The sequence below is a fragment of the Lysobacter sp. H23M47 genome, assembly GCF_015209765.1.
Classification (GTDB): domain Bacteria; phylum Pseudomonadota; class Gammaproteobacteria; order Xanthomonadales; family Xanthomonadaceae; genus Novilysobacter; species Novilysobacter avium.
In genome coordinates, this window is sequence record NZ_CP063658.1 from 1,999,268 (window position 1) to 2,056,938 (window position 57,671).

Sequence of the window (57,671 nt, forward strand, 5' to 3'; positions counted from 1 at the left end):
CGGGCGCCGTGGACGACGCGGGGACCTGCAAACCGCCCTGCAGCCGCGCACCGTCCGTCTGCACCAGCAGCGCCCCACCGGTCCCGGGTGACACGCGGACGCGCGCATCGCCGAACTCCCCGCCAAACAGCTGCAGCCGATCGGTGCGGATGTCGATCTGGCCCAATGGCACGCCCGCGCCGCTTCCATCAACCGCCCCGGCCCGGGCCAGGCCCACCCAGCCGATCGCGTCCAGACGGCGCGCACGGCCGCTGGCGATCAGCCCGGACGCAGGCGCCGGCGCCGGTAGCGTGCCGGTCCCGAGAGCCGCGCGGATGCCGGTGCGTTGGCCGCTGCTGCGCGCACGCAGGGCCAGCACATCGCCCAGGACCACCTGCACCTCGCCCTGGTCGAGCGGCAGGGCGGTTTCCACCGTCGCTGCCAGTTGCTGCCCTGCCGGCTTGGCCAGCGGCGCAGGCAGCGTCAGCGCCGTACCTACCAGGTCGGACTGCAGCTTCAGGCGCGCAGCACCGCCGCTGCCGGTGCCTGCTGCGGGCACGAGCACGCCCACCGTCCACGAGGAGCGACCGTGCATGTAGGGCGCGAGCCAGCCCAGCTCCGGTGCGCGGGCCAGCAGCGTGTCGGCGCCGAACTGCGCCTGCAGGTCGGCCTCGAGCACGTTGCCCGCATCACGCACTGCGTCCTTGCCCGAGCGCAGCGACAACTTGCCCGGACGACCACCCATCTGCACGTCGAGGCGGTCGGCGCGGAAGCCGTTCTGGGTATAGCTCACCGGACCGCGCACCTGCTCGAATGCCAGCCCCCAACGCGGGTCCGCCACGCGCGCGCCGGCCAGGCGGACGTTGCCGTCGACCGCGAGCACGCCGTGTTCAACCATCGGCAGCGCCATGGCGAAATCCACTTCGGCAGGGCCGGAGCCCTTGATGGCTGCGAACGTCTCCGGATTCAGTTGCTGCAGCGGGCTGGCTCGCAGGAGGCCCAGCAGGCGTGACACGTCGCCGTTGCCCTTTGCGCTCACCGCCAGCGTGCCGCGGTGGTAGTGATCGACGCTGGCCTTGACCGTGGGGATCGTGATGCCGGCCAGGGTGCCATGACCGGTGATGTCCAGGCCGTTGCCAATGAAGCTGGCCTGCAGGTCGAGCCCGGTCGCGGCGGGCCAGTCGGGCTGGAACGCAACGGTGGCATCGGTGATGTGTGCGCTGGCCTCGAAGCGGCCGGTGTGGTCATCGAACGGCCAATCGTCCAGGTCGCCGGAAACAATCGCGCGGCCGTCGCGGACGACGCCGTCGACCAGCGCGGTGTCCAGCCAGTGCAACAGCGCCTCGGGCATCAGGTGGCGCACCCAGAACCCCTTGGCGACCGGCAGGCGGGTCTCGTCCACCGTGGCCGCCAGGTCGATCCGCGGACGCCCGCCGTCTCCGTTCCAGCCCAGCCCGCCACGGACCTGAGCGCCAAAATCCGGACCCTTTATGCGCAGCGCGGACGTGCCCGCCTGCCAGCCGTCCGGGCCGCGCCAGCCGGCCACGTTGCCTTCCAGGTGGACGACGTGGGCCACGCCGAAGCCCCGCGGCCAGTCAAAGCTCATCGCCGAGGAGGGATCCAACTGGGCGCTGAAGCCGTCCGCATCGCCACGGACATCCGCTGCCAGCCCGTTGATGCCCGGCGCATTGCCGAGCGGTGCAAATCCCAGGCCGTCGATACGCGCACCGCCCTGCATGCCGCCGTCGAGGCTTCCCTGCAGGTCCACCCCCGAGAGCGACGCGTGCGGGCGCGCATTCAACAACCAGTGCCGCAGCGGCCCGGGCAACTGGTTGCTCAGTACGGCCAGCGACGCCAGTGGCTGCAGATCGATCTGGCCGGCCACGAGACCGTATTGGCGCCCGGCGGCAAGGGTCAGTGGACCAAAGCGGTGGTCTTCGCCCTGCATCCGCAGATGCAGCAGGGGCGCGTCCAGCTGCCAGCCGCCATCGGTGCGCTGCCAGCTCAACCGGCTCTCAAGCAGATCAATCACCTGCAGCGGGATCTGCCCCGCAGCGCCCGGCACAGGAGCGATCGTGGAACCGGCCAGCACCACCCGCTCCAGCGTCGTCTCCAGCTTGACCCCGACGAGGCGCTTGTCCTCCAGATCGGCCCATGCCTGGGCCCGCCCTTCTCCGGTCTGCAGGGCGATGCCGTGCAGATCCAGGACGGAGGCCAGCGGCTGCAGCTCCGCGCGTTCAATCCCTACATAGGCGCGGCCGGTACCGTCGCTGCGGTGGAAATCCAGCATGGCAAGCACGGGGGCCGACGCGTCGTTGTCGCGTCGACCATTGGAAGCCGCGAGGGCCTCCGGCCAGGCGCGCAGTCCGGCGCGGACGCGATCGCCCTGTACGCGCAGACGCAGGTCAATGCGCGGCACGGTCAGATCCAGCCCCAGATCCGGTGCCAGCACAGTCAGCGCGCCGTCGCTCACCTGCAGCTCGCCCAGCCCCTCCAGCGAGTGGAACGGATCACCGTCCGCCTCGCGCTGGCCCGGCAGCCCACGCACCTGCCAGCGACCGTCGGGCGACCGCTCCAGGACCAGCTCCAGACCCCGCAGGCGCAGTTCCGACAACGGTACGCCCGGCCACAGCCCCGCATAGATGGACAGCAGCATCTCGGCGTCGCCGACGTCGAACACATCAGCACCCTCGCCCAGGCGAAGGTTATGCAATTGCAGCAATGGCCCCCGGCGCGTCCAGCCGGTTTCCAGATGGTCGAATGCGACCGGACGCCCGACCCGATCGCCCAGCCAGCTGGCGACGCGGTCGGGGTGGCGCTCGACCAGCGGCAGCAGCTCGCTGGCCACCGCGATCACCAGCGCCAGCAGGACCAGGAGCACGCCCGCGGTGTAACCCACGCCCCGGCGGGCCAATCGCATTCGGCGGCGCAGCGGGGTAGGCATCTCAGTCGTGGCGGGAGGCGTCAGAGCAGGACGACATCGAACTGCTCCTGCGCGTATTGGTCATCGGCCTGGAAGCGGATCGACTTGCCGAGGAATTCCTCCAGTTCGGCGACCGCCGCCGACTCCTCATCGGTGATCCGTGCCACCGCCTTGGGTGACGCCATCACCAGAAGTCGGTCGGCGTCGAACAGGCGCACCTGGCGCACGATTTCGCGGAAGATCTCGTAGGTGACCGTCTCGGCCGTCTTCAGCGTGCCGCGCCCGTTGCACTCATGGCATGGCTCGGTGAGCTGGCGCTGCAGGCTCTCGGTGGTGCGCTTGCGCGTCATCTCCACCAGGCCCAGCGGCGAGAAGTCGTACACCGTGGTCTTGGCGTGGTCCTTGGCCAGCGCCTTCTCCAGCGTGCGCAGCACCTGGCGCTTGTGCTCGGGATCATTCATGTCGATGAAGTCGATGATGATGATCCCGCCCAGGTTGCGCAGGCGCAGCTGGCGGGCGACCGATTGCGCGGCCTCCAGGTTGGTCCGGTAAACCGTTTCCTCCAGATTGCGCTGGCCGAGGAACGAGCCGGTATTGATGTCCACCGTGGTCATTGCCTCGGTCTGGTCGATCACCAGGTAGCCACCGGATTTCAGCGGCACCTGCTTGTCCAGCGCGCGCTGGATCTCGTCCTCGACCCCGTAGAGGTCGAAGATCGGCCGCTCACCGGAGTAGTGCTCGATCTTCTGCGCCAGCTCAGGCGTCCCCGCCGCGCCGGCGGAGCTCATGAACTGCGACGCAAACGTGCGCAACCGCTCGAAGGTCTCGCGCGAATCGACCTTGACCTTGTCCACGTCGCGGCGGATCAGGTCGCGCACCGCGCGCAGCGGCAGGGTCAGGTCCTCATAGATGCACTCGCCCACGCGCGCACCGGCGGAGCGCTCGCCGATCAGACTCCATACCCGCGCCAGGTAGGCCACGTCGTCGGCGAGCGCCTCCTCGGGCTGGCCTTCGGCGTTGGTGCGCACGATGTAGCCGTGGGTGTCTCCCTCGGCGGTCAACCCGGTGACGATCCCCTTCAGACGCGCTCGCTCGGCTTCGTCCTCGATCCTTGCCGAGACCCCGATCACCCGGGTGTGTGGCAGCAGCACCAGGTAGCGCGAGGGAATGCTGGTCAGCGTGGTCAGGCGGGCGCCCTTGCCACCGATCGGGTCCTTGACCACCTGGACGATGATTTCCTGGCCGTCGCGCAGCAACTCGCTGATCGGCCGGGTCGGCGGCGGTGGCGCGTTCGGGTCCTCCTCGCCGGTAAGCGCGGGAGCGGACGGCCGGACGATATCGGCGGCGTGCAGGAACGCCGCGCGCTCCAGCCCGATCTCCACGAACGCCGCCTGCATCCCGGGCATCACCCGCTGCACCTTGCCCTTGTAGACGTTGCCGACCACGCCGCGGGCCCAGCCACGCTCGATATGGAGCTCCTGCAACATGCCGTTCTCGACCACGGCCACCCGCGTCTCACGCGGGGTGACGTTGACCAGGATTTCCTCGCTCATGGCGCCTCCGTTGCGCAGGTGGGCAGGCCCGCGGCCAGTGGGCGGAGACCGAATTTCGCCAGCAGTTTCGCGCTCTGGTGCAGCGGCAGTCCCATGACTCCGGAATAGCTGCCGTCCAGGCGCTCCACGAACGCCTCAGCAAGGCCCTGGATGGCATAGCCGCCGGCCTTGCCAAAGGGCTCGCCGCTTTCGACATAGGCCTGGATGACGGTATCCGGCAAGCAAGCGAATCGCACTGTGGACACCGATACCGCTTCTTCATGGCGAGACGCCGAGACCAGCGCGAGCGCGGAGACCACGGTGTGCGGCACGCCCGACAGCCGTCGCAGCATCGCTGCCGCCTCGGCACTGTCGCCCGGCTTGCCGAACACGTCCTCGTCCAGAACCACCTCGGTGTCGCAACCCAGGACCAGGGCATCCGGCTCGCCGGACACGCGCGCCAGGCCGGCCAGCGCCTTGTCGCGCGCGACCCGGGAGACGTAGGCCTGCGCGGTTTCGTCGGCCTGGCGCTGCTCGGGCACGTCCAGTTCAAGCACGGTGAACTCAAGCCCGAGGCGAGTCAGCAGTTCGCGTCGACGCGGAGAGCGGGAAGCAAGATAAAGCATGGGTCTCCAGGGACGACCGGTCGCGTTTGCGAATGGCGGAAAGCATAACCCGCGGCGCCTGAGCGCCAGCCGGCTCGCACGGTCGCTGCAGGCGTGGTTCCGCGACCCGCGGTCAGGCCCGATGGTAGGGGTGGTTGGCCAGCATTGCCGCGGCGCGGTAGAGCTGCTCGGCAGCGACCAGACGCACCAGCATGTGCGGCAGCGTCATCGGCCCCAACGACCACGACTCGTCGGCGCGGGCCAGCACGTCATCGGCGTGGCCTTCCGGCCCGCCGATCAACAGAGCGAGGTCGCGACCCTGGCCGCGCCAATGCTCGAGGCGCTGGGCAAGTTGCTCCGAACTCCAGGGTTTGCCACGACCGTCCAGCGTCACCACCAGCGGCGAGCGCGGCAGCGCAGCGAGCACGCGGGCGCCTTCCTCGGCGGTCGCACGAGCGATGTCGCGGTTCTTGCCGCGCACGCCGGGCTCGACCTCCACCAGTTCCAGTGGCAACCAGTGGGAAAGACGCTTGCGGTAGTCCTCGAAGCCCTCGGCGACCCAGCGCGGGGCCCGCTCGCCGACGGCGATGAGTCTGGCCTTCATGATCGGGCCGTTATCGCCTGCGCGACAGGCGCCTCGATTAGAGGTCGTCCTCGTCGCGGGTCTCCAGCTCGCCGGAACCGATCCCGGGCTCGCCGTATTCGTCCACCGACGCCGACGGCTGGTCGCCCACGGTCCACAGGCGCTCGAGCGCATAGAACTCGCGCACCCGCGGCAGCATGATGTGGACAACGACGTCGCCCAAGTCGACCAGGACCCACTCGGCCTCGCGCTCGCCCTCCACGCCCAGCGGCATGATGTCAAGCTTCTTGGCGAACTTGACCACCTCGTCGGCGATCGACTTCACGTGGCGCGAGGACGTGCCCGAGGCCACCACCATGTAGTCGGTGACGCTGCTCTTGCCGCGCACGTCGATTTCCACCGGATCCTTGCCCTTCAGCTCCGCGATGGCGCTGCGCACGGTGTCCAGCAGTTCGTCGACGCTGGGCGGCGGGCTCGGGAGACGGGTCTTGATGACTTGGGCTTCGGTGGACATGCAGGCTCTGGGGTTGGGTGCGGCAGTGATTATAGCGAAGCCGGGCTGCCGGGCCGCTTCACATACAGCCGATGCTGAACGATGTACTCCGCCACCGGCGCCGGAACCAGCTCCCGCCACGGCTCGCCGGCGGCGATGCGCTCGCGGATGTCGGTGGCCGATCCGGGGTGCAGGCGGTTGGGCAGGCACAGCACACGGCCGGCCGGTGCCGCCTCCAGGTCAGTCACCGAGTCGGTCCAGCGACCGTCGAGCATGGTCAGCAGCGGCGCGGAAGGATGCCGGTCGAGGTCGACCCCGGGGCGGGCGGCGACGACAAAATGGGCCAGATCGAACAGCCTCTGCCAGTCCTTCCATTGCGGCAACCCGGCCAGGCTGTCGGCGCCGATCAGCAGGGCGACCGGCGCCTGCATGCCGTACTGGGCGCGGATGCCGCGCAGCGTATCGACCGAATAGGACGGCGTGTCACGCAGCAACTCGCGTCGATCGACGAGCAGGTCTTGCTCACCCGCCACGGCCAGGTCCAGCATCCGCGCGCGGTGCTCCGCGCTGGCCCCAGGCGCAGCGCGATGCGGCGGATCCGCCGCCGGCATCAGGCGGATGACGGCGGCCAAGTGGTCGCGTGCGTTGCGGGCAATGTGCAGGTGGCCGCAGTGCACGGGGTCGAAAGTGCCGCCGTAGAACACCCGCAGAAGTGGTCCCGCCGGATTCAACGCGGGATACCGTCGCGATCAGGCATCCACATGCACCAGCAACCGCACCGCGGCGGGATCGGCGACTGCCAGCAGGACCCGCTCCAGCATCAGCCACGGGTCGCCGGGCTCACGCCCCTTGGCCATGCGGTCCACCGCCCCGATGCGCGAGACGAAAGCGTCCCAGCGCGCCGGCGGATGGCGCTGCAGGGCGCGCTGGTACATCGGCTGCTTGGAATCCCAGACGCGCTGCGCCTTGAACTCCGCCGAGAGGTTGCCGCCGCGCGCCTTGATCCGCGACAGAGCGGCGGTCCGCTGCAGTTCGATCACGACCATTCCCAGCAAAGCGGGGACCGCCTCGCCTTCGGCGCGCAGGCCGGCCAGCATCCGCGAGACCTGCAGCGACTGGCCGTTCATCGCCGCGTCGATCAGGCGGAACACGTCGTAGCGCGCCGCATCGGCGACCAGCGACTCCATCCGCGCCAGGTCCAAGCTGCCGCCGTCGGCCAGCAGCGCCAGCTTGTCGATCTCCTGCGCGGCGGCCAGCAGATTGCCGTCGATACGTTCCACGAGGCGTTGCACGGCATCGGCGTCGGCACGCACGCCGCGCGAACGCAGCCGCTGCTCGACCCAGCCGGGAAGCTCGTGCGGCTTGATCGGCCAGGCGATCGCGATTTTGCCAATGCCCTCGATCGCCGCGCTCCACTTGCCGGCGTGCTTGCGACTCCATTCACCGGCGGTGACCAGCAGCACCACGTCGGCCGGCGGATCGGCGCAGAACCGGCAGATCAGCTCGCCTCCGATTTTCCCCGGCTTGCCGGTAGGCAGGCGCAACTCGAGCAGACGACGACTGGAAAACAGGCCCGGCGAACCAAAGCTGGCCGCCATCGCGTCCCAGTCGGGCTCGCGGCTGCCTTCGCTGTCGAAGACTTCTCGCTCCGTGATGCCCTGCGTGCGGGCGGCGGCGCGCACAGCATCGGCAGCCTCCAGCACCCGCAGCGGCTCGGCGCCGGCGATCAGGTAGGCCGGCGCCAGGGTTCCCGATCCGAGCTGGGCGGCCAGCTGTTCGGGTTTGAGCTCCATGCTCAGGGTTGGGAGCCGGGCGCCGGCTCGGTTCCGTCATCGGCGGGAACCGGCGGCGGTGGCGGCGGCGGCATCGCTTCGGCGGCTTCCATCGCGGCCTTGGCAGCATCGGTGGTCTGCTGGAACACCTCGGAGGCGTCCTGGGAGGCGGTGTCCACGCTGCCGGCCGCGTCGATCCGGCGCAGAATCGAGGCGGCCATCTCGCGCTGCAGTTCGCGCACCAGGATCTCGCGCTCGCCTTCTGTGCCGATCGAATTGTTCGGCACCGAGATGTAGTCGCGCGAGAGCTCGATGTTCTGCTGCGGCACCAGCACGGTGCCGTCGCCATTGCGCATCTCGAACACCACCGCGTAGCGCAGGCTGAACTCCTGCGCGCGGCCTCGCGAATCGACGCTCAACGGGGTATCGCCCCACCGCTCGGCCTTGATCTCCAGCACCGCGGGGTTGCGGTCCGCCGAGCCTGCCGGCGTGGCGCCGGCACGGGTGAGCGATTGCTGCAGACGGTCGGCCAGCGGGCTGTAGCGGCTTTTCGAGACCACCTTGACCGGATCAAGGTCGGCCGGCAGCGTCAGTGCATCACGCAACTGGAAACCACAGGCGGACACGGTCAGCACGAGGGCGAGGAGCAGCAGGCGTCGGATCATCGAGGCAGTCTGAAGGAGCGGGATGGGCGCAGCAAGCATAAAGCGCGGCGGCTGATGGAGCGCGGGGGGGGGTATTCAGCCGGCGACGATGTTGACGATCTTGCCAGGCACCACGATCACCTTGCGCACCGTGAGGCCGGACACGAAATGCGAGACGTGCGGCTCGGCCAGGGCCATTTTCTCCACCTCCGCGTTGTCCATGCCGACTGGCGCCTCGATCTTGCCGCGCAGCTTGCCGTTGACCTGCACCGCCATGACCACCGCATCGCGCACGAGTGCGGCCTCGTCGACCTGCGGGAACGGCACGTCTTCCAGCAGCGTCTCGGCATGGCCCAGCGACTGCCACAGGGCGTGACTGGTATGCGGGGTCACCGGGTTGAGCAGCAGCACCATCGCCTCCAGGGCCTCGTGGCGCACCGCCCGGCCCTGGTCGCTCATGTCCTTGAACTTGCTGACGTGGTTGAGCAGCTCCATCAGCGCGGCGATCGCGGTGTTGAAGGCGTGGCGGCGGCCGTAGTCGTCGCCGACCTTGCCGATGGTCTGGTGCAGCTGCCGGCGCAGCGTCTTCTGGCCGGCGTCCAGCGCGGCCGGGTCCACCGGCGGGTGGTCGGGCTGGGATGCGTGGGTGACCACCTCGCGCCAGAACCGGCGCAGGAACCGCGCCATGCCTTCCACGCCGGCCTCGTTCCACTCCAGCGACAGCTCGGGCGGGGCGGCGAACATCGAGAACAGGCGCACGGTGTCGGCGCCGTACCGATCCACCATGGTGCGCGGATCGACGCCGTTGTTCTTGGACTTGGACATCTTCTCGATGCCACCGATCACCACCGGCTGGCCGTCGGCCTTCAGCGTCGCGCCGGAGATGCGGCCGCGCTCGTCGCGGACGATCTCCACCTCGGCCGGATTGATCCAGTCGCGCGAACCGTTCTCGCCTTCGCGGTAGAAGGTCTCGGCGATCACCATGCCCTGGGTCAGCAGGTTGGTCGCCGGCTCGTTGCTGTTCACCAGCCCCTGGTCGCGCAGCAGGCGGTGGTAGAAACGGAAATACAGCAGGTGCAGGATCGCGTGCTCGACGCCGCCGATGTACTGGTCAACGGGCAGCCAGTGGTTGGCGCGTGCATCGACCTGTTCGGTCGCGCCAGGCGAGGTGTAGCGCGCGTAGTACCAGCTGGACTCCATGAAGGTGTCGAAGGTGTCGGTCTCGCGTTCGGCCGCTCCACCGCAGCCCGGGCAGGTCGTCTTGCGCCACTGCGGATCGGCCTTGATCGGCGAGGCGGTGCCCATGAACTCGACGTCCTCGGGCAGCACGACCGGCAACTGGTCCTCCGGCACGGGCACTGCGCCGCAGGCCTCGCAATAGATGACCGGGATCGGGCAGCCCCAGTAGCGCTGGCGGCTGACGCCCCAGTCGCGCAGGCGGAAGTTGACCCGGCGTGCGCCACGGCCCTCCGCTTCCAGACGCGTGGCCAGGGCATCGAAGGCCTGCTGGAAGTCCATGCCGTCGTATTCGCCGGAGTTCACCAGCCAGCCGCGCTCGGTATAGGCGCCCTGCTCGGCGATACCCTGCTCGAAGTCGCTGACCACCTGCACCGCCGCGCCGGTGTCATAGGTGTCGGTCGAGGCCTGCGTCCCCAGTGCACTGGCCATCGGATCGGCGTGACGGCCCAGGTCCTGGCCGATCTCGCGCACCGCATCGCGCACCGAATCGGGCACGACCACCATCCTGATCGGCAACTGGTAGCGACGGGCGAACTCCCAGTCCCGCTGGTCATGGCCGGGCACCGCCATCACGGCGCCGGTGCCGTAGCTCATCAGCACGAAGTTGGCGACGAATACCGGGAGCTCTTCGCCGCTGATCGGGTGGATCGCGCGCAGTCCGGTATCCAGGCCGCGCTTTTCCTGCGTCTCCAGCTCCGCCTCGGTGGCCCCGCCCTTGCGCAGGTCGGCGACGAAGTCGGCAAGGCCGGTGTCGTTGGCGGCGGCATGCGCGGCCAGCGGATGCTCGGCGGCGATGGAGAGGAAGCTCACCCCCATCAGGGTGTCCGGACGGGTGGTGTAGACGGTCAGCGGATCGAGCTCGGCGCCGTTGGCATCGCGCACGGCGAAGGTGATGTCCAGGCCCTCGCTGCGCCCGATCCAGTTGCGCTGCATGGTCTTGACCGCGTCCGGCCAACCCGGCAGATGGTCCAGGCCCTCCAGCAATTCCTGGGCGTAGTCGGTGATCTTCAGGAACCATTGCGGGATTTCACGCTTTTCCACCATCGCACCGGTGCGCCAGCCGCGGCCGTCGATCACCTGCTCGTTGGCCAGCACGGTCTGGTCGACCGGATCCCAGTTGACCACCGAATTCTTGCGGTACGCCAGGCCCTGCTTCATCAGGCGCACGAACATGCGCTGCTCGTGCACGTAGTAGGACGGCTCGCAGGTGGCGAATTCGCGCGACCAGTCGATCGCGTAACCCATCTGCCGCAGCTGCGCCTTCATGTGGCCGATGTTGGCGTAGGTCCACTGCGCCGGCGCGGTGTGGTGCTTGATCGCCGCGTTCTCCGCGGGCAGGCCGAACGCGTCCCAGCCCATCGGCTGCAGCACGTTGTGCCCGGTCATCCGCTTGTAGCGGCTGATGACGTCGCTGATGGTGTAGTTGCGCACGTGGCCCATGTGCAGCGCGCCGGAGGGATACGGCAGCATCGACAGGCAATAGAACTTCGGCTTGGCCGAGCTCTCGTCGACCTCGAACGCGCGGGTGTCGTCCCAGTAGCGCTGGGCCGCCGTCTCCAGCGCATGCGGCTCGAAACCGGACCCGCCGGCGCTGCCGGGGTCATTGCTGCGGGGGTCGGCGGAGGCTTCGATGGGCACGGGCGTGGAACCGGAGACAGATGGACCGGAAAGCCTAACCCAGCGCCTCCCTTGCCGCCATGCGGGTGGGTCCGCAGACCGTGCAGGGTCCTTGGGAGGCGGAGTTTCACCCGGTACTTTCGCGCCACGCGCGTGGCGCGTGCACGTGCTTCAATCGATCCCACCCTCGCCACCGGATACCGCCGTGCCGACTCGCCTCTCCTGCGCCCTGCTTGCCCTTGCCATGCTGCCCGTCGCCGCGCTGCCAGCCACCGCGCTTGCCGCCGACGGCGCCAGCGCCCTGCACTGCGGAAAACTGTTCGACAGCCGCGCCGGCAAGGTTCTCGGCCCGCACACGGTGCTGGTGCTCGATGGCCGCGTGGAGCGGATCGTCAGCGGCGGCAATGCCAGCGTCGCCGGCGCCACCAACGTCGATCTCTCCGGCCACACCTGCATGCCCGGCTGGACCGACCTGCACGTGCACCTGGGCAGCCAGTCCAGCCCGGAAAGCTACTCGGAAGGCTTCCGCCTGGACGACATCGACTATGCCTTCCGCGCGGTCGGCTACGCACGACAGACGCTGCTCGCCGGCTTCACCAGCGTGCGCGACCTCGGCGGCGAGGTGGCGCCGCACCTGCGCGATGCGATCAACCAGGGACTGGTGGACGGCCCGCGGATCTGGGCGGCCGGCAAGTCGATTGCCACCACCGGCGGCCACGCCGACCCCACCAACGGCTACAACTCCGCGCTTTCGCACCTGATCGGCCCGCCCGGACCGACCCAGGGCGTCATCAATTCGGTCGACGATGCCCGCCAGGCGGTGCGGCAGCGGTACAAGGACGGCAGCGACGTGATCAAGATCACTGCCACCGGCGGCGTGCTGTCGTACGCCAAATCCGGTGACGCGCCGCAGTTCCGCGTCGACGAGATCCAGTCCATCGTCGACACCGCCACGGACTACGGCTACCGCGTCGCCGCGCACGCCCACGGCGAGGAAGGCATGCGCCGCGCCGTCGAGGCCGGCGTGACCAGCATCGAGCACGGCACCTACATGAGCGACGAGGTCATGGCGCTGATGAAGCGCAAGGGCACCTGGTACATCCCGACCATCTACGCCGGCCGCTTCGTGGCCGACAAGGCGAAGATCGACGGCTACTTCCCCGCCGTCGTCCGGCCAAAGGCTGAGAAGATCGGCGCGCTGATCCAGGCGACCGCCGGCAAGGCCTACCGGTCCGGCGTGAAAATGGCCTTCGGCACCGACATGGGCGTCGGCCCCCACGGCGACAACGCGCGCGAGTTCGTCTACCTCACCGAAGCCGGGGTGCCGGCCGCGGTCGCCCTGCAGATGGCCACCATCCGCGCCGCCGAGGTGCTCGGCGTCGACGACCAGGGCGTGATCGACAGCGGCAAGCGCGCCGACATCATCGCCGTGCAGGGCGACCCGGTGGAAGACATCAACCGGGTGCTGGATGTCCGCTTCGTGATGAAGGACGGGGTGATCTACAAGCAGCCGGACGCCTAGTAGGGACGCGGAAGGGAGCGGCCATCGCATCCGACGGCGCGCTAAGCAGCGCTCATGGGGTACGCGGCCACTGGAAAACCTCGTCGATGCCAACATCGAACGCGTGGGCGATCCGGAACGCGAGTTCCAGCGACGGCGCGTATTTCCCGGCCTCCAGCGCGATGATCGTCTGCCGGGTCACGCCGCACGCTTCGGCCAGGGCCTGCTGGGTCATCTCGCCGCGGGCAAAGCGCAACGCGCGGATGGAATTTTGGATGGGCGTCGATGCCATGCCGTCGCGCCTCAGTGGCGGTCGCGCCAGTAGTAGACGGCCGTCCCGAGGTATTCGAGCAGGCAGCTGAGCATGAGTCCAAAGATCAACAGGTTGGCGATCACCAGGTGGCTGGCCCACTGCAGACGGTCCTGAGGCGACAGTCCAAGTACCCCGGCTACACCGACACAAAACGCGACCAGCCCAAAACGTCCCCAACCCGCAGCCTTGGCCGCGATTTCGCGGTCGCGCTCGTCTTCCGTCACCGCCTCGCTCCAGCGCCTGGCCAGCACGCCGCGCAACACGCTCCAGGCGATCAGCAACGCGACCAGATTGCGCACGACCCGGCCCGTAACGGGATCGTTCCAGACGGTTGCCGCCCGGAAGGCGTCAACGTTCGAGACCAGATAGGCAACCGCGGCGGCCATGAAGACGGTGCCGATCCACGCGTTCCACTCGCCCGGCGAGGCGGCCTCGGCGACCGCGTCCCGCGGCAGGCGGCTGACGGCGAACAGCGAGACCCACGCGGTGGTGATCAGCAGCACCATGCCGACGTGGCCGGTATCCAGCCCCAGCAGTGAATCCGGGCTGGCGAGCAACAACCACAGCGCAAACATCGCCGACACCAGCAAGCCGAGACCGCTCCAACGATTCACGATCATTGTGTCTCCTCCACCGGACTAAATGTACGTTCGAAGTTACATCGAATTCACCGGATGTCAACTACGCTTTACATCCGGTTGGAATCCGCTGCGCCGCCACCATCTAGGCCTGTGAACTTCATCTGCGAGTAGCCCGATGCCTGCACTGCCCGACGCCCTGCCCGCCCGCCACGTTTTCGATGCCACCACCGCCGGCTTTGAAACCGATGTCCTGCAGAAGTCCATGCAGACGCCGGTTCTGGTCGACTTCTGGGCGCCGTGGTGCGAGCCGTGCAAGCAGCTGGGCCCGGTGCTGGAGAAGCTCGCCGCCGAGTATCACGGCAGTTTCCAGCTGGCCAAGGTCGAGGTCGACCAGGAACCGCAGCTGGCCGAAGCCTTCCAGGTCCGCTCCATTCCAACCGTGTTCCTGGTCAAGGACGGCCAGATCGCCGATGGCTTCCCTGGCGTGCTGCCGGAGGGACAGATCCGCGAATTCCTCAAGCAGCACGGTGTGGAACCGGCCCAAGCCCCTGCGGCGGCCGACCACGCCGCGGCGCCGGTCCCCGTCGACCCCCAGGCCGAGGTCGCGCGCTTGCGCGCCGCAGCGGCCGAGGCGCCGGACAATGCCGAGCTGCGGTTGGACCTGGCGCTCGCCCTGCTCAAGACCGACCAGGCCGACGAGGCCACGGGCCTGTTGGACGCGCTGCCGGCCAACCTGGCCACCGACGATCGCACCGTCAATGCGCGTGCGCGGCTTGCCTTCATTTCACTGGCCAGCACCGCGCCGGGCCTCGAGGAGTTGCAGCACTCGGTCGCCAAGGATCCCGATGACCTGCGCGCGCGCCATTTACTGGGCGCACGGCACATCGTGGCCGGCAATCCGGAGGCGGCGATGGAGCAGTTCATCGAAATGCTGGCGCGTGACCGCAACTTCGACGGCGGCCTTCCCCGCACCGCGCTGATCGATGCCTTCCGCATTACCGACGACACCGCGCTGGTCGGCCGCTACCGCCGGCGGATGTCGTCGCTGCTGTTCTAAGGCGACGCGCAACCGCACGACCGCGCCTTAACCGCTCACGGGCAATGCTGCAGCACTGGAGGTGCCCATGCCCACGCTGAAGAAGTCCTATCCGTACTACCTCGCCGGCAAGCCGGTTGCAGCCAATACCGACCTGGTGGTGCTGAACAAATACACCGGCAAACCGGCCACCCGGGTTGCGCTCGCTGATGCTCAAGCCATCGAGCAGGCCATCGACGCGGCCTGCAAGGCACGCGAGGCCATGGCCGCGTTCCCGCCCGATGCGCGCCGCGACGTGCTCGCGCACTGCGTGAAGCGGTTCCAGGAGCGCGAGGAGGAACTCGCGCAGGTGCTGTGCATCGAGGCCGGCAAACCCATCCGCGATGCGCGCGGTGAAGTCGCCCGCCTGATCGAGACCTTCCGTGTTGCCGCCGAGGAAGCCACCCGCATCGGCGGCGAGGTGATCGAGTTGCAGCTCTCCGAGCGCACCCGCGGCTATCGCGGCATGAGCAGGCAGGTTCCGGTCGGGGTGTGCAGCTTCATCACACCATTCAATTTTCCGCTCAACCTCGTCGCCCACAAGGTCGCGCCAGCGATCGCCGCCGGCTGCCCGTTCGTGCTCAAACCTACCGCCAAGACCCCGATCGGCGCGCTGATCATCGCCGAGGTCCTGGCCGAGACGGATCTGCCGCCGGGCGCGTTCTCGGTCATGCCCTGTTCCAACGAGGACGCCGCGCCGCTGGTCGAGGACGACCGGATCGCCCTGCTCAGCTTTACCGGCGGCCTGATCGGCTGGGACATGAAGGCCCGCGCGGGCCGCAAGAAGGTGGTGCTGGAGCTGGGTGGCAACGCCGCCTGTATCGTCGACGCGGAACCGGGCCGGGACCTGGACTTCATCGTCGAGCGGCTGGTGTCGGGGGCCTATTACCAGTCCGGCCAGAGCTGCATCAGCGTGCAGCGCATCCACGCCCATGCCTCGATCTACGAGGCGCTGCGCAAGAAGCTGAAGGCGGCCATCGCCAGGCTGCCAGCCGGCGACCCGAGCGACGAGAAGACCTTCATCGGGCCGATGATCGACGAGGAGGCGGCCAAGCGAGTGGAGGACTGGATCGCCGCCGCACGCAAGGCGGGGGCTAAAAAGATCGTTGGCGGACCGCGCGAGGGCAACCTGCTGCCGGCTTGGCTGCTCGAAGACGTGCCGCGCGATGCCGACCTGTACCGCCGCGAGGCGTTCGGGCCGGTCGCGCTGATGGAGCCCTTCGAGGACTTCGAGGACGCGCTGGACGCGGTCAATGACAGCGATTTCGGCCTGCAGGCCGGCGTGTTCACCGGCCGGCTGGACCACGCGATGCGCGCCTGGGACCGGCTGGAGGTTGGCGGCGTGATCGTCGGCGACATCCCCAGTTTCCGCGTCGACAACATGCCCTACGGCGGCGTCAAACAGTCCGGCCTCGGCCGCGAGGGCGTGCGCTACGCGATCGGGGACATGACCGAAACCCGGCTGCTCGTGATTCGCGATTCCTGACGCCGCCTCGCATCGCGGGAAAGACCAACCACGGGCTCACGCAGACTCGACGGTTTCCAGTTGCCCCATCTGTGGTGCGGGACGCCCGAGCAGGTAACCCTGCCCGCGCTCGCATCCCAGCTCAAACAGGATGTCGCGTTGCGCCTCGGTCTCGATGCCTTCGCCGATGGTGTGGATCCCCAGAGTCCCTGCCAGTGCCTGGATCGCGCGCACCACGGCGATGCTCTCGGCCTGCTTCTCTCCCGTCAATCCGGCCACGAAGCTGCGGTCGATCTTGAGGCATTCGATCGGGAATCGGTGCAGGCACGACAGCGCCGAATAGCCCGTGCCAAAGTCGTCCAGCTGGGCCAGCACGCCGTGGCTGCGAAGCGTGTGCAGGGTGCTCAGGGTCCGCCCGATATCGTCGAACAGGGCAACCTCGGTGATCTCGATGCGCAACTGGTTCGGGTTCGCGCCGGCGTTGTGGATCAGGCGCATCAGGCGATCGGCAAAATCCGCCGAGCGGAAGTGGCGCGGCGAGACGTTGACCGACACATAGCCGTCCACGCCGCGCGACAGACGGGTGATCACCTGCGCGTACATCAGCCAGTCGACTTCCTCGATCAGCCCGTTGTCTTCGCCCAGGCCGATGAACTCGCCGGGTGCCAGCAGGCCGCGCGTAGGGTGGCGCCAACGCAGCAATGCCTCGTGGCCGACCACCTGGTGCCCGTCCAGACTCATGATGGGCTGGTAGTAGGGAATGAAGTTGTCGCCGTTGATGGCCCGGCGCAGGTCCGCCTCCAGATCAAGGATGCGCGACGCCTCCTCGCGCATGTCCTCGTCGAACACCGCCCAGCGATCGCGGCCGCTGGCCTTGGCGCGGTACATCGCCGCGTCGGCATCGCGCAGCAGGTCGGTACCGCTGCCGTAACGCGGCTGCCACATCGCGATGCCGACGCTGGCGGACGGGAATACCTCGCGTCCGGCGATCCAGTAGGCCTGGCCCAGCGAATGCAGGACACGCTGGGCCAGGCTCTTCGCCACATGCAGCCCCTCGATGTCATTGACCAGCACGGCGAACTCGTCCCCGCCCAGGCGGGCGACCAGGTCGTGGTCGCGGACGGCAGCGACGATACGTCGGCCGGCCTCGACCAGCAGGTCATCACCGGCGGAATGGCCCACGCTGTCGTTGATCAGCTTGAACCGGTCCAGATCCAGGAACAGCACCGCAAAGCCGCAGGAATCCTCCGACGGCGATACCGCGTGCGCGTTGGCCTGCGCCTTGGTGACTGCCACGCCCATGTGGTCGAGCAGCTGGCTGCGGTTGGGCAGTCCGGTGAGCTCGTCGTGGCGCGCCTGATGGGTCAGTTGCTGTTCCGCACGCATGCGCTCGCCGATCTGCTCCAGCAGCTCGGCATTGGCCATCGCCAGTTCACGCGTTCGTGAATCGACCCGCTGTTCCAGCTCGGCATGGGCCAATACGAGGCGCTCCTGCTCCTGCTTGCGGGTCAGGCCGATGCTGATGTGGTTGGCGACAAAGTTGAGCAGGTCCTGGTCGCGGGCGGTGAAGGTGACGTCCTCCGAGTAGCTCTGCACCGCGATGACCCCAACCACCGTGTTGTCGCGGTACAGCGGCACCCCGAGCCAGCACTGGGCAACGGTGCCGTGGCCGCGGAATCCGGCCATCCGATGCGGGTCGGTCAGCAGCGCCCTGCCGGTTTCGATGACGTGCTCGGTCATCCCCGAGTCCAGGACGCGGCTGGCGCGGTGGGCATCGTGCTCGTCGATCGAGTAGGGAAACTCGAGTCGCGCGCCGTCTTCCGAAAGCAACGCGATATAGAAGTTGCGCGCGTCAAGCAGCTCGTTCACCACCGCATGTACCTGCGCGTAGAAGATCTCCAGCGTCCCGGCGCTGATCGAAAGCTCGGCGATGCGGTACAAAGCGCGCTGGAGTTTTTCCGCACGCTGACGCTCGATGATCTCCGAGTGCAGATCGCGGTTGCTGAGCTGCAGTGCCTTGGTGCGCTCCTCGACGCGCCGCTCCAGTTCCTCACGTGCCTGATAGCGATCCAGCGCGGTCAGGATGTGCTGGGCGACGAACCCAAGCAACGCCTGCTCCTCGACCCCGTAACAGTCGGGCCGATCGTAGCTCTGCACCACGATCGCGCCGCATACCCTGTCGTCGCGACGCATCGTCACACCGAGCCAGTCGGCGCTGTCGGGGCCGTGGTTGGGGTCCTCGGATACTCCCAAACAGCGCCGTACATGCTCGGAGGAGCCGAAAACCGCTTCACCGAGGCGGATCAGCGCCATGGTCAGGCTGTTGGGCGCACTGTCCACGGGAATCTCGACCGAGGGGTCCGGCCGGAAGGAATCCATCTGGTCGGCGAAGTACAGGAACCGGTAGGTCTGTGCTGCGTCGTCATAGAGGACGATGTAGAAATTTTCCGCGTACATGAGCCGGGCGACCACGGCATGGATCCGCTGGAGCATGTCCACAAGCTCCAGGCTCGATCCGGCGAGGTCGGCGATCTCGTACAGCGCCTGCTGCAACTGCTCCGACTTCTCCAGCTCCTTGACCCGCGAGCTCGCGCGCGTCGCCGCCAGGTGCAACTCGATGGTGCGCGTGGCGAGCACCATCCATGCCGTGCGCTGCGCGGCGGTCATGGCTTCGGGCAGCTCGACCACCAGCACCGACTGGCCCTGTTGCCCATCCCAGTCCAGCTCGATGTGGTGGGCGCCGTCAGCATCCTCCTCCCACTCGAGCGCCCTTGCAGCATCGTGGACCGGGCGATCCGCTCCGCGGGGAAGGGAATCGCGCGACCGCAGATGCAGGCGCGAGCCCGGCGGCAGCGTCGCGTTGATCATCGGCAGCAGTCCGTCGCCTCCCTCGCGTTGCACCGCAGCGGGATCGCCTGCGGCGTGCGCAATGGACGTGGTGTGGTGGCGCACTGTCAGCTTCTCCCCCTGTTGGCGCAGGCAGAATAGCGCGACACGGGCTTGGATGCGCCGGATCCGCGCCGCACGCCTTTCGCGGTGCGTCCTTTGCCGTACGGGCGGAGCGGCTTTACCCTGAGCGCCATGCAGCACGAGCGCCGCCAGCCCCCATCCAGTATCCCTCCGCAGCTGCTCCAGCCGTGCGTCCGGGGCTTCCGGCCAGGCGTCCGGTAATGGGCGATTACGCATTGGCGGGCCGCGCCAGCCACGAGATCGAGGTCAAGCACAGCCGCTTTCTCGCCCTTGCGGCGCCCGTCGACTCGCCCGAGGCGGCACTGGCTTTCGTGGCCGAGGTCGGCGATCCGGCCGCCACCCACAACTGCTGGGCCTACCGGATCGGTGAGCTGTACCGGTCCAGCGATGACGGCGAGCCGGCAGGCACCGCCGGGCGCCCCATCCTGTCGGCCATCGATGGTCAGGGACTGGACCAGACCGTGGTCGTGGTGACGCGCTGGTACGGCGGCATCAACCTGGGCGCGGGCGGACTGGTCCGCGCCTACGGCGGCTGCGCGGCGGAATGCCTGCGCACCGCGCGGCGACGGCCGTTGATCGACTACGTGGAGTGCACGCTGCAGTTCGGTTTCGCCGATACCGGGGCCGTGCACGCCGCGCTGGCCGCGCACGGCGTCGAGAAGCTGGACGAGCGGTTCACCGCCGCGGGCGTGCACCTGCAGTTGCGTTTGCCGTCCAGCCGGCGGGACGGGCTCGGCGACCAGCTGCGCGATGCGACGCGGGACCGCGCACGACTGGCGATAAACAATCCCGACACGGGCACCACGTGATCATTACGGGACGCACCCAACTTGATAGCGGACAATACCGCGCATGAGTGACACTTCCGCAGCACCCGCACCGACCACTGAGTCCGCTACGGCGAAGCCCGCCGTCGGCAACCTCAAGGCACTCTGGCCGTTCGTCAGCCGCCACCGCGCCCTGTTTGCCGGCTGGCTGATCGCCCTGGCGTGCTCGTCGGCGGCCACACTGAGCCTGCCTGTCGCCTTCAAGACCATGATCGACCGTGGCTTCGCCCAGGGCGGCGGCAGCGCGATCGACCAGGCCTTCGTGCTGCTGTTCGCCGTTGCGGTGGCACTGGCGCTGGCCACCGCGGCGCGCTTCTTCTTCGTGTCGCTGCTCGGCGAGCGCGTGGTCGCCGACCTGCGCGGCCGCCTCTACTCGCACCTGATCGGCCTGGACGCCGGCTTCCACGACCGCAGCCGCAGCGGCGAGCTGGTCTCGCGCCTGACCGCGGACGCGGAACTGCTGCGCGGCGTCATCGCCACCAGCATGTCGGTGGCGCTGCGCAGCGTGGTGACCTTCCTGGGCAGCATCGTGATGCTGTTCGTCAGCAGCCCCCACCTGGCGGCGTATGCACTGGTCGGCATTCCGCTGGCCGTGTTGCCGATCGTGGTCGGCGGTCGCCGGCTGAAGCGGATCTCGCGTGACAGCCAAGACCGGGTCGCCGACGCCAACACGCTGGCCAACGAGACCCTGGGCGCGGTGTCCACCGTGCAGGCGCATGCGCGCGAACCCTATGAACTGGGTCGCTTCAGCGACGCGCTGAAGATCGCCGTCGCCACCGCACGCCGCCGCATCCAGGCCCAGGCGTGGGTGACCGCAATCGCGATCGTGTTGATTTTCGGCGCGATCACCCTGGTGCTGTGGTCCGGCGCCCACGATGTCGCCGAAGGCCGGATGAGCGCCGGCACGCTGGGCCAGTTCGTCCTGTACGCGATGATCGGCGGCGGCTCGGTGGGCTCGCTGGCGGAAGTCTGGAACGAGGTGCAGCGAGCCGCCGGCGGCATGGGCCGGATCGGTGAGCTGCTCGCCGAGGAGTCCAGCATTACCGCGCCCGCGCATCCCGAACCGCTGCCCGCGCCGCTGCGTGGCGACATCGTCCTGGACGGGGTCACCTTCCATTACCCGATGCGTCCGGACCACCCGGCTCTGGAGGATTTCAGCCTGCACGTGCATCCCGGAGAGACCGTCGCCCTGGTCGGCCCGTCGGGTGCCGGCAAGAGCACCGTGCTGTCGATGCTGCTGCGCTTCCACGATCCGGCCCAGGGCAGCATCACCATCGACGGCATCGACATCCGCCGTTTCGACCCGGCCGACCTGCGCGGCGCCATTGCGCTGGTGCCGCAGCAACCGAGCATCTTCGCCACCACCGCTCGCGACAACATCCGTTACGGCCGCCTGGAAGCCAGCGACGCCGACGTCGACGCGGCCGTGGAGGCTGCCCACGCCAGCGATTTCATCAGCGCGCTGCCCGAGGGACTGGACACCGAGCTCGGTGAACGCGGCGCGCGCCTGTCGGGCGGCCAGCAGCAACGCATCGCGATCGCCCGCGCCCTGCTCAAGGACGCGCCGATCCTGCTCCTGGACGAGGCCACCAGCGCGCTGGACGCACAGAGCGAGCGCGCGGTGCAGCAGGCCCTGGACACGTTGCTGGAGGGTCGCACCACGCTGGTCATCGCGCATCGACTGGCGACTGTGCTCAAGGCCGACCGGATCGTGGTGATGGACCACGGCCGTATCGTCGCCGAAGGCACCCACGACCAGCTGTTGCGCGAAGACGGCCTGTACGCCGACCTGGCCAAGCTGCAGTTCCTGGATTGAGCAAAAAACAGGCCAAGAGCGTGCGCCTGCTGACGGAAGGTCCCGTCGGCCGCACGATGATCGTCTTCGCGCTGCCGATCATGGCCGGCAACGCGGCGCAGTCGCTGAACGGCTCGATCAATGCGATCTGGGTCGGCCGTTTCCTCGGCGAGGCGGCGCTGACGGCGACCGCCAACGCCAACAACGTGATGTTCTTCCTGATCGGCGCGGTATTCGGCATCGGCATGGCCGCCACGATCCTGATCGGCCAGGCCACCGGCGCCCACGACAACGCCCAGGCGCGCCGGGTGATGGGCACCAGTGCGACGTTCTTCATCAGCCTGTCGGTGATTCTGGCGGTGACCGGATGGTTCGTCACCGATCCGCTGCTGCGCTTGATGGACACGCCTGCGGCGGCGCTGCCGTTGGCGGAGAGCTACCTGAAGGTGATCTTCCTGGCGATGCCGTTCATCTACGCGTTCGCCTTCGTGTCCGCGGCGCTGCGCGGTGTCGGCGATTCGCGCACCCCGTTCCGTTTCCTGCTGCTGTCGGTGATCCTGGACGTGATTTTCAATCCGCTGCTGATCTTCGGCATTGGACCGTTTCCGGAGATGGGGATCGCCGGCTCGGCGACCGCAACGGTCGTTGGCCAGGGCATCAGCCTGCTGGCGATGCTGCTGTACCTGCGCCGCAAGCAGCATCCCTTGTGGCTCGGCCGGGCGGACGCGCACCTGTTCCGGGTGGACCTGACGATCCTGCGCGCACTCGTGGTCAAGGGCGTACCGATGGGCCTGCAGATGGTGCTGATCTCGCTGGCGATGATCGCGATGATGACGATGGTCAACGCCTACGGCATCGCCACCGCAGCGGCGTACGGCGCGGCGCTGCAATTGTGGACCTACGTGCAGATGCCGGCGATGGCGATCGGCGCCGCCTGCTCCTCGATTGCAGCGCAAAGCGTCGGTGCCGGCGACTGGAAGCGGGTGGACGCCACCGCCCACACCGGCATCGGCTACAACTTCCTCCTCACCGGCGCCCTGATCGCGCCGCTGATCCTGCTGGACCGCTACAGCTTCGCGCTGTTCCTGCCCGACGGCAGCGACTCGATGGAGATCGCCCGCCACCTGAACCACATTGGCGTGTGGTCGTTCCTGTTCTTCGGCGTGACCTTCGTGGTCTCCGGCGTGGTTCGTGCCACCGGTGCGGTGATTCCGCCGCTGGTGATCCTCGCCATCGCCTTGTGGGGCGTGCGCGTGCCGTTCGCGGAGATGCTGCAGCCCTTGATGGGCGTGGACGCGGTGTGGTGGAGTTTCCCGGTCAGCGCCGCCTCGGCGATGGTGATGTCGCTGGCGTATTACCGCTGGGGCCGCTGGCGCAGCGCGAAGATGCTGCCGACCGACCCGCGCGAGGTCGCCATTCCGTCCGAGGTCCCGGCCTGCGCACCGTCACCGATCGCCGACCCCGCTCCGGATCGGGACCGGGAAGCAGACGATGTGGCAGGCGCTGCGCTGGATGTCCGCGGTAGTTGAGCTGGTGGCCGTGGAACTCTCCGCGAGCGCAGCCAGCGGGCAAAGTGGCGGTGATCCTCGAGGATTCCTCGCAACCATACGGTCAAGCATGGTTGGACTTGACCTGGATCAGCACGTGGTGGTGCACGTGCCTGACAATAGCCGCACATGAACCGCCGCCTGTTCCACCGCTGGATGAGCCACCTGGCCCTCGCCGCCATCGTGGCGTTGAGTCTGGTGCCCAGCGTTGGCCGCCTGACGGGCCAGCCGGCAATGTCGATGCACGCGATGCCGGCCGAGGCGACGATGCGCGGGCAAAGCGCAGAGGCTGGACATAAGGCGAATCCGGCGCACTCCGGAAAGGCCGCCGCCGCGACCTCGGCCATCGCCATTGCCCACGGGCCTGCGTCCACCCTCGATACAGCCGATGGACAGCCGGCTGCCGGCAACGGCCATCACGGCTCGGACGACGACTGCGCGTACTGCCCGTTGCTTGCCGGGACGACCGCCCTGCCCGTTCCCGGCCTCCCGGCTGCGTTGCCTGTCCAAGGCACCGCGGTGCGTGTGCCGGCGACCCGGACCCCCGAATTGGATCGGCACCCGACCGGCCTGGGCTCCCGCGGACCGCCGATCACGGCCTGAGCTCCGCCCTCCGCGTTCCCCCTTCTCGACCCCGCATCCGCGGCAATGGCCGCGCGCACCCCGGTGCCAGGAGTTTGACCATGTTCCGCAATGCCCGTTTCCCCTCCCGCATGCCGCGGGCCCGTTCCACGCGCCTGTCGCTGGCGATCGTGACCGCCTTGGCGTGCCTGCCCGTCCACGCCGAGGTGCCCGCCGACGCGGCCCCGGCCGCACCCGCGCCGTTTGATTTCCAGCAGGTCGTGGTGACCTCCGCGCGGCCGGTCTCGGCGCTCACCTTCGAGACCGATCCGCGCCTGCCCCGGCAACCGGTTCCCGCCAGCGACGGCGCCGATTACCTCAAGACCATTCCCGGCTTCACCGCGATCCGCAACGGCGGCACCAACGGCGATCCCGTGCTGCGCGGCATGTTCGGCTCGCGCCTGAACCTGCTCAGCAACGACGGCGCGATGCCGGGCGCCTGCCCATCGCGGATGGACAATCCGATGTCCTACGTGTCGCCGGAAACCTACGACAGCCTGGTCGTGGTCAAGGGGCCACAGACCGTCCTGTGGGGACCGGGCGCCTCGGCAGGCACGGTGCGCTTCTCGCGCGACCGCGAGCAGTTCGACGAGCCGACGGTGAAACTCGCCGGCAGCCTGCTGGGCGGCTCATTCGGCCGCAATGACCAGGTGCTCGATGCCACCTTCGGCGCGCAGCCCGGCTACGCGCGCATCAGCGCCAACCGCTCCGACTCCGACGATTACCGCGACGGCAACGGCAACGCCGTGGCCTCGGAGTGGAACAAGTGGAACGCCGACCTCGCCCTGGGCTGGACGCCGGATGCCGACACCGTGCTGGAAGCGACCGCCGGCGTCGGCGACGGCGAGGCACGTTACGCCGGTCGCGGCATGGACGGCTCGCAGTTCAAACGCGACAGCTATGGCCTGCGCCTGGAGAAGAAGAACCTCCCCGGCGCGCTGGACTCGATCGAGGCCAACGTGTTCTACAACCGCGCCGACCACGTCATGGACAACTACAGCCTGCGCCGGCCAAACCCGGATGGGGCGATGCCGATGCCGATGGCGTCCAACGTCGAACGCGCCACCACCGGCGGACGCGCCGCTGCCACCTGGCTGGGCGACAGCGTCGATGTCACCGCTGGCTTCGACTTGCAGGACAGCCGCCACCGCCGCCGCTCTGGCCACGGCCGCAACACCTACCAGTTGCAGCCGTGGACGGTGGACGCGCGCTTCCGCAACCTGGGCGTGTTTGCCGAGGGCACCTGGCGTGCCGACGCGGGCAAGCGTGTCATTGCCGGCCTGCGCGCCGACCGCGCGCGGGCGACCGACGAGCGCACCACACTCGGCAAGATGGGCCGGCCCAACCCCACCGCCGGCAGCAGCCGCACCGAAACCCTGTCCGCCGGCTTCATCCGCTTCGAGCGGGACCTGGTCGATCAGCCGGTCACCTGGTACGCCGGCCTGGGCCATACCGAACGCATGCCCGACTACTGGGAACTGTTCTCGCCCGACATGGGCCCGGTCGGCACGGCGAACGCGTTCGCCGGCGTGGCGACGGAGAAGACCACGCAGCTCGACGTCGGCGTGCAGTACCGCAGCAAGACCTGGGGTGCCTGGGTGTCCGCCTATGCCGGCCGGGTCGACGACTTCATCCTGTTCCGCTACGGCGGCGCCGGGATGATGGGCCCCATGTCTTCGGCGTCAAATATCGACGCGCGCATCCACGGCGGCGAACTGGGCATGGAGTACCGGCCGTCCGCGCAGTGGACCCTGGGTGGCACGCTCGCCCATTCCTGGGGCAAGAACCAGGACGCCGGCACCGCCCTGCCGCAGATGCCACCGCTGGAAGCGCGCCTGTCGCTGGGCTGGGACGACAGCCAGTGGTCGTTCGGGGCGTTGGTGCGCGCCGTCGCCTCGCAGGACCGCATCGCGTTGGCCCAGGGCAGCGTGGTCGGCCAGGACCTCGGGCCAAGCGCGGGGTTTGCGACCTTCGCGGTCAACGGTGGCTACCGCTTCAACAGCCTGGCCCAGTTTACGGTCGGCGTGGACAACGTGTTCGACCGCACCTACAGCGAACACCTGAACCTGGCGGGCAACGCCGACTTCGGCTACCCGGCCGATCCGGTCCGGATCAACGAGCCGGGCCGCACCGCCTGGGTCAAGCTCAACCTGAAGTACTGAGCCCGGCCGGCAGCGCGCGTTCGATCAGCGCGTCCATGGGCACCCCCGCCGGCAGGGTGCCCATGGCCAGGCCGTGTTCGCCACCGAGACGACTGCGACAGAAGCCCTGCGCGGCGGGGCTGCCGACGCGGAGCAGCAGTGAGGCCTGCAGCGCCAGGGCGAGGCGCTCCACGAACCGGCGCGCCTGGGCGGGCTCCACCGCTGCCCCTTCGGTAAGCGTGGCGCGCAGGTGTTCGATGGCCTGCGCGTACTCGCTGCCACCCTCGCCGGCAGCGACCAGTTCCGCCCACACGGCAGCGCCGGTTTCGGGCTCGCGCTGCAGCGCCCGCAGCACGTCCAGACACTGGATGTTGCCGCTGCCCTCCCAGATCGAGTTCAACGGCGCCTGCCGATACAGGCGCGGCATGAGCGACTCCTCGATGTAGCCGTTGCCACCCAGACACTCCTGCGCCTCGTTGACGAATGCCGGCGCACGCCGGCAGACCCAGTACTTGCCAACCGCAGTACCGATCCTCGCCAGCGCCGCCTCGGCGGGGTCACGTTCGGCGGCGTCGACCGCGCGCGCAATCCGCATCGCCAGCACCAACGCGGCTTCAGCCTCCACCGCCAGATCCGCCAGCACGTTCGCCATCAACGGTTGCTCCTCCAGTCGCTTGCCGAACGCGCTCCGGTGACGGCAGTGGTGGATCGCCCGGGCCAGCGCCATGCGCATCTGCGCTGCGCCGCCGAGCAGGCAGTCCAGCCGGGTCAGCATCACCATCTCCAGGATGGTCGCGACACCCCGCCCTTCGGCGCCGACCGGAAACGCCAGCGCGCCGCACAATTCGATCTCCGAGGAGGCGTTCGACCAGTCGCCCAACTTGTCCTTCAGCCGGATCAACCGGAACGCGTTTTTGCTGCCGTCCTCCAGGACGCGCGGCATCAGGAAACAGCCCAGCCCACCCGGCGCCTGCGCCAGCATCAGGAAGCCGTCGCTCATTGGTGCCGACAGGAACCACTTGTGGCCGACCAGACGGTAGCCGCTGCCGTCCGCCAACGGCGTCGCCACGGTGGTGTTGGCACGCACGTCGCTGCCGCCCTGTTTCTCGGTCATGCCCATGCCGAGGGTGACGCCGGCCTTGTCGGCAACCGGCACCTCCCGCGGGTCGTACAGCGGCGCGGCCGCCTTCTCGGACCATTGCGCCAGCGCCGGCTCGCGTCGCAGCACCGGCACCGACGCGTGGGTCATTGTCAGCGGACAACTCGTGCCCGGCTCGACCTGGTGGTGCAGGTAGCTCAGCGCGGCCCGCACCACGTGCCCGCCGGGCTGCTCGTGGCGCCAGGACCAGCCGGCGACACCGTGGCGGATCGCCGCATCCATCAGCGAGTGGTAGGCCGGGTGGAAGGCGACGCGGTCGATCCGGTGGCCGAAGCGGTCGTGGCTGAGCAGCCGCGGGCGGTCGCGGTGGGCGTCGTCGGCCCACTCCAAAGCCGGACCGCCGGCGAGCACGGCGTAGCTCGCGATGGCCTGCCGGCCCTCCTCGAGTGATCCCGGCTCAGGCTGCGGCTGTAGAAGCGACAACTCCCGCGCCAGCGCATCACGCAGCACGGCGTCATCGCGCCACAGATCACGTGGGCCGAATGGCGGCGGCTGGTTTTCCACCCGGTGGGTCTCAAACGGCGCAGCGGGCTCCTGCGCCTGCGGCAACGGCTCCATGGGCGTCTCCGATAGCGGCTTGGGACCAATCTAGCGCAAGCCCGGTTCGTATCACGGCTGCCCGTAGCGCGCACAAAAAAAACCCCACCGAAGCGGGGTTTCTTCATTCACGTGGCGCGGCTATTCGGCCGGGGTGATGTCGGACGCCTGCGCGCCCTTCGGTCCCTGGGTCAGCTCGTAGCTGACGCGCTGGCCTTCCTGAAGGCTGCGGAAGCCCTTCGCGTTGATGGCGGAGAAGTGTGCGAACACGTCCGCGCTTCCGTCTTCAGGGGAAATGAAGCCAAATCCCTTGGCGTCGTTGAACCATTTCACAGTGCCGTACTGCATATCCTTGATGACCTCGTGGCTGGGTGGTGACCCGCGCTGCGAGCGCAAGCGCGGTTGGCCAGAGTATGCAAACTGAACTTCTGCTTTACAACATCACCATTCTCAGCCCGGATTTTCCCCGGCCAGCTGCACCATCACCGCCTCCAGCAGGGCCGGCAATCCGGCCGACGCGCTGGCGACGTTGTCCAGCACGTCCTGCAGGGTAATCACCTCGCTGACATCCGGACCGGCGCCTGCCGCCCAGTTCGCGACGATGGCCAGGCACGCGTACTCCAGGCCCATCTCGCGCGCCAGGCCGGCTTCGGGCATGCCGGTCATGCCCACCAGATCGCAGCCGTCGCGCCGCATGCGGCTGATTTCGGCGCGGGTTTCCAGTCGTGGGCCCTGGGTGGCACCGTAACAACCGCCATCCACCAGGGGGACGCCGGCCTGCCGCGCGGCCGCGAGCACGCTCTGGCGCAACTGCGGCGTATACGGCTCACCGAAATCCACGTGCAGGACCTCGCTGCCGGGCTCCTCGCACAGGGTCGAGACCCGGCCCCAGGTGTAGTCGATCAACTGGTCCGGGCAGCCGAGCACGCCGGGGCCGAACGCGGCAGTGATGCCGCCCACGGTGTTCAGGGCGAGCACTCGCTTGGCCCCCAGCGATTTCAGCGCCGACAGGTTGGCGCGGTAGTTGATCAGGTGCGGGGGAACGGAATGCCCTTCGCCGTGGCGCGCCAGAAAGGCCACGCGATGGCCGCCCAGGCGTCCCACCCGTACTGGTCCGGACGGCTGGCCGTACGGCGTCACCCGCGAGTGGGCTTCCATGCCACGCAGTTCGGCCAGGGCGTAGACACCGGTGCCGCCGATTACCGCCAGTTCAATCGATTCGCTCATCACTCAGTCCTTCATCGCGTAGATCGCCGGCAGGTTGCGACCCTGCTCCTGGTAGTCCATGCCATAGCCGAACACATACCGGTCCGGCACCTGAAGGCCGACGTAATCGGCCTGCAGGTGCGTGATCGCACGGTCGTGGTGTTTCACCGCAAGGGCGGCGATGCGCACGTCAACGGCGCCTTCGGCCAGGCACCATTCCACGATCGCGGCCATGGTCAGGCCCTCGTCGAAGATGTCGTCCACCAGCAGCACCCGGCGGCCACGCAGCGCGGTGGCCGGACGATGTTTCCACACCAGCGCGCCACCCGACGTCGCGCCCCGGTAGCGGGTCGCGTGCAGATAGTCGAACTCCAGGTCCAGGCCACGAACGCCGAGCTCCATCGCCAGCTGGGAGGCAAACGGCATCCCCCCGTGCATGACGGTCAGATACACCGGGCGGGTGTCCACGCCGTCGGTGTAGTCATCGCGAATGACATCGGCCATCGCGCCGATCGCCTGCTCCACCGCCGCGCGGTCGAACAGCACATCCGCGCTGGCCAGCACCTCGCGCAGGCTGGCGCTCACGCGACGCCTCCAAGACGGTCACGACGGTCGCGGTAGTGCTGGTCGGCGAGCAGGTTGTCCCAGCCCATCGCGCCGCCGCCGATCAGACCGGTCAGCGCCATGGTGTTGAGCTTGCGGCCTTCCACGGCCTTGAGCGACTCATCCACCAGCTCGGGATGGCACACCAGCACCACATCGCAACCGGCATCCAGGTGCAGGTCGACGCGCTGCTTGATGCCGCCGGCCGAGAACGCCGCCGCCATGCCGATGTCGTCGGAGAACACCACGCCGCGGAAGCCCATCTCCTTGCGCAGGATCTCCTCGATCCACCGCCGCGAGTAGCCGGCCGGCTCGGGAGCGACCTGTGGATAGACGACGTGGGCCATCATCACCGCGTCCGCGCGTGCCTTGATGCCGGCCACGAACGGGACCAGGTCCAGCGCGCGCAACTCCTCCAGCGGGCGCGGGTCCACCGCGTCGTCGAAGTGGGTGTCTTCCAGCACCGAGCCGTGGCCGGGGAAGTGCTTCAGCGTGGCGGCCATGCCGGCCTGGTGCATGCCTTCGACGTAGGCGACCGTGAGCGCGGCGACCACCTCGGGGTCGGCGTCGAACGCGCGGTCGCCGATGGCGCGGTTGCCGCGTCCCAGGTCGACCACGGGGGCGAAGCTCAGGTCGATGCCGCTGGCCTTGATCTCGCTTGCCATCAGCCATGCGTGCTCGCGTGCGCGCACCAGTGCGGCAGCGGGATCGGCCGCGTAGTCGCGACCCAGGCCGTCCAGCGAGGGCAGCGCGCTGTAGCCCTGGCGGAAACGCTGGACCCGTCCGCCTTCCTGATCGACGCAGATCAGCTGCGGTCGCGGCGCGGCCTCACGGATCGCGCGGGCCAGATCGTCGACCTGCTCGCGCGAGGCGAAGTTGCGGGTGAACAGGATCACGCCGGCGCAGCCCTCGTGCTGCAGCCAGTCGCGCTCCTGCGCGGTAAGTTCAGTGCCGGCAACGCCGATTACGAGCATGGGCAACTCCAGGGAATTAGCGGTAGGCGGCTCGCGCCGGGTGTCATGCGGATCATGGCGCAGCCGCCCCGGCGCGTTGCTGCGCGGACCACTGCGAGAACGGGTGCGATGCCAGGGCCAGGTTGTAGTAGCGCGACTCGTCGGTCACCTCGACCCCCAGCCAGTCGGGCCGCTGGAAGCACTCGTGCGCGTCAGCCAGTTCGATCTCGGCGACCACGAGCCCGGCGTTGTCGCCAAGAAACTCGTCCACTTCCCACAGGTGCCCGCCGACCTTCACCAGGTGACGTCGCTTGTCGACCAGGCCGCCAACCGATAGTGCCAGCAGCGCGCGCGCATCGGCCACCGGGACCGGGTACTCGAATTCCTGGCGTGTGTGCCCCAGCTCGCGCGATTTGAGATTCAGGTGCGCGGCGTCGCCGGCGATGCGCACGCGTACCGAGGCCTTCATCGCGCCGGTGTCCATCGCCGCCAGGTCATTGAGGTAACCCTGCGCCATCGGCACGACCTCGTGCGCAGCCGCCCGCCAGCCATCGCCGGTGACCAGGAATTTGCGTTCGATCTCGATCGCCATGGCTCAGGCCTTCTCGAACATCGCAATGGACTCCACGTGGGCGGTCTGCGGGAACATGTCCATCACTCCCGCCACCTGCAGCTTCCAGCCACGCGCCGCCAGCAACGCGGTGTCGCGCGCCAGCGAGGCCGGATGGCAGCTGACGTAGACGATGCGCTGGAACTGGTCCAGCGGCAGATGCTCCAGCACGAACGCCGCACCCGAGCGCGGCGGATCCAGCAGCAGCTTGTCGAAGCCCTGCTCCATCCACGGCTGGCCGGACAGGTCCAGCGACAGGTCCGCGGCGTGGAAGCGCGCATTGTCGATGGCGTTGCGCTGTGCGTTGTCCCACGCGCGCTCCACCAGGCCGGCATCGCCCTCCACCCCCACCACCTCGCGCACGCGGCGCGCCAGCGGCAGGGTGAAATTGCCCAGCCCGCAGAACAGGTCGAGCACGCGGTCGCCGGGCTGCACGTCCAGCAGGTCCATCGCCAGCTGGACCATGCGTTCGTTGAGCCCCGCGTTGACCTGGATGAAATCCAGCGGACGGAACGCGAACTCGAGGTTCCAGTGCGGCATCCGGAACGACAGCGCCGGATCGGCCGGCCACAGGGGATGGACACTGTCGACACCGCCGGGCTGGAGGAAGATCGCAAAGCCGTGCTGCTGGCCGAAGGCGACCAGCGATGCCTGGTCATCGGTGGACAGCGGCGCCATGTGGCGAACCACCAGCGCCACGCCATTGAACTGCGCGGTGACATCGCCGGCGATGAACTCGATCTGTGGAATGTCGCTGCGTGCCTGCAGGCTGTCGACCAGCTCGGCGAGTGCCGCGACCTTTCCGCCCACCTCGGGGATGACGGTGTGGCAATGGTGGATCTCGGCGACAAAACGCGGGTCGGTCTCGCGGAATCCAACCAGCGTTTTCCCCTTCTTCTCCACCCGCCGCACCGAGAAGCGGCCTTTGCGTCGATAGCCCCAGGCGGCATCCACCAAGGGCTCAAGCAATTGCGGCGGCACGATACCCGCCGCGTCACGCAGGTGGTCCAGCAGGACGGCCTGCTTGGCAAGGATCTGGCTGCTGCCGTCGAGGTGCTGCAGCGCGCAGCCACCGCACGTGCCGAAGTGCCCGCACCGCGGCGTCACCCGGTCCGCCGCCGCCTGCAATACCTCAACGGTGCGTGCCTCGTGGACGCAGCGCCGGCGCCCGGTGCGGGTCGCAAGCACGCGCTCGCCGGGCAGCGCGCCCGCCACCAGCATCGTCACATCACCGGCAAGACGGGCCACGCCGCGACCGTCCGGAGACAGGGCGTGGATGTCCACTTCAAACGGGGTTTTGTCGAGACGGGCCACTAGCACTGAGGTCAGCCGGGGGCCGCGTATTGTCGCAGATGCCGCGGCGGGCACGGCAGCCGCCACGCGCGCAGCCGCTTGCGCGGGCGATGGAAGCCCCTGCGAGCTGCCGCTCGGCCCGGCGCAGCGTTACTTCTGCTTCCAGCTGCCGCCGCTCTGGTACCACCAGCCGCTGCGGGCACTTTCCGCCCACTGCTTGGCGAATACCTCACGGATCTGGCTTTCCCACTCCGGGTGCCCATTGGCCACGGCCACTTCGCGATAGACGGCGTTGCGGTCGCGATTGTCCTCGGCCACCGCCTGCTGGATGCTGGCGCGATCCTTCAGCGGCAGTTTGGCCGCGTCGCGGACGACAATGGTGCCGTCGCTGGCGAAGCCCAGCGCACCGGCATCAAAACCGGCCCGCAGGGTGCTGTTGAAACGCGCCGCCATCCTGGCCTGGATCGCCTGGATGGCCGGGGTCTTGATGCTGATGTCCGGCGACTGCGCGTGGGCGCTGCCGATTCCCACCACCGCGTACAGGTCGACGCGCGAGGCCAGTTGGCGCAGCGACGAGGTGGTCCCATCGATCATCGCGGACGGACCGCCTTGCTTGTTATCGCCGGCCTCTTCCACGGGCGGGGTCGCAGTGGCTTCATCGCCGATGACCTTGTCGACAAACTCCCGCGCCGCTTCGCGCGCTTCGGCGGCGGGAAAATAAACGTTGATGGTTACGCATGCCGTGACCATCACGGCGGCAACCGGAATTCCCATCAAACGACGCATGGTGTATCTCCTGGGGGGGCACCCGAAATTATGACTCGACGGTACGCTAGTCGACCACCGCTTTCACCTCTCCCTTGCCGACCGCGGCCAGGCGCTCGACCAGCGTCGGCCAGTCCACCCGGCGATTGAAACCCAGCACGGTCAAGCGCGGCACGCCCGAGCCTTCCACGAGCACGAAGCCATCGCCGGCCGGTGCAAGGCCTTGCATGGTGCAGACCTCGTTGGCCAGCTTGCAGCCGATACCCAGGCGCGAGTAGCCGAAATCATCGAAGAAGCCGATCAGTTGCGATTGCAGCGAGTTCACGAACGACGCGTTGCCGACGCTGGTGAGGTCCTGGACCGCACGCTGGCTGATGCGCTGGCGCACGCCGCGGTGGCGATCGGTGACCAGCCACGCGTCGAACGCAACCGCTTCCCAGCCCACCAGCCGCAATTCGGCGATGCTGCCGTCGAGCTTGCCGCTGATGCTGCCAAAATCGAACGCGCCGGTGAGCGCGGTGAGGTCGATGTCGTCGAGCACGATGTCGGCGGACAGGGTCGGGAGCACGCCGAAGGGACGCTCCATCGACAGTGCCGAGACACCGACCCGGCCGCCGAACAGCTGCATCTCCAGGCCACCGTCGAGGATCAGCTTTTCGTCGCGGTAGTGGGCGTCGGGAATGCTGCCGCTCAGGGTGCCGGCAAAGGCTGGCCAGTCCAGCGCTTCCGACAACCGGGCCACATCCACGTCCTCCAACGCCACGCCAAAGCGCAACGCAGCACCGTCGGCATCCAGTGGCGGTCGCAGCAGCAGGTGGTTCAGCAGCACGTTTCCGCCCAGCAGGGGGACGGCCACCGCCTCACGCAGCTGCAGGTTGCCGCCCTCGCTGCGGAAAGGCAGGCGGCCCGGCCCCAGCGCCATCCCGTGCAACGTGCCGCCACTCCAGTGCAGCGCGCTGTTGACCGGGGTGTTGGAGGACAGTTCGACATTGCCATCCAGGCCGGCGAAGGAGAAGCGGCCATCCGCGTCCTTCAGGCTCGCCCCGGACAGGCGCAGATCGGCCTCGGCCAGCTGGCCGCCGCGCATGCGCAGGGAGCCGTCGGCAGCGCCGGCGAGCGTCATCTCTCCCAGCCCGGCCATCCCCAGCCAACCGCTGAGGTAGCCGTCCCTCAGTGGCCCCAGGTTCGGCGCGCGCACGCTCAGGTCCAGCGCGTCCAGCTCATTGTCCGCGTTCAGCCCCGCGCTGCCTTCCACGGTGAGGATGCCCGGGTCGTTCCAGTACAGCTCCGGCAGCGCCCAGCCCTCACCCTCGTGGTGCGCGGCGCCGACGCGCAGATCGATCCGGCGCTGTTCCAGTGCGAGATACGTCGTGCCCCACAACAGCTCGCCGCCATCCAGCCGGCCCTCCACCAGGATCAGATCCGCGTCGCCCAGACGCGCATCGACGTCGATCGTTGCATCGAGATCCGCCGCGGCGATGCTGCCGTCTTCGGTATCCAGGCCGGCACCGCGAAGCGCCACCGGACCGCTGATCCGCAGCGGCTGATCGTCAACGGCGCGCACGGTCAGGCGCGCATCAGCCTCGCCCGCACCGATCACCGCCGCCGGCCACGCCTGCGACAGCAGGGCCTGGGTCCAGACCAGCGGAATGCGGGTCAGGTCGATCCGGGTCGCATCCGGGGCCGCGGCCTCGCGATGCACGCCGAGCCGGCTCGCCCCGCTCGCCAGTTCGGCATCAATGTCCATCGCGTCGACCGCAATCGACAGCTGCATCGGCGCGGCACTGCCGCTGCGGACCTCGCCGTCGCACGCCCATGCCAGGGAATCCTTGCGCTGCAGCCGGCAGCGCCAGTCCAGGTCGTCGAAAATGTAGCCCAGCGAGGGCGAATCGATCCGCCTGACCCGCAGCCGCAATTCACCGTGTCGGGCGCCGGCAGGCCAGAACAATCGCACGCTCACGTTGTCGAGTTCAGCGATCGCCGAATCGATGCGATCGATCTGCGCGGTCAGGGTGCGCGCCTGCGCATGCCCACAGGCCAGCATGAGCATGAAAGCGAGCAGCAACAGCGTCCGTGCAGCTATCCAACGAGCGCGCGCGCGTCGTCGAAACACGCCGTTCGACAGGGGCGATGGCGGCGGCGATAGTAGCGGCGCGAGCATCGTTGCAGCATACCCAGCGGAGCCAGTGATTCCGATGAACGATCCACACGGACTGCCCCGAATCCTGCTGGTGGAGGACGAGCCGACGAGTGCCGCCTTCCTCGCCGCAGCCGCGCGCCAGACCCCGGCGAAGGTCGATATCGCTGCGGACGTGGCAAGCGCGCTCGCCATGGGTCGCAGTAACACCTACCAGTTGTGGATGTTCGACGCCACGCTTCCCGACGGCAGCGGGAGTGAACTCCTGCGTCGGCTCCGGACTGACGCGCCGGGGGTACCGGCGATTGCGCACACCGCCAGCGACGATCCCTCGCAACTGGCTGCTCTGGCCGAAGCCGGCTTCATCGAGGTGTTGCGCAAGCCGCTGCCGACGGCAGAAGTGCAGGCCGCGGTGCGCCGCGCGTTGGGCTTGCCGGCGCGATCTGCCGCCACGGAGCCTGGCACCGCGGACGCAGCGCCTCCGGTGTGGGACGATCGCGCCGCCGCGGTCGCGCTCAATGGCAATGACGAGCATGTCGCCACCTTGCGCGGCTTGTTCCTCGACGAGTTGCCGCAGGCCTGCGAGCGGATCGCCGGCGCTGCGCGCGCCGGCAATTTCGACACGGTCGGTGCCGAGTTGCACCGGCTGCGCGCCAGTTGCGGGTTCGTGGGCGCCGCGAAACTGGGCACCGTGGTGAAACTGCTGCAAGGCGATCCGTCCAGCCGCGTCTTGATGGAGACCTTCCAGGAGGCGGCGCAGGAGACTCTGAACCGACCGCCGGTGGCGACCGCAGCCGGCAGCTAGTCGGGCGTCGACCCGCGAATGGGCATGCCCGCAAGCATTTCCCAGGACTTGAGGCCGCGCGGGCCCAGATGGTGGGCGAGCACCGTGCGCAGGACGCGCCTCAGGCCGGGCAGGTCCTCCGCATCGGGCACGCCGTCGCTCGCCAGACACAGCAGGCCCCGCCCGGACGCCGCCCGACTGCGATCCCCATGGCCACGGTCGCTCAGCACCCGCTGCGGCCCCTGCTCCGGATCGACCCGGTAGCGCGCGGCCGGATCAATGGGATCGCCCTCGCCGTCCTGGCTCCAGTCAAACCCCACACCCAACGCTTCCAGCAGGTCGCGCTCGAAGCGGCGCAGGGTCCAGGCCAGCGGCGCCTCGGCACGCAGGCGCTCGCGGGTCACCGCGTAGGCAACGAACAGGTCCGGCTGGGGTTCGCCACGCGGCGTCAGCCGCAAGGTCAGCTCGTTGATGTAGAAGCCGGCCAGCATCGCGTCGCCGATCAGGCGTGGCGCCGCATCAAGCGCCTCCGCCGATCGCAATTGCGCCAGCTCGCCCTGTTGCACGGCGTCGAGACGGATCGACTGCAAGGGCTGCAGGGCGGCACGCAGGGGATGGCGCTTGGCCCCACGCACGCCACGAGCGACCAGGCCGATGCGGCCGTGGTTCGCACTGAGCACCTCGACCAGCAGGCTCGTTTCGCGCCAGGCCCGCGCATGCAGCACAAAGGCAGGCTCATCACTCAGGCGCATGGCTGCAGATCCGGCGCCGCGTGGCCATTGCGGCCGCGGCGCAGCGGGCTATTCGTGGTAGCCGAAGGCGCGCAGCGCAGCTTCATCGTCCGACCAACCCTCGCGGACCTTGACCCAGGTTTCCAGGAATACCTTGGAACCGAACAGCTGCTCAATCTGGACCCGGGCGCGCGCGCCGATCTCGCGCAGGCGCTCGCCCCCCTTGCCGATCACGATCGCCTTCTGGCCGTCGCGCTCGACCCAGATGACCGCGCCGATCCGCAGGAGCTTGCCGTCGACGATGAAGCGCTCGATCTCGACCGTGGTCGCGTACGGGAGTTCGTCACCCAGTTGCCGCATCAGCTGTTCACGGACCATCTCGCCGGCGAGGAAGCGCTGGCTCTTGTCGGTGATCTCGTCTTCTTCGTAGATCGCCGCCTGCTCGGGCATCAGGCCGAGCAGCTGCTTGACCAGCGCCTCCAGCCCCTTGCGCTTGAGCGCGGAGACCGGGTGCACGCCGGCAAAATCGCGCCCCTCGGACACCTTCGCCAGATACGGCAGCAGCTCGGTCTTGTCCTTCAGGCGATCGACCTGGTTGACCACCAGGACCACCGGCACGCCGGCGTGGTGCAGCGCCTGATAGGCGAACGTGTCCGCGTCCTCCCACTTGCCGGCACGGACGACCAGCATCGCCGCGTCCACGCCTTCCAGCGCCCCGCGTGCGGCCCGGTTCATCCAGCGGTGCATGGCGGTCGCGGTCGACTTGCCCTGGTCCTGGTGCAGCCCGGGGGTATCGACCAGCAGCAGTTGCCCGTCGGGGAATGACGCGATGCCGAGCAAGCGGTGGCGGGTGGTCTGCGGCCGCGAGGAGACGATGCTCACCTTGGCGCCGACGAGGGCGTTGGTCAGGGTGGATTTGCCGACGTTGGGCCGGCCGATGACGGCGACGTGGCCGCTGCGGTGCGTAGGGTTCATCGGGTGATTGTAGTGGCTGGCGGCGGAACCGCGGGCAACGGCGGTGCTTTGACCCGTGATCGTCTGACCGCGCCTATTGAACGCCGATTGCAGCCAGCGCCGACTCCGCGGCCACCTGCTCTGCCGCGCGACGCGAGTGGCCTTCGCCTTCGGTCACCAGCGCCGGGCTGCCCAGGGTGCAGATTACCCGGAACACCTTGGCGTGCTCCTCGCCTGTTTCGGCCACCAGCTCGTATACCGGCAAGGGCTTCTGGCGGCCCTGCAGCCACTCCTGCAGGCGGGTCTTGGCGTCCTTGCCGACCTTGTGCGGCGGCGGCAGCGCCGCCATGGGCTCGGCAAACCACGGCACCACCACCGCGCGGCAGGCTTCGAATCCGGCGTCCAGGTAGATCGCCGCGATCACCGCCTCCAGCGCATCGGCAAGGATGGAGTCGCGACGATGGCCGCCGGTCTTCATCTCGCCCGGCCCCATCGTCAGGCGCTCGCCCAGTGCCAGGGCGCGGGCAACGCCCGCCAGCGAGGATTCCCTCACCAGCTCGGCGCGGCCGCGGGTCAACGCGCCCTCGTCAGCGCCCGGCCAGTGACGGTAGAGCGCCTCGGCGATGAACAGGTTGACCAGTCCGTCGCCGAGGAACTCCAGGCGCTCGTTGTGCGGCGATCCGGCACTGCGATGGGTCAGCGCCCGGGCCAGCAGCGCAGGCTCGGCAAACGTGTGGCCGATGAGGTCATTCACCGGCATGCGGCGGTCAATTGCCGCCCGCACCACGACGAAGTTCCTTCTCGGTACTGAAGTTGCCGACCACATCGAGGTTGGCGATCAGCGGCTTGCGCACCTCGTAATCGACGGTGATCAGGTAGCCCGCATCCTTGCGCACGACCTTGATGTCGGCCGGCTTGACGTTCTCTGAGTAGTTGATGTTCATGCGGCGGAAAAACATGTCCTTGATCCGCGCGGGGGTCTCGTCGACCACGCCCGGCTCCTTGGCGATCCCTTCCAGGGACTGCTTGACGGCGTAGTACTCGGTGTACATCGGGATGACCTTCATGCCCATGTAGATGAACACCCCGGCCACGCCGAGCACGATGATGAAACCGACCAAGGTGATGCCGCTTTGTGCACGCTTCATATCGAATTGCTCCCCAGTAATTAGTCCAGCGCGCACCGTCAATGACACGCGCAAATCCGCTTCATGCAGCCGCCCGCCCCACGGCTGCATGCTCCCGCCGCGGCATGCCCCGCAGCGGCGCCCTACAGCCATACGCCCCGTTGCTAGCGAATCCGCTCGCCGACCCGGGAGAAGTCCACCCCGCCGTCGAAATTCATCCAGATCAGGAACGCCTTGCCGCGCAGGTTCTGCTCCGGCAGGGTGCCCCAATAGCGGCTGTCTTCGCTGTTGTCGCGATTGTCCCCCATCACGAAATACTGGCCTTCCGGCACCGTCCACTCACCCTCGGCAGGATCGCGGAACGGCAGTCCCGTGCGCTCCAGCACCAGGTGCGTACGATCATCCACCTGCTCACGCAGCTCGGTGGCACCGGTCATCTCCGAGCCGTTTCCACGTCCCTGATACGGGCCGATCTCTTCATACACCATCGGCGTGCCGTTGACGAAGACCTGGTTGTCGCGATAGCCGATGCGATCGCCCGGCAAACCCATCACGCGCTTGATCCAGTCCTGGTCGGGATGGTGCGGCGGCCGGAACACGACCACGTCACCACGCTGCGGCTCGCCGATGCCAACCACCTTCTTGTTCGTGATCGGCAGGCGCAGGCCGTAGGAGAACTTGTTGACCAGGATGAAGTCGCCGGTCAACAGCGTCGGCATCATCGAATTGGAAGGAATCCGGAAGGGTTCGGCGATGAAGCTGCGCAACACCAGCACCGCCAGCAGCACCGGGAAGAACGCCTTGGCGTAGTCCACGTACCAGGGCTCGCTGCCGTCATCGAGCAGGCCGCGGTAGTCGGCGCGGCGCCTTGCCAGCACCAGCTTGTCCAGCAGCCAGATCAGCCCGGAGGCGAGGGTAAGCGCCACCAGGGCAATTTCGAACCAACGCATGGTTTTTCCTTGTTGTGCTTCGTTGACGACTGCTGACGGCTGACGCTTACTTGTTGTCCTGCTGCAGGACCGCCAGGAACGCTTCCTGCGGGATTTCCACGTTGCCGACCTGCTTCATGCGCTTCTTGCCGGCCTTCTGTTTCTCGAGCAGTTTCTTCTTGCGCGAAATGTCGCCACCGTAGCACTTGGCCAGCACGTTCTTGCGCATCGCCTTGACCGTGCTGCGCGAGATGATCTGCGAGCCGACCGCAGCCTGGATCGCCACGTCGAACATCTGGCGTGGGATCAGTTCGCGCATCTTCTCGCAGATCTCCCGGCCACGGCGATCGGCATGCGCGCGGTGGGTGATGATGCTCAGCGCATCGACCTTGTCGCCGTTGATCAGCGTATCAACGCGCACGAACGGGCCGGCCTGGAAGCGCTCGAACTGGTAGTCCAGCGAGGCGTAACCCCGCGAGACCGACTTCAGGCGGTCGAAGAAGTCCAGCACCACCTCGCTCATTGGCAGCTCGTAGCTGATCTGGACCTGGCTGCCCATGTAGGTGATCCCGAGCTGGTTGCCGCGCTTCTCCTCGCACAGGGTGATCACGTTGCCGACGTAATCGGGCGGGGTGAGGATATTGGCGCGGATGATCGGCTCGCGGATCTCCTCGGTCAGGTTCGCCGCCGGCAGTTTGGCCGGGTTGTCCAGCGAAACGATGGTCCCGTCCGTCTTGAGCACTTCGTAGACGACGGTCGGCGCGGTGCTGATGAGGTTGAGATCGTACTCGCGCTCCAGGCGCTCCTGCACGATTTCCATGTGCAGCATGCCCAGGAAGCCGCAACGGAAACCGAAGCCCATGGCCTCGGAGGATTCGGGTTCGAAGCGCAACGCGGCGTCGTTCAGGCGCAGCTTGTCCAGCGCCTCGCGCAGGTCAGGGTAGTCGTCCGCATCGACCGGAAACAGGCCGGCGAACACGCGCGGCTGCATTTCCTGGAAGCCCGGGAGCGGTGAAGGCGCGGGATCGGCCAGCAGCGTCAGGGTGTCACCGACCGGCGCGCCATGGACGTCCTTGATGCTGGCATTGATCCAGCCCACCTCACCGGCGCGCAGGATCGGCATGTCCTTGCGCTTGGGGGTGAACACACCGACCTTGTCAACCAGATGCCAGCGGCCGGTCGACATGACGAGGATCTTGTCACCGGGCTTGATCTCGCCCTGCATCACCCGCACCAGGGAGACGACACCCAGATAATTGTCGAACCACGAATCGATGATCAGCGCCTGCAGCTTGTCGGTATCGCGCGGCTTGGGCGGCGGGATGCGGGTGACGATCGCCTCCAGCACTTCCTCCACGTTGAGGCCGGTCTTGGCGCTGATGGCCACCGCGTCGCTGGCATCGATGCCGATGACCGCTTCGATCTCTTCCTTCGCGCGCTCGACATCGGCCGTGGGCAGGTCGATCTTGTTGATCACCGGAATCACTTCCAGGCCCTGCTCGACGGCGGTGTAGCAGTTGGCCACCGATTGCGCCTCAACGCCCTGGGCGGCATCCACCACCAGCAGTGCACCCTCGCAGGCCGCCAGCGAGCGGCTGACCTCGTAGCTGAAGTCGACGTGGCCCGGCGTGTCGATGAAGTTCAGGTGATAGGTCTTGCCATCGCGCGCGGTGTAGGGAACCGACACCGACTGCGACTTGATGGTGATGCCCCGCTCGCGCTCGATCGGGTTGTTGTCCAGGACCTGGGACTCCATCTCGCGGGCCGTCAGGCCACCGCACATCTGGATCAGGCGGTCGGCCAGGGTCGACTTGCCATGGTCGACGTGGGCAATGATGGAGAAGTTGCGGATCTGCTGCATGCGGTCGGCGATGGGCCCGGGGCCAGTTAAGTCAACACGCGATTATCGCATAAGCGCTCCCGCCCTCCGCGGCCATGATGCCGCAGGGGCGGGAAGCGGGATGCAGCTGCCGCGGGCTCAGCCCTTGGGGACGGTGACCGCGATGAACTGGGTCGTGCCGCCGCGCTGCACCAGCAGCATCAGGGTGTCGCCGGGCTTCGCCGCGGCCAGCCTACGGTCCAGCTCCGCCGGGCTGCCGACGCTGTCGCGACCGATCGCGACGACGACGTCGCCCGGGCGCAGCCCGGCTTCGCGCGCGGCGTCCGCATCAACCCCGGCCAGCATGACGCCCTCGTCATCGTCCAGACCCAGCTGCTTGCGCTGCGCCGGCGTCAGGTCGCGGGCTGTCAGGCCAAGCGCGTTGGAGCCCGGGGTCTGCTGGGCGGGAGCACCCGGGCTGCCGCGGCGCGGACCGGCCGCGGCCGCCGACTCGTCACCGCCAATCACCACGTTGATGGAGCGCAGCTTGCCAGCGCGGAACACTTCAAGCTTCGCCTTGGTCCCCGGGGCCAGCGCGCCGACGATCGGCGGCAGGTCGCTGACGTCCTTGATGACGGTGCCATTGAACGAGCGGATCACGTCCATGCGCTCGATACCGGCTTTTTCCGCCGCGCTGCCGGGCTGGACATTGGCCACCATCGCGCCCTGGTTGTCGGGCAGGTTGATTGCCTTCGCCGTCTCGCTGGTCACCGGCTGCATGATCACGCCCAGCATGCCCCGGCTGACCTTGCCGGTGGTCTTGATCTGGTCCACCGCACTCATCGCCAGGTCGATCGGGATCGCGAAGCTGACCCCCATGAAACCGCCCGAGTTGGAGAAGATCTGCGAATTGATGCCGACCACCTCGCCGGAGGTGTTGAGCAGCGGGCCGCCGGAGTTGCCGCGGTTGATCGCCACGTCGGTCTGGATGAACGGAACGTACTGCTGGCCGGAATAGGGATTGGACCGCCCCACCGCGCTGACGATGCCGGCGGTGACCGAGTGATCCAGGCCAAAGGGCGATCCGATGGCGACCACCCACTGCCCGGCCTCCACCGAGGTCGAGCTGCCCGGGCGCAGCCAGCGCAGGCCATCGGCCTGGATCTTCAACACCGCCACGTCGTACTGCTCGTCGCTGCCGATGACCTCGGCCTCGAACTCGCGGCGGTCCGAGAGGGTGACGGTGACCTTGTCGGCGCCATCGATGACGTGGAAGTTGGTGAGTACGTAGCCGTCATCGGAGATCACGAAGCCACTGCCCATCGATGTGCTCCCGCGCTGCGGACCCGAACCGCCGGGCGCGCCGGGCATGGGCATGCCGAAGTGGCGGAACAACTCCTCGAAACCGTCCGGCATCTGCGGGCCGCCGGAGCGGCCCCTGCGCGGCGCCGTTTCCGCACTGATGTTGACCACCGCCGGCCCGACCTGTTTGACCAGCTGGCTGAAGTCCGGCAGGCCGGTGACGATGGGTGTCGGCGCGGCCGGTGTCACCGCCTGGGCGGCGACGGGAATCGACTCAGCGGCGGGAACCGGGGTCTGCTGCGCCGTGCAGGCCAGCGGCAAGGCCGCGGCAAGCGCGCCAAGCAGGAAAATCGAGCGGAGCGGATAGGGCATGGGTCGGCCTCGTGTTGCGAAAACAGGAATCAGTGACGGATGGCTGTGCCGGCAGACGGCTCGGGCAGCAAGTGCGAAGTGGGTAACGGTTCCCGCTCGACCGCCCCGGAAACCGGGTCAATGCGCAGGGTGGCGGGTTCGAATGGGTAGAAGGAGATGGGAACCCCGGCTTCATTGCCACCGCTGAAGCCGACGGTCATGCCGGCATTGGCGGGGAATCCCGGCACGGCCGCTCGCGGCCATGGCCTGGATGCAATGGCGTCGGGCGTGAACGGACGCACGCGCGCAGCGTCGGCAGTGGCCGGAACAGGCTTGGACTGCCCGGGTGCCGGACGAGCCAGCACCGCCAGCGAAGCATCCGGGCTCGCTGCCGGGCGTGAGTTGGACACGGCGCGGGCTACCGACGGCTGGCGACGTTCGCCGCGGCGCGATACGTCGCGTGAGCCCGATGCCAGCGCCGAAGCTGCCAGGGCTGCAGCCGTCGCGCCGGTCTGGAGGGTGGCGCCCTCGTCGGGCGCGGTGATCTCCGACCCCGTTCCGGTGCCAGCGATCAACGGTGCGGCAGAATCGACGGATGCCGCGGCACCTGCGGTGGAGGCAAGCTCCCGACCCGTGGGCGCATCCGCCGCCGGATCTTCGCCGTCCAGCATCGGACGTGCTACGAAGAGCGCCGCGATGGCGACCGATGCCGCCAGAGCGCCGCCCAGCCAGCGCGGCTGGTTACGCACGGGGCGGCGCGGGGTCCGGAGGTCCGTCAACACCGCGTGTTCCTGTTCCCGCTCAACCGCGGCCATGACCCGATCGGCGAACCCCGACGGTGCCGGTGCGACGCCGTCCCCTCTCAGCACGTCGCCAGCCAGTTGCCAGCGGCCACATGCCTCGCCCCAACCCGCATCCTGGCCGAGCCGCTTCAACGCAAAGCGCGCCTCGTCGGGGCCGAGCTGGCCATCGAAAAGGGCGCTCAGCTCCCCGGCCTTGGCATCACCGTGGTTGTTTGATATCAGCGTGTTCGACATCAGTGTTTCCGCTCCTGGGAATCGGGTACGGCGTCAAGCAGGGGGCGCAGCTCCTGATCGATTGCGTCACGTGCGCGGAAAATCCGCGAGCGCACGGTGCCGATCGGGCACCCCATCTTTTCAGCAATCTCTTCGTAGCTCAGCCCGTCGACTTCGCGCAGGGAAATCGCTTCCCGCAGCTCGGCCGGCAACCCTTCGACCACGCGAAGCACCAGTTGTTCCACCTGCTGGCGCATCAGTTCACGTTCCGGGGTGTCGTTGTCGCGCAGGCGGATCGCGGAATCGAACTGCTCGGCGTCGTCGACATCGATGTCCGCGCCCGGCGGACGGCGCTTCTGCGCGACCAGGTGGTTCTTGGCGGTATTCACTGCGATCCGGTGCAACCATGTATAGAACTGCGCGTCTCCACGGAAGTTCGGCAACGCCCGGTAGGCGCGCATGAACACGTCCTGCGCCACATCCTGGCATTCGCTCCAATCGGCGATGTAGCGTCCGATCAGCGCCACGATCCGGTGCTGGTACTTGCGTACCAGGGCATCGAATGCGGTGCTGTCGCCCTGCTGCACACGCCTGACCAGTTCCTGGTCGAAATCATTCTCGGCCATACCGCGCGCCGGCACTCCTGGTCAGCTCGGCCTTGGCCGAACAGTGGGACAACCCTTTCGGGGAGAAAGTTCCTTTGACTACCGTTGGGGCGGCGTGGCGTGCCTGCAAGCGCACCCCATCGTCATCGGCCGCGCGCTCGCCGTGGCGGAGTGTTCACAACACGCATTTGACGCCGGTGAAACAACCTCGGGATGATAGCTGCCTGTTCCATACCTCAATGGATGGTGCCTGATGGCTCCCCCGACCACTCCCCTGCCCGGCTTTGACGGGTTGCGCAGCCAGCACTGGCTTGCGCAGATGCGCGACGACGGCGTCCTTGTCCTGTCCCTGGATCGTGCCGGGGAGAGCGTCAATGCGCTGTCCCAGGATGTCCTGATCGAACTCGATGCCCTGGTGGAACGCATCCAGATCGACCCGCCCAAGGGGGTGGTGTTCCGCTCGGCCAAGGACAGCGGATTCATCGCCGGCGCCGACATCAAGGAGTTCCAGGGCTTCGATCAGAAGGGAACGGTCGCCGGCGCCCTGAAGCGCGGACAGCAGGTGTTCCAGCGGGTCGCCGCGTTGCCCTGCCCGACCGTTGCGGCCATCCACGGCTTCTGCATGGGCGGCGGCAGCGAGCTCGCGCTGGCCTGCGACTACCGCGTCGCCAGCAACGATCCCTCGACCCGGATCGGCCTGCCCGAAGTGCAGCTGGGCATCTACCCGGGCTGGGGCGGCAGCGTGCGCCTGCCGCGCCTGATCGGAGCACCAGCGGCGATGGACATGATGCTGACCGGCCGCGCGGTGCGGGCCTCGGCGGCGCGCGCCAGCGGCCTGGTCGACAGGACCGTGGACAAGGCCATGCTGGTGGACGCCGCGGCGGCCATGGCGCTGAAGGGCCACCAGCGCCCACTGCGCCAGCGTTTTCTCGGCTGGGCAACCAACACCTGGCCGGCGCGTCAGGTGATCGCGCCGATGACGCTGAAGCAGGTCGCGCGCAAGGCGCCCAAGGACCACTACCCCGCGCCCTACTCGCTGGTGGCGACGTGGAAGGGCACCGGCGGCAGCCTGGACAAGCAACTGGCCGCCGAGCGTAAATCGGTGTCAAAGCTTGCCTCGACCCCGACCGCACGCAACCTGATCCGGGTGTTCTTCCTGCAGGAACGCCTGAAGAACACCGGCGGCAAGCAGCACGGCATCAGCCACGTGCACGTGATCGGCGCCGGCGTGATGGGCGGCGACATCGCCGCCTGGTCGGCCTACAAGGGTTTCCAGGTCACCTTGAACGACCGCGAGCAACGGTACATCGACGCCGCAATGACCCGCGCCGGCACGCTGTTCGCCAAGCGGGTGCGCGACGATGCCAAACGGCCGGAAGTCGCCGCGCGCTTGAAGGGCGATCTCGCCGGTGACGGCGCCGCCAAGGCCGACCTGGTGATCGAGGCGATCATCGAGGATGCCGACGCAAAGCGGGCGTTGTATGCGGACATCGAGCCACGGATGAAGGCCGACGCGCTGCTGACCAGCAACACGTCCTCCATCCCGCTGGACGAACTGCGCGACGGACTGGCGCACCAGTCGCGTTTTGCCGGCCTGCATTATTTCAATCCGGTCGCCTCGATGCCGCTGGTGGAGATCGTCCAGCACGCCGGCATTGATGAGGCGACCCGCCAGCGTCTGGCCGCGTTCTGCAAGGCGATCGGCAAACTGCCGGTGCCCGTCGCCGGTACCCCGGGGTTCCTGGTCAACCGGGTGCTGTTCCCCTACATGCTCGAAGCGGTGACGGCGTTCTCGGAAGGCATTCCCGGCGTGGCCATCGACAAGGCGGCGGTGCGCTTCGGAATGCCGATGGGCCCGATCGAACTCGTCGATACCGTCGGTCTGGATGTGGCGGCCGGCGTGGGCGCGGAGTTGTCACCCTTCCTCGGCCTCACCGTGCCGGCGGCGCTGGCGGAACAGGCAGAGCCGGGCAAGCGCGGCAAGAAGGACGGCCAGGGCCTGTACAAGTGGGAGGAAGGCAAAGCGGTCAAGCCCGACGCGCCGGAGAATTACAAGGCGCCCGACGATCTTGCCGACCGCCTGATTCTGCCGATGCTCAACGAGGCGGTCGCCTGTCTGCACGACGGCGTGGTGGCCGATGCCGACCTGCTGGATGCGGGGGTGATCTTCGGCACGGGCTTCGCCCCGTTCCGTGGTGGCCCGATACAGTACATCCGCGAGACCGGGGTGGAGTCGGTGCTGGAGCGGCTGCGCCAACTCCAGTCCCGCCACGGCGACCGCTTCGCGCCACGGCCGGGCTGGGACGCCGCGGCGCTTCGTCAGGGCTGACGGAACGTCGGACCGCAGGGCCGGTCGCAGCGCGCACCGGATTCGCGGGCGGCGCGCAGCCTCCGCCGGCAAAACCTACATCGTGTGGGTGGCGCGCTCGGCGTCGAGCGTGCCGGCAAGCAGCGCCTCGATCTTCCCCTTGACGGTCTCGCCCTCGACGCCTTCGCTGAACTGGATGCCGATGCCGGCCGGTCGGCTGCCCTGCGCACCCGCCGGTGTCACCCAGACGACTTTACCCGCGACCGGCATGCGCTCGCCCGATTCGGGCAGCGTCAGCAGCAGGAACACCTCGTCGCCGAGGAAGTAGCGGTTCGGCGTAGCCACGAATATCCCGCCGTGGCGGATGTAGGGCATGTAGGCGTTGTAGAGCCCCGCCTTGTCCTTCAGGGCCAATGACACAATGCCCTGACGGGCTCCCGATGCACTCATGCTGCTAACCCCTTGATTGTCCAGCGGTTCGGCGTGACTCGCCGGCGCGCCATGCCCGCAACAGCTCCACCAGCACCAGGTCCGAGCGGACCGTGGTGCGCATCAGTTCACGCGCCCGGTTGGCCCGGTCGAACCACTCGGTGAGACTGCGGGTACGGGCCGGATCGGTCAAGTCGCTGGCGGTACGCGCCACCGCCAGATCCGCGGCGAACTGCAGGCGCAGGTCAGCGTTGGCGTCGGCGGCCCAGCGCTGCGCGGTTTCCACCACGCCGGCCTCGCCGGTGGCCACGCGATCCAGGTCCGTCGCCACCTGCCGGCGCAGCGCCAAGGCATCGCTTTGCAGCCATTCGGCGGCCAGTCCTGGATGCCCGCGTGCGGCATCCAGGGCCTCCTCGGCCAGCGCGGCCGGGTGCCCCGAGTTCTGCAGCCAGGCCAGCGCCTCTGCGCGCGGGGGCATGCGGAATTCGATGCGCTGGCAGCGGCTGCGGATGGTCGCCGACAGGCGCGAGGGATGCGCGCTGACCAGCCACAGATAGCGGCCCGGGACCGGCTCCTCTAGCGTTTTCAACAGGGCGTTGGCACCGGCGTGGTTGATCGCTTCGGCCGGATCGATGATGGCGATCTTGGTCTGCCCGTACTGGGCGCTGAGCGTCATCTGTTCGGACAGGCGGCGGATCTGCTCGATCACGATCTCCGTGCGCGGCTTGGGCGGGCGCGCCTTGTCGTTGATCGCGAAGCTGACCTGCAGCAGGTCCGGATGGCCACTGCGACCTTGCGGAAACGCCAGCGATCCATCCGGGCGCGTCTCGACCGGATCGGCCTGGCTTCGCGAGGCGAACATGCGGCAACTGCGGCACGCGCCGCAAGCCCCGCCTTCCACCGTCCTCTCGGTGCACAGGAGGCGATTGGCCAGGCGCTCGGCGACGGCCAGCTTGCCCAGCCGCGCCGGACCGCAGAACAACAGCGCATGCCCTAGTCGTCCGCTGTCCAGTGCCAGCGCGGTGCGGTCATGCACGCGTTCCTGCCAGGGCGCGAAACCGTTCATCGCAGAGCATCCCGATAAGCCAGCAAATGGGCCACCGCCTCACCCGCCACGACCGTGGCCGGCCGGCTGGCGTCGATCACCCGGAACCGCGAGTGCTCGGCAGCGGCCCGCGCCAGGTAGGCACGCCGCACCGTATCGAAGAACCCATGGGCCTCGGACTCGATCCGGTCCGCCGTGCCGCGCCCGCGCACACGCTGCAGGCCGGTCTCGACCGGCACGTCCAGCAGCAGGGTCAGGCCGGGCACGATGCCGACCACGCGCTGCTCCAGCTCGGCGATGAAGTCGCGGTCACCGCCGCGCGCCGCGCCCTGGTAGGCGTAGCTGGCATCGGTGAAGCGATCGCTGATCACCCAGCTGCCGGCCGCCAGGGCGGGCAGGATGGTTCCGCGCACGTGCTGGGCCCGGCCGGCAAACATCAGCAGCAGCTCGGTTTCAGGCGTGGGCGGCTCATGGCCGGGCGCGAGCAGCAGGTCGCGGATCTGCTCGGCCAGCGGCGTGCCACCGGGCTCGCGGGTACAGACGACCATTTCCCCGGCCGCCTCCAGCGTCTCGCGCAATTGCGCCAATACGGTGGATTTGCCCGCGCCTTCGCCGCCTTCCAGGGTGATCAGGCGGGGCTGCAGCTGCAGAGTCACCTGGACTCCCCGGCGCGTTCCATCCCGCTCACCCGCTGCCGGTAGTTCTGCAGGTATTTGCGCACGTTGGCCTGGTGCTCCGCGAGCGTGCGGGCAAACAGGTGTCGGCCACTGCCATCGCCGATGGCGACGAAGTACAGCGAGTCCCCGGGTGCGGGATTGGCGACCGCCTGCAAGGCACCGACACCCGGCATCGCGATCGGCGTGGGTGGCAGACCGTCGCGGGTGTAGGTGTTGTACGGCGTATCGGTGGTCAGGTGCACGCGGCGGATGTTGCCGTCGTAGTCCTCGCCGATGCCGTAGATAACGGTCGGATCGGTCTGCAGCCGCATGCCGATTTTCAGGCGGCGCTCGAACAGGCCGGCGATCTGCGGACGTTCTTCGGCAACGGCGGACTCCTTCTCAACGATCGATGCCATCACGAGCATCTCGTAGGGCGTTTTCAGCTTCGTGTCGGGATCGCGCGCCTCCCAGGCCGCAGCCAGGGCGCGCTCCATGTCGGCGTAGGCGCGGCGCAGCACGTCCAGATCACTGTCGCCGCGGCCGTAGACGTAGGTCTCCGGCAGGAAGCGTCCCTCCGGATGCTCGTCGGGGTGGCCGAGCGCTTCCATCAACTCTGCGTCGGACATCCCTGCGCTCTTCTGGACCAGCGGCGTTGCGCGGGTCAGCGCCGCCCGCATCTCGCGGATGTTCCAGCCTTCCACCAGGGTGAAGCGGTAGCGGATGGTGTCGCCCTGGCGCATGGCCACCAGCAACTGTCGCGGCGTGGTGCCCGGTTCCAGCGCGTATTCGCCCACATGCAGGCGCGACGCGGCATCCAGCTGGCGGCCGAGCAGCTGCCACTCGTAGGTCTCACCGCCCGTCACGCCTGCTGCGCGCAGGCGGTCGACCACTTTCAGCAGCGAGTCACCGCGCTCCACCGTGATGCTGCCGCCCGCCTCCACACCTCCCAGCGGGCCGTCAGCGAAGGCCTGGTAGCGTTGCCATCCAAGCGCCCCCACGGCCAGCGCAGCCACCAGCGCGGCCAACAGCAGGAACAGCACCAGTACGCCGGACCGGCGCTTGTGGGGATGACTCACGACAACTCCATCGGACCGGGTCCGCTTGGCGGCAGGGAAAACGCGGGGTGGGCAGAGGCCAGCGTGCGGCGCAGGGCCAACAGGGCCGGGTGCGGCGCCCAGGACCGATCGCCCAGCCGGCCGACCTGAAGGATACCGCGCACCGCGTTGACAAGGACCAGGGCGTCGGCGGTTTCGACATCTTCAACGGCGAGCCGGCGTTGCTGGACCGGAATCTGTTCCAGCAACCATGCGCGCATGGTGCCTTCCACGCCGCAGCGATCGACCAGCGGGGTGCTCCATCGGTCGCCGTGCAGCACGAGGACGTTGGCTGCGGTGGCGCAGACGACATCACCGTCCGTGCTGCGCATCAGGCCTTCGCTGGCCGCGCCGTCGCCGGCGAATTCGCCAGACCCCACTTCGGCACGGGCGAGGACCTGCTCCAGCCGGTTGCAGTGCTTGAGGCCGGCCAGCGCGGGCTGCAACGACAGACCGGTCCGGCACCACCTCACCGTTACAGGCGTGGTCGTCGGCGGGGGCAAGGGGTGTCGCGACAGGATCCAGACCGGCTCGGCATGCGGCGGAGGCATATATCCGCGCCCGCCACTGCCGCGTGTCAGCAGCAGCTTCACCACGCCATCGCCGCCGGACAGCAACTGCTCGGCCTCCGACCTTGCGAGTGCTTCCGGCGGCAAGGGCAGCTGCAGTCGCCCAGCGCCGCGCTGCAGCCGTTGCCAGTGACGCTCCCACCAGGGCAGCACGCCGCCCGCGCCGCGCATCGTCTCGAAGAGGCCATCGCCGTAGGCCAGCCCGCGGTTGTCGGTGGACACGTGCTGGATACGCGTTGCACCTCGAAAGATCCGGGCGGCGGCGCTCTCTGCGTCGATCAGGGTCTCGGATGCGGCCATGTGCTCAGTGTGTGCCCGCCGGATCCACCGTCACTGGCTCGTCAGCGGCACCCAGCGCACGCAGCATCCCGCGCGCCTTGGCCCGGGTCTCTTCCAGCTCAAGCCCCGGGTGGGAGTCGGCGACGATGCCCGCTCCGGTGCGGAAGCGCACCTCTCTGCCTTCCACCTCCGCGCTGCGGATCAGGATGTTCAGGTCGAGGTCGCCGTCGCGGTTGAGCCAGCCCATCGCACCCGTATAGCTGCCGCGACCCTCGCCTTCCAGCTCGGCGATGATCTGCATGCAGCGCACCTTCGGGCAGCCGGTGATGGTCCCGCCCGGAAACGTCGCGCGGATCACCTCGCCCGGCGTGACCGAGGCACGCAACCGGCCGCGCACGTTGCTCACGATGTGATGCACGTGGGCGTAGCTTTCCACCGTCATCAGCTCATCGACCTCGACGCTGCCGGCCACGCAAACGCGTCCCAGGTCGTTGCGCTCCAGGTCGATCAGCATGATGTGCTCGGCGCGCTCCTTGGGGTTGCCGACCAGCTCGCTGATGCGCGCGGCATCACCCTGGCCGGCGATGCGCGGCCGGGTTCCGGCGATCGGCCGGCTTTGCAGGACATCGCCACGCACGGACACCAGGCGCTCCGGCGAAGCGCTGACCACTGCCCAGGACGCACTGCTCGTCGCGGGCTCGGCCGCAGCATCGGCTGGCCCGGCAAACAGGCCGGCGAACGGGGCCGGGTTGTGCTGCCGCAAGCGCTGGAACAGCGCGGACGGCTCGACCGACCGTGCGAAACCCACGGTCCAGCGGCGCGAGATGTTGGCCTGGAAGACATCACCGGCTGCGAGGTATTCGAGCACCCGCGCGGTCGCATCCAGATAGCGGGACGGAGCGTCTTCAAGCACCGTTGCCGGGATCTCCCAGTCCGGCAGCGGCGGCAGTTGCGCCACCCGGGCGAGGCCCGCTGCAATGTCGTCCAGAACCTCCATTGCGCCGGGTTCGGCAATCGCGATGCATTCGCCCGTCTCGTGATCGCGCAGGACGGCCGCAGGACATCGCACCGCCCGGGCGACCGGGACGGCTCCGGGAGCCGCCGGGAGCTCAAGCACCGGCTCTATCTGGCCGGCGAGCTCGTAGCCGAGCAGCAACGCCCAGCCGCCGCGGAATGGCCACGGGTATTCGGTTTGTCCGACGCGTAGCTGCTGCCACGCCGCATCCAGCACGTCGAGGAAGTCGGAACCGATCGCCCGCCCGCCCTCGTCGCGTACGACGCCGTCGCGATCCAAATGGAAGGCCTCGCCACTGGAAATCAGCAGGATGTCCCAGCGACCCTGCGCGGTACCGGCGGCACTGGATTCCAGCAGCAGCGGGTAGCGCGCCGGGTCGAGCCGGTGCAGGGAAAGCAGGTCGATATCGGGCGGCAGCGCGCGGGTCAGCGGCGCATCGGCCAAGCCATCACCCGCGCATGCCGGTTGCAGCGCCAAAGCCCGAGATCTGCTCAGAGCCGCTTGAACACCAGGGTGCCGTTGGTCCCGCCAAAGCCGAAGCCGTTGGACATGGCGACGTCGATCTTCGCCTCACGTGCCACGTTGGGCACGTAGTCCAGGTCGCAGCCTTCGCCGGGCTCATCCAGGTTGATGGTTGGCGGAATAAGACCGGTCTGCAGCGCCATGACCGAGAAGATGGCCTCCGCGCCGCCGGCCGCGCCCAGCAGGTGCCCGGTCATCGACTTGGTCGAGCTGACCATCGTCTTGTAGGCGTGATCCCCAAAGGCGCGCTTGATGGCGCGCGTCTCGGCGAGATCACCCAGCGGCGTGGAGGTGCCATGCGCGTTGAGGTAGCCGACCTGCTCCGGCGTGACCCCGGCATCACTCATCGCCGCGGTCATGCAGCGGGCCGGACCGTCGCCGTCCTCGCTGGGCGCGGTCATGTGGAACGCATCGGAGGTCGCGCCGAATCCCGCCAGCTCGCAATAGATGCGGGCGCCGCGCGCCTTGGCGTGCTCGTATTCCTCCAGCATCAGGATGCCGGCACCGTCACCCAGCACGAAGCCGTCGCGGTCCTTGTCCCAGGGGCGCGAGGCGCGGGTCGGGTCATCGTTGCGGGTGGACATCGCCTTCATCGAGCAGAAACCGCCCACCGACGTCGGCGAGGAACCGCGCTCACCGCCGCCGGCGAGCATGACGTCGGCATCGCCGTACTGGATCATGCGCATCGCCATGCCGATGGAATGGTTGGACGTGGCGCAGGCCGATACCGCCGAGAAGTTCGGACCCTTGATGCCGGTCAGCAGCGATACCTGCCCCGGCAGCATGTTGATGATCGTGCTGGGCACGTAGAACGGGGAGATCTTGCGCGCCCCGCCGGCCAAAAACTTGGCGGTTTGCTCCTCGATGCCCAGGATGCCGCCGATGCCCGAACCGATCAGCGCACCGATGCGCTCGGCATTGGCCTCAGTGACTTCCAGGCCGGAGTCCTCCAACGCCATCATCGCCGCGCCCACACCGTAGTGGATGAAGCTGTCCATCTTCTTGGCATCCTTCGCCGGCACCCAGCGGGTGACGTCGAAGTCGCGGATCTGGCCGGCGATGGTGGTGGTGAAACCGGTGGTGTCGAAATGGGTGATCGGGCCAATGCCCGAGCGGCCATTGACGATGCCGTCCCAGCTGCTGGCAACGTCGTTGCCCAGGGGCGAGACGAGGCCAAGGCCGGTGACAACTACGCGCCTGCTGGAGGCCGGTCGATTGGACATGGAGCAACTCCGCTGGTCGACGCGCTGGCACGGAGCCCGCAAGCGCGCCGGGAAAGTCTGGGTCGTTTAAAGACACAAGGCCGCATGATGCGGCCCCGGTCTGCATTGCCTGACGCGAGGCGCCGATCCACGACCGGTCGCAACGCGTGGGCGGATTACGCCTTGACGTGCGTCGTGACGTAATCGATGGCCTGCTGCACCGAGGTGATCTTCTCGGCTTCCTCGTCCGGGATCTCGCACTCGAACTCTTCCTCGAGGGCCATCACCAGCTCGACGGTATCGAGGGAGTCGGCGCCCAGGTCGTCCACGAACGAAGCGTTGTTGGTGACTTCTTCTTCCTTGACGCCAAGCTGTTCGACCACGATCTTCTTGACGCGCTCTTCGATGCTGCTCATTGGTATTCACTCCTCCCGTACGGGATATTCGATGGAATAGTGTAGTGGAATCGAAGGCCAGCGGACTATCCGGCAGGCCCTTTCACTTCGGTTTGCGCGTCCTGCGCTGCGCCATGCGGTATCAAGGCATGCGGTTCAATGCATCGGGTATCAAGGCATGTACATGCCGCCGTTGACGTGCAGGGTCTCGCCGGTGATGTACGAGGCAGCCGGTCCGGCCAGGAACGCGACCGCACGGGCGATGTCCGCCGGGTCGCCGAAGCGCCCCAGCGCGATCTGTCCCAGCATCGCCTCGCGGCTGTCGCCGGGCAGCCCGCGGGTCATGTCGGTATCGATGAAGCCCGGCGCGACCACGTTCACGGTCACCCCGCGGCTGCCGATCTCCTTGGCCAGCGACTTGCTGAAGGCGATGATGCCCGCTTTCGCGGCGGCATAGTTGGCCTGGCCGGCGTTGCCGGTCACGCCGATCACCGAGGCAATGTTGATGATGCGGCCACTGCGCGCCTTCATCATCGAGCGCATCACGGCCTTGGAAGTGCGGTAGACGCTGCTCAGGTTGGTGTCGATGACCGCCTGCCAATCCTCGTCCTTCATCCGCAGCAACAGATTGTCTCGCGTGATGCCGGCGTTGTTGACCAGGATCGAGATCGGGCCGATGTCCTTGCCGATCGCATCGATCAGGGCAAGCGTCGCGGCGCCGTCGACCACATCGATCACCCGGCCGTGCCCGCCGGCCGCCGACAGGCGTTCGCCGATCGCATCGGCGCCGGCTTGGGAGGTCGCGGTGCCGATGACGGTCGCGCCCTGGGCGGCGAGCTCGTCGGCAATGGCGGCACCGATGCCGCGGCTGGCGCCGGTGACCAGTGCAATTTCGCCGTTGAGGGGCTGGTGGTTCATAGGGGAATCCTGTACTTGCACCGGCGCAAAGCGGGTGAAGGGTGGGTTATTTCCAGTCTGTCAGGGCGGTCTGGAAGTCGGCCGGCGCGCCCAGCGCGCGGGCATCAAGGGACTTGTCGATACGTTTGACGAGCCCGGTCAACACTTTCCCGGGGCCGCATTCGGCGACCGCGGTGGTGCCCTGCCCGGCCAGCGCCAACACGCAGCGGGTCCATTGCACCGGCAGGTAGAGCTGGCGGACCAGCGCGTCACGGATCGCCTCGACGGAGTCGTTGGTCCGCGCGTCGACGTTCTGGACCACGCCCAGGGTGGGCATAGCCCAATCAAGGTCCTCCATCGCCTCGGCGAGCCGGTCGGCGGCATCGCGCATCAGCGGCGTGTGCGAGGGCACGCTGACGGCCAGCTTGATCGTCTTGCGCACGCCACGCTCGGCCAGTTGCCCCAGGGCTTCATCAACCGCTGCAGCATGACCGCCGATGACGATCTGGCCCGGCGAGTTGTAGTTGGCAGGCACCACGACCTCGCGGCCGGAGACGCTGCGGCACACCTCCTCCACAAGCGTATCGTCTGCGCCAAGGATGGCGGCCATTGCGCCGGTACCTGCAGGCGCGGCTGCCTGCATCAACTGGCCACGAAGGCGCACCAGCCGGGCAGCCTGCTCCAGCGGCAGCGCGTCGGCAGCGACCAGCGCGCTGTACTCGCCCAGGCTGTGCCCGGACAGGAGGCCCGGGCGCGCGCCGCCGCGGGACTGCCACACGCGCCATACCGCAACGCTTGCAGCCAGCAGCGCCGGCTGGGTGAATTCGGTCTGGTTGAGCTGCTCGCCCGCACCTTCGCGGCTCATCTCCCACAGATCGACGTCGGCACCTTGGCTGGCCTCGGCAAAGGTCTGCCGGACCAGCGGCTCCTGCGAGGCAAGCTCGGCGAGCATGCCGGCGGACTGGGATCCCTGGCCGGGAAAAACGAAGGCGATGGATGGGGACATGGTGTTTGCTGCGGCCGACCAATCAAAGCCGACCATGATACGCGAGCATCTCTACAAGGCGTCTGTACTGCGGCGTAGGGTTCAGTCGAGCCACTGCACGCCTCCCTGCGAGCGCTGGTCCTCAGTAGCGCAGCAGCGCCGAACCCCAGGTAAAGCCGCCGCCGAAAGCCTCCAGCAACAGCAGCTGGCCGCGCTTCACCCGCCCGGACCGAACCGCCTCGTCGAGTGCCAACGGCACCGAGCCCGACGAGGTGTTGCCGTGCTTGTCGACGGTGACGATCACTCGCTCCATCGGCATGTCAAGCCGCCGCGCGGTGAGCTCGATGATGCGCAGATTGGCCTGATGCGGGATCAGCCAGTCGATCTCGCCGCGGTCGATGCCGTTGGCTTCCAGGGTTTCCTCGACCACCGCGTCCAGCGCTTTGACCGCGTGCTTGAACACGTCATTGCCGGTCATCATCACCTTGACGCCGGCGTTGTGTTCCTCAGGCTTGAAGCCCACCGAGACGCCCACCGGGTTGTACAGCAGCTCCTTCTTGCCGCCGTCGGCATGCAGGTGGGTGCTGAGGATGCCCGCCTCCGAATCGGCTTTCAGCACCACCGCGCCGGCGCCATCGCCGAACAGCACGCAGGTGCCGCGATCGGTCCAGTCGAGCATCCGGGTCAGGGTTTCCGCGCCGATCACCAGGGCGGTCTTGGCCGCGCCGGAACGGATGAAGTTGTCGGCAATCGACAGCGCGTAGACGAAGCCCGAGCAGGCGGCGTTGACGTCGAAGGCCGGGCAGCCGTTGGCGCCGAGGCGATGCTGGACCAGGCAGGCGGTGGACGGAAAGATGATGTCGGGCGTGGTCGTGCCGAGCACGATCAGGTCGATCTCGGACGCCTCCACCCCGGCCGCTTCCATCGCGCGCATCGCGGCGTGGTAGGACAGGTCGCTGGTGGTTTCCCCTTCCGCAGCGATATGCCGCTGGCGGATGCCGGTGCGCGAGGCGATCCACTCATCGCTGGTGTCGACGATCCTGGACAGGTCGTCGTTGGTCAACACCCTTTCCGGCAGGTAGCTGCCGGTGCCCGCAATGCGGGAATAAATACGTTCAGTCATCACCACTCCGCGGTCGAAGCCTTCACGCGGAGAACCGCGCCCCCA

At 68.2% G+C, this 57,671-nt stretch carries 51 protein-coding genes (1 of these 51 cut by a window edge); 10 read left to right on the forward strand and 41 right to left on the reverse strand.

Annotated features, from left to right (window positions below):
• The 9 genes from INQ43_RS09000 to leuS form a co-directional block, all read right to left on the reverse strand.
• Positions 1–2,899, reverse strand: partial view of a YhdP family protein gene (locus tag INQ43_RS09000; protein WP_228062462.1) — the 5' portion only. Its footprint begins 998 nt before the window's first position; only the first 2,899 of its 3,897 coding nucleotides appear in the window; its start codon is at positions 2,897–2,899; its stop codon lies beyond the left edge, outside the window.
• Positions 2,900–2,943: 44 nt separating this feature from the next.
• Positions 2,944–4,455 carry a ribonuclease G gene (gene rng / locus INQ43_RS09005; RefSeq protein WP_194033970.1) on the reverse strand — a complete coding sequence of 504 codons (1,512 nt, stop codon included), beginning with the start codon at positions 4,453–4,455 and terminating at the stop codon, positions 2,944–2,946.
• On the reverse strand, positions 4,452–5,060 hold the full coding sequence (locus INQ43_RS09010; protein ID WP_194036229.1) for a Maf family protein: 609 nt from the start codon (positions 5,058–5,060) through the stop codon (positions 4,452–4,454). Before INQ43_RS09010 ends, rng begins: the two co-directional genes overlap by 4 nt.
• A 112-nt stretch (positions 5,061–5,172) precedes the next feature.
• Positions 5,173–5,643, reverse strand: a complete 471-nt coding sequence (rlmH, locus tag INQ43_RS09015; protein ID WP_194036230.1) for a 23S rRNA (pseudouridine(1915)-N(3))-methyltransferase RlmH — start codon at positions 5,641–5,643, stop codon at positions 5,173–5,175.
• 37 nt (positions 5,644–5,680) lie between these two features.
• On the reverse strand, positions 5,681–6,136 hold the full coding sequence (rsfS, locus tag INQ43_RS09020) for a ribosome silencing factor (RefSeq protein WP_194036231.1): 456 nt from the start codon (positions 6,134–6,136) through the stop codon (positions 5,681–5,683).
• Positions 6,137–6,165: 29 nt separating this feature from the next.
• Positions 6,166–6,846 carry a nicotinate-nucleotide adenylyltransferase gene (nadD, locus tag INQ43_RS09025; protein ID WP_228062463.1) on the reverse strand — a complete coding sequence of 227 codons (681 nt, stop codon included), beginning with the start codon at positions 6,844–6,846 and terminating at the stop codon, positions 6,166–6,168.
• 18 nt (positions 6,847–6,864) lie between these two features.
• Complete coding sequence (holA, locus tag INQ43_RS09030; RefSeq protein ID WP_194036232.1) at positions 6,865–7,908, reverse strand: DNA polymerase III subunit delta; 1,044 nt, start codon at positions 7,906–7,908, stop codon at positions 6,865–6,867.
• Between the two features lie 2 nt (positions 7,909–7,910).
• Positions 7,911–8,552, reverse strand: coding sequence for an LPS assembly lipoprotein LptE (lptE, locus tag INQ43_RS09035; protein ID WP_194036233.1), 642 nt, complete (start codon positions 8,550–8,552; stop codon positions 7,911–7,913).
• 75 nt (positions 8,553–8,627) lie between these two features.
• The gene (leuS, locus tag INQ43_RS09040) at positions 8,628–11,402 is read right to left on the reverse strand and encodes a leucine--tRNA ligase (RefSeq protein WP_194037634.1); all 2,775 of its coding nucleotides are present in this window, start codon (positions 11,400–11,402) and stop codon (positions 8,628–8,630) included.
• 190 nt (positions 11,403–11,592) lie between these two features.
• Between leuS and INQ43_RS09045 the strand changes: the two genes are divergently transcribed.
• Positions 11,593–12,909, forward strand: coding sequence for an amidohydrolase family protein (locus INQ43_RS09045; RefSeq protein WP_228062464.1), 1,317 nt, complete (start codon positions 11,593–11,595; stop codon positions 12,907–12,909).
• 52 nt (positions 12,910–12,961) lie between these two features.
• Here the strand turns inward: INQ43_RS09045 and INQ43_RS09050 are convergent, their stop codons facing one another.
• Entirely contained in the window at positions 12,962–13,165 is a 204-nt protein-coding gene (locus INQ43_RS09050; RefSeq protein ID WP_228062686.1) for a helix-turn-helix transcriptional regulator, read from the reverse strand.
• Between the two features lie 26 nt (positions 13,166–13,191).
• A complete protein-coding gene (locus INQ43_RS09055) occupies positions 13,192–13,821 on the reverse strand; it encodes a hypothetical protein (protein ID WP_194036234.1) in 630 nt (209 codons plus the stop codon).
• 136 nt (positions 13,822–13,957) lie between these two features.
• Between INQ43_RS09055 and trxA the strand changes: the two genes are divergently transcribed.
• A complete protein-coding gene (gene trxA / locus INQ43_RS09060; protein WP_194036235.1) occupies positions 13,958–14,839 on the forward strand; it encodes a thioredoxin in 882 nt (293 codons plus the stop codon).
• 67 nt (positions 14,840–14,906) lie between these two features.
• Entirely contained in the window at positions 14,907–16,343 is a 1,437-nt protein-coding gene (locus INQ43_RS09065; RefSeq protein WP_194033979.1) for an aldehyde dehydrogenase family protein, read from the forward strand.
• A gap of 36 nt (positions 16,344–16,379) precedes the next feature.
• Here INQ43_RS09065 and INQ43_RS09070 read toward each other — a convergent pair whose 3' ends face one another.
• Positions 16,380–19,274, reverse strand: coding sequence for an EAL domain-containing protein (locus tag INQ43_RS09070; protein WP_228062465.1), 2,895 nt, complete (start codon positions 19,272–19,274; stop codon positions 16,380–16,382).
• 218 nt (positions 19,275–19,492) lie between these two features.
• On the opposite strand from INQ43_RS09070, the gene INQ43_RS09075 reads away from it, so the two are divergent.
• The 5 genes from INQ43_RS09075 (at position 19,493) to INQ43_RS09095 (ending at position 26,244) form a co-directional block, all read left to right on the forward strand.
• Positions 19,493–20,101, forward strand: a complete 609-nt coding sequence (locus INQ43_RS09075) for a YigZ family protein (RefSeq protein ID WP_194036236.1) — start codon at positions 19,493–19,495, stop codon at positions 20,099–20,101.
• Between the two features lie 43 nt (positions 20,102–20,144).
• Complete coding sequence (locus INQ43_RS09080) at positions 20,145–21,935, forward strand: ABC transporter transmembrane domain-containing protein (RefSeq protein ID WP_194036237.1); 1,791 nt, start codon at positions 20,145–20,147, stop codon at positions 21,933–21,935.
• Between the two features lie 56 nt (positions 21,936–21,991).
• Entirely contained in the window at positions 21,992–23,443 is a 1,452-nt protein-coding gene (locus INQ43_RS09085; RefSeq protein WP_194037637.1) for an MATE family efflux transporter, read from the forward strand.
• Positions 23,444–23,590: 147 nt separating this feature from the next.
• Positions 23,591–24,064: a DUF2946 family protein gene (locus tag INQ43_RS09090; RefSeq protein ID WP_194036238.1), complete on the forward strand. Its 474-nt coding sequence runs from the start codon at positions 23,591–23,593 to the stop codon at positions 24,062–24,064.
• A gap of 80 nt (positions 24,065–24,144) precedes the next feature.
• Positions 24,145–26,244 carry a TonB-dependent copper receptor gene (locus tag INQ43_RS09095; RefSeq protein WP_228062466.1) on the forward strand — a complete coding sequence of 700 codons (2,100 nt, stop codon included), beginning with the start codon at positions 24,145–24,147 and terminating at the stop codon, positions 26,242–26,244.
• On the opposite strand, the gene INQ43_RS09100 is transcribed toward INQ43_RS09095, so the two are convergent.
• The 9 genes from INQ43_RS09100 to INQ43_RS09140 form a co-directional block, all read right to left on the reverse strand.
• Positions 26,228–27,940: an acyl-CoA dehydrogenase family protein gene (locus INQ43_RS09100; RefSeq protein ID WP_194036239.1), complete on the reverse strand. Its 1,713-nt coding sequence runs from the start codon at positions 27,938–27,940 to the stop codon at positions 26,228–26,230. The genes INQ43_RS09095 and INQ43_RS09100 overlap by 17 nt on opposite strands.
• Positions 27,941–28,060: 120 nt before the next feature.
• Positions 28,061–28,267: a cold-shock protein gene (locus INQ43_RS09105; protein WP_043957320.1), complete on the reverse strand. Its 207-nt coding sequence runs from the start codon at positions 28,265–28,267 to the stop codon at positions 28,061–28,063.
• Between the two features lie 102 nt (positions 28,268–28,369).
• Positions 28,370–29,149: an S-methyl-5'-thioinosine phosphorylase gene (locus tag INQ43_RS09110; RefSeq protein WP_194036240.1), complete on the reverse strand. Its 780-nt coding sequence runs from the start codon at positions 29,147–29,149 to the stop codon at positions 28,370–28,372.
• Positions 29,150–29,710 carry a hypoxanthine-guanine phosphoribosyltransferase gene (locus INQ43_RS09115; protein WP_194036241.1) on the reverse strand — a complete coding sequence of 187 codons (561 nt, stop codon included), beginning with the start codon at positions 29,708–29,710 and terminating at the stop codon, positions 29,150–29,152.
• On the reverse strand, positions 29,707–30,702 hold the full coding sequence (nagZ, locus tag INQ43_RS09120) for a beta-N-acetylhexosaminidase (protein WP_194036242.1): 996 nt from the start codon (positions 30,700–30,702) through the stop codon (positions 29,707–29,709). The genes INQ43_RS09115 and nagZ overlap by 4 nt, the downstream gene beginning before the upstream one ends.
• A 52-nt stretch (positions 30,703–30,754) precedes the next feature.
• Positions 30,755–31,273, reverse strand: a complete 519-nt coding sequence (locus INQ43_RS09125; RefSeq protein ID WP_194036243.1) for a CYTH domain-containing protein — start codon at positions 31,271–31,273, stop codon at positions 30,755–30,757.
• Positions 31,274–31,276: 3 nt separating this feature from the next.
• Positions 31,277–32,605: a 23S rRNA (uracil(1939)-C(5))-methyltransferase RlmD gene (rlmD, locus tag INQ43_RS09130; protein ID WP_194036244.1), complete on the reverse strand. Its 1,329-nt coding sequence runs from the start codon at positions 32,603–32,605 to the stop codon at positions 31,277–31,279.
• A gap of 129 nt (positions 32,606–32,734) precedes the next feature.
• Entirely contained in the window at positions 32,735–33,370 is a 636-nt protein-coding gene (locus tag INQ43_RS09135) for a DUF1318 domain-containing protein (RefSeq protein WP_194033988.1), read from the reverse strand.
• Positions 33,371–33,416: 46 nt separating this feature from the next.
• Positions 33,417–35,414 (reverse strand): YdbH domain-containing protein, encoded by a 1,998-nt coding sequence (locus tag INQ43_RS09140; protein ID WP_228062467.1) that lies wholly within the window; start codon positions 35,412–35,414, stop codon positions 33,417–33,419.
• A gap of 130 nt (positions 35,415–35,544) precedes the next feature.
• Here INQ43_RS09140 and INQ43_RS09145 point away from each other — a divergent pair, with 130 nt between their 5' ends.
• On the forward strand, positions 35,545–36,291 hold the full coding sequence (locus tag INQ43_RS09145; protein WP_228062468.1) for a response regulator: 747 nt from the start codon (positions 35,545–35,547) through the stop codon (positions 36,289–36,291).
• On the opposite strand, the gene recO is transcribed toward INQ43_RS09145, so the two are convergent.
• The 9 genes from recO to rpoE form a co-directional block, all read right to left on the reverse strand.
• Positions 36,288–37,022, reverse strand: a complete 735-nt coding sequence (recO, locus tag INQ43_RS09150) for a DNA repair protein RecO (RefSeq protein WP_194033991.1) — start codon at positions 37,020–37,022, stop codon at positions 36,288–36,290. The genes INQ43_RS09145 and recO overlap by 4 nt on opposite strands.
• A 48-nt stretch (positions 37,023–37,070) precedes the next feature.
• The gene (gene era / locus INQ43_RS09155) at positions 37,071–37,976 is read right to left on the reverse strand and encodes a GTPase Era (protein ID WP_194036245.1); all 906 of its coding nucleotides are present in this window, start codon (positions 37,974–37,976) and stop codon (positions 37,071–37,073) included.
• 73 nt (positions 37,977–38,049) lie between these two features.
• Complete coding sequence (rnc, locus tag INQ43_RS09160; RefSeq protein WP_194036246.1) at positions 38,050–38,715, reverse strand: ribonuclease III; 666 nt, start codon at positions 38,713–38,715, stop codon at positions 38,050–38,052.
• Positions 38,716–38,722: 7 nt separating this feature from the next.
• Positions 38,723–39,103 (reverse strand): DUF4845 domain-containing protein, encoded by a 381-nt coding sequence (locus INQ43_RS09165; RefSeq protein ID WP_194036247.1) that lies wholly within the window; start codon positions 39,101–39,103, stop codon positions 38,723–38,725.
• Positions 39,104–39,246: 143 nt separating this feature from the next.
• The gene (gene lepB, locus INQ43_RS09170) at positions 39,247–40,032 is read right to left on the reverse strand and encodes a signal peptidase I (RefSeq protein WP_194036248.1); all 786 of its coding nucleotides are present in this window, start codon (positions 40,030–40,032) and stop codon (positions 39,247–39,249) included.
• A gap of 46 nt (positions 40,033–40,078) precedes the next feature.
• A complete protein-coding gene (gene lepA / locus INQ43_RS09175) occupies positions 40,079–41,872 on the reverse strand; it encodes a translation elongation factor 4 (RefSeq protein WP_194033996.1) in 1,794 nt (597 codons plus the stop codon).
• Positions 41,873–41,989: 117 nt separating this feature from the next.
• Positions 41,990–43,504, reverse strand: a complete 1,515-nt coding sequence (locus INQ43_RS09180; RefSeq protein ID WP_194033997.1) for a DegQ family serine endoprotease — start codon at positions 43,502–43,504, stop codon at positions 41,990–41,992.
• A gap of 29 nt (positions 43,505–43,533) precedes the next feature.
• Positions 43,534–44,520, reverse strand: a complete 987-nt coding sequence (locus INQ43_RS09185) for an RseA family anti-sigma factor (protein WP_194033998.1) — start codon at positions 44,518–44,520, stop codon at positions 43,534–43,536.
• Positions 44,520–45,125, reverse strand: a complete 606-nt coding sequence (gene rpoE, locus INQ43_RS09190; protein WP_194033999.1) for an RNA polymerase sigma factor RpoE — start codon at positions 45,123–45,125, stop codon at positions 44,520–44,522. The genes INQ43_RS09185 and rpoE overlap by 1 nt, the downstream gene beginning before the upstream one ends.
• Positions 45,126–45,357: 232 nt before the next feature.
• On the opposite strand from rpoE, the gene INQ43_RS09195 reads away from it, so the two are divergent.
• Positions 45,358–47,433 (forward strand): 3-hydroxyacyl-CoA dehydrogenase NAD-binding domain-containing protein, encoded by a 2,076-nt coding sequence (locus tag INQ43_RS09195; RefSeq protein ID WP_194034000.1) that lies wholly within the window; start codon positions 45,358–45,360, stop codon positions 47,431–47,433.
• Between the two features lie 75 nt (positions 47,434–47,508).
• On the opposite strand, the gene INQ43_RS09200 is transcribed toward INQ43_RS09195, so the two are convergent.
• From INQ43_RS09200 to INQ43_RS09250, 11 genes are all read right to left on the reverse strand, one after another.
• Entirely contained in the window at positions 47,509–47,862 is a 354-nt protein-coding gene (locus INQ43_RS09200; RefSeq protein ID WP_194036249.1) for a PilZ domain-containing protein, read from the reverse strand.
• Between the two features lie 4 nt (positions 47,863–47,866).
• Positions 47,867–48,907, reverse strand: a complete 1,041-nt coding sequence (locus INQ43_RS09205; RefSeq protein WP_194036250.1) for a DNA polymerase III subunit delta' — start codon at positions 48,905–48,907, stop codon at positions 47,867–47,869.
• The gene (gene tmk / locus INQ43_RS09210) at positions 48,904–49,542 is read right to left on the reverse strand and encodes a dTMP kinase (RefSeq protein ID WP_228062469.1); all 639 of its coding nucleotides are present in this window, start codon (positions 49,540–49,542) and stop codon (positions 48,904–48,906) included. Before tmk ends, INQ43_RS09205 begins: the two co-directional genes overlap by 4 nt.
• A complete protein-coding gene (mltG, locus tag INQ43_RS09215; RefSeq protein WP_228062470.1) occupies positions 49,539–50,621 on the reverse strand; it encodes an endolytic transglycosylase MltG in 1,083 nt (360 codons plus the stop codon). Before mltG ends, tmk begins: the two co-directional genes overlap by 4 nt.
• On the reverse strand, positions 50,618–51,508 hold the full coding sequence (pabC, locus tag INQ43_RS09220) for an aminodeoxychorismate lyase (RefSeq protein WP_194036251.1): 891 nt from the start codon (positions 51,506–51,508) through the stop codon (positions 50,618–50,620). The genes mltG and pabC overlap by 4 nt, the downstream gene beginning before the upstream one ends.
• 4 nt (positions 51,509–51,512) lie before the next feature.
• Positions 51,513–52,946, reverse strand: coding sequence for an aminodeoxychorismate synthase component I (locus INQ43_RS09225; protein WP_228062471.1), 1,434 nt, complete (start codon positions 52,944–52,946; stop codon positions 51,513–51,515).
• A gap of 47 nt (positions 52,947–52,993) precedes the next feature.
• Positions 52,994–54,247: a beta-ketoacyl-ACP synthase II gene (gene fabF, locus INQ43_RS09230; protein WP_194036252.1), complete on the reverse strand. Its 1,254-nt coding sequence runs from the start codon at positions 54,245–54,247 to the stop codon at positions 52,994–52,996.
• A gap of 155 nt (positions 54,248–54,402) precedes the next feature.
• Positions 54,403–54,642, reverse strand: a complete 240-nt coding sequence (acpP, locus tag INQ43_RS09235) for an acyl carrier protein (protein WP_036192674.1) — start codon at positions 54,640–54,642, stop codon at positions 54,403–54,405.
• Between the two features lie 150 nt (positions 54,643–54,792).
• A complete protein-coding gene (fabG, locus tag INQ43_RS09240; RefSeq protein ID WP_194036253.1) occupies positions 54,793–55,539 on the reverse strand; it encodes a 3-oxoacyl-ACP reductase FabG in 747 nt (248 codons plus the stop codon).
• Between the two features lie 46 nt (positions 55,540–55,585).
• Entirely contained in the window at positions 55,586–56,524 is a 939-nt protein-coding gene (gene fabD / locus INQ43_RS09245; protein WP_194036254.1) for an ACP S-malonyltransferase, read from the reverse strand.
• Between the two features lie 121 nt (positions 56,525–56,645).
• Complete coding sequence (locus INQ43_RS09250) at positions 56,646–57,626, reverse strand: beta-ketoacyl-ACP synthase III (protein ID WP_194036255.1); 981 nt, start codon at positions 57,624–57,626, stop codon at positions 56,646–56,648.
• Positions 57,627–57,671 lie beyond the last annotated feature (45 nt).

Bases quoted from the DNA above. Each gene is read 5' to 3' on its own strand.
- rng (WP_194033970.1), bottom strand. From the start codon at position 4,455: ATGAGCGAGGAAATCCTGGTCAACGTCACCCCGCGTGAGACGCGGGTG.
- INQ43_RS09010 (WP_194036229.1), bottom strand. From the start codon at position 5,060: ATGCTTTATCTTGCTTCCCGCTCTCCGCGTCGACGCGAACTGCTGACT.
- rlmH (WP_194036230.1), bottom strand. From the start codon at position 5,643: ATGAAGGCCAGACTCATCGCCGTCGGCGAGCGGGCCCCGCGCTGGGTC.
- rsfS (WP_194036231.1), bottom strand. From the start codon at position 6,136: ATGTCCACCGAAGCCCAAGTCATCAAGACCCGTCTCCCGAGCCCGCCG.
- holA (WP_194036232.1), bottom strand. From the start codon at position 7,908: ATGGAGCTCAAACCCGAACAGCTGGCCGCCCAGCTCGGATCGGGAACC.
- lptE (WP_194036233.1), bottom strand. From the start codon at position 8,552: ATGATCCGACGCCTGCTGCTCCTCGCCCTCGTGCTGACCGTGTCCGCC.
- INQ43_RS09055 (WP_194036234.1), bottom strand. From the start codon at position 13,821: ATGATCGTGAATCGTTGGAGCGGTCTCGGCTTGCTGGTGTCGGCGATG.
- trxA (WP_194036235.1), top strand. From the start codon at position 13,958: ATGCCTGCACTGCCCGACGCCCTGCCCGCCCGCCACGTTTTCGATGCC.
- INQ43_RS09065 (WP_194033979.1), top strand. From the start codon at position 14,907: ATGCCCACGCTGAAGAAGTCCTATCCGTACTACCTCGCCGGCAAGCCG.
- INQ43_RS09075 (WP_194036236.1), top strand. From the start codon at position 19,493: ATGGGCGATTACGCATTGGCGGGCCGCGCCAGCCACGAGATCGAGGTC.
- INQ43_RS09080 (WP_194036237.1), top strand. From the start codon at position 20,145: ATGAGTGACACTTCCGCAGCACCCGCACCGACCACTGAGTCCGCTACG.
- INQ43_RS09085 (WP_194037637.1), top strand. From the start codon at position 21,992: ATGATCGTCTTCGCGCTGCCGATCATGGCCGGCAACGCGGCGCAGTCG.
- INQ43_RS09090 (WP_194036238.1), top strand. From the start codon at position 23,591: ATGAACCGCCGCCTGTTCCACCGCTGGATGAGCCACCTGGCCCTCGCC.
- INQ43_RS09095 (WP_228062466.1), top strand. From the start codon at position 24,145: ATGTTCCGCAATGCCCGTTTCCCCTCCCGCATGCCGCGGGCCCGTTCC.
- INQ43_RS09100 (WP_194036239.1), bottom strand. From the start codon at position 27,940: ATGGAGCCGTTGCCGCAGGCGCAGGAGCCCGCTGCGCCGTTTGAGACC.
- INQ43_RS09105 (WP_043957320.1), bottom strand. From the start codon at position 28,267: ATGCAGTACGGCACTGTGAAATGGTTCAACGACGCCAAGGGATTTGGC.
- nagZ (WP_194036242.1), bottom strand. From the start codon at position 30,702: ATGCTCGTAATCGGCGTTGCCGGCACTGAACTTACCGCGCAGGAGCGC.
- INQ43_RS09125 (WP_194036243.1), bottom strand. From the start codon at position 31,273: ATGGCGATCGAGATCGAACGCAAATTCCTGGTCACCGGCGATGGCTGG.
- INQ43_RS09135 (WP_194033988.1), bottom strand. From the start codon at position 33,370: ATGCGTCGTTTGATGGGAATTCCGGTTGCCGCCGTGATGGTCACGGCA.
- INQ43_RS09145 (WP_228062468.1), top strand. From the start codon at position 35,545: ATGAACGATCCACACGGACTGCCCCGAATCCTGCTGGTGGAGGACGAG.
- recO (WP_194033991.1), bottom strand. From the start codon at position 37,022: ATGCGCCTGAGTGATGAGCCTGCCTTTGTGCTGCATGCGCGGGCCTGG.
- era (WP_194036245.1), bottom strand. From the start codon at position 37,976: ATGAACCCTACGCACCGCAGCGGCCACGTCGCCGTCATCGGCCGGCCC.
- rnc (WP_194036246.1), bottom strand. From the start codon at position 38,715: ATGCCGGTGAATGACCTCATCGGCCACACGTTTGCCGAGCCTGCGCTG.
- INQ43_RS09165 (WP_194036247.1), bottom strand. From the start codon at position 39,103: ATGAAGCGTGCACAAAGCGGCATCACCTTGGTCGGTTTCATCATCGTG.
- lepB (WP_194036248.1), bottom strand. From the start codon at position 40,032: ATGCGTTGGTTCGAAATTGCCCTGGTGGCGCTTACCCTCGCCTCCGGG.
- lepA (WP_194033996.1), bottom strand. From the start codon at position 41,872: ATGCAGCAGATCCGCAACTTCTCCATCATTGCCCACGTCGACCATGGC.
- INQ43_RS09180 (WP_194033997.1), bottom strand. From the start codon at position 43,504: ATGCCCTATCCGCTCCGCTCGATTTTCCTGCTTGGCGCGCTTGCCGCG.
- INQ43_RS09185 (WP_194033998.1), bottom strand. From the start codon at position 44,520: ATGTCGAACACGCTGATATCAAACAACCACGGTGATGCCAAGGCCGGG.
- rpoE (WP_194033999.1), bottom strand. From the start codon at position 45,125: ATGGCCGAGAATGATTTCGACCAGGAACTGGTCAGGCGTGTGCAGCAG.
- INQ43_RS09195 (WP_194034000.1), top strand. From the start codon at position 45,358: ATGGCTCCCCCGACCACTCCCCTGCCCGGCTTTGACGGGTTGCGCAGC.
- INQ43_RS09200 (WP_194036249.1), bottom strand. From the start codon at position 47,862: ATGAGTGCATCGGGAGCCCGTCAGGGCATTGTGTCATTGGCCCTGAAG.
- INQ43_RS09205 (WP_194036250.1), bottom strand. From the start codon at position 48,907: ATGAACGGTTTCGCGCCCTGGCAGGAACGCGTGCATGACCGCACCGCG.
- pabC (WP_194036251.1), bottom strand. From the start codon at position 51,508: ATGGCCGCATCCGAGACCCTGATCGACGCAGAGAGCGCCGCCGCCCGG.
- fabF (WP_194036252.1), bottom strand. From the start codon at position 54,247: ATGTCCAATCGACCGGCCTCCAGCAGGCGCGTAGTTGTCACCGGCCTT.
- acpP (WP_036192674.1), bottom strand. From the start codon at position 54,642: ATGAGCAGCATCGAAGAGCGCGTCAAGAAGATCGTGGTCGAACAGCTT.
- fabG (WP_194036253.1), bottom strand. From the start codon at position 55,539: ATGAACCACCAGCCCCTCAACGGCGAAATTGCACTGGTCACCGGCGCC.
- fabD (WP_194036254.1), bottom strand. From the start codon at position 56,524: ATGTCCCCATCCATCGCCTTCGTTTTTCCCGGCCAGGGATCCCAGTCC.
- INQ43_RS09250 (WP_194036255.1), bottom strand. From the start codon at position 57,626: ATGACTGAACGTATTTATTCCCGCATTGCGGGCACCGGCAGCTACCTG.